General features: G+C 67.7%; 42 protein-coding genes and 2 tRNA genes. 17 read left to right on the top strand and 27 right to left on the bottom strand.

The genetic code is table 11. From position 1 onward, the window contains the following. Positions 1-172 precede the first annotated feature (172 nt). Positions 173-1321, bottom strand: a complete 1149-nt coding sequence (locus TVH25_RS05245; protein WP_422423509.1) for a lipase family protein — start codon at positions 1319-1321, stop codon at positions 173-175. A gap of 32 nt (positions 1322-1353) precedes the next feature. Next, positions 1354-2511 (bottom strand): Ig-like domain-containing protein, encoded by a 1158-nt coding sequence (locus TVH25_RS05240; RefSeq protein ID WP_169653229.1) that lies wholly within the window; start codon positions 2509-2511, stop codon positions 1354-1356. Between the two features lie 319 nt (positions 2512-2830). Here TVH25_RS05240 and TVH25_RS05235 point away from each other — a divergent pair. After that, positions 2831-2906: transfer RNA gene (locus tag TVH25_RS05235), tRNA-Lys, on the top strand. A gap of 122 nt (positions 2907-3028) precedes the next feature. On the opposite strand, the gene TVH25_RS05230 is transcribed toward TVH25_RS05235, so the two are convergent. Beyond that, positions 3029-3253: a DUF3618 domain-containing protein gene (locus TVH25_RS05230; protein ID WP_169653199.1), complete on the bottom strand. Its 225-nt coding sequence runs from the start codon at positions 3251-3253 to the stop codon at positions 3029-3031. Between the two features lie 73 nt (positions 3254-3326). On the opposite strand from TVH25_RS05230, the gene bcp reads away from it, so the two are divergent. Beyond that, the gene (bcp, locus tag TVH25_RS05225) at positions 3327-3800 is read left to right on the top strand and encodes a thioredoxin-dependent thiol peroxidase (protein ID WP_169620438.1); all 474 of its coding nucleotides are present in this window, start codon (positions 3327-3329) and stop codon (positions 3798-3800) included. Here bcp and TVH25_RS05220 read toward each other — a convergent pair. Continuing rightward, a complete protein-coding gene (locus TVH25_RS05220) occupies positions 3797-5161 on the bottom strand; it encodes a dipeptidase (RefSeq protein WP_169620437.1) in 1365 nt (454 codons plus the stop codon). The genes bcp and TVH25_RS05220 overlap by 4 nt on opposite strands. A 215-nt stretch (positions 5162-5376) precedes the next feature. Between TVH25_RS05220 and TVH25_RS05215 the strand changes: the two genes are divergently transcribed. Continuing rightward, positions 5377-6165: a TetR family transcriptional regulator gene (locus TVH25_RS05215; RefSeq protein WP_169653197.1), complete on the top strand. Its 789-nt coding sequence runs from the start codon at positions 5377-5379 to the stop codon at positions 6163-6165. 10 nt (positions 6166-6175) lie between these two features. On the opposite strand, the gene TVH25_RS05210 is transcribed toward TVH25_RS05215, so the two are convergent. Then, entirely contained in the window at positions 6176-6580 is a 405-nt protein-coding gene (locus TVH25_RS05210; protein WP_422423505.1) for a holo-ACP synthase, read from the bottom strand. Between the two features lie 21 nt (positions 6581-6601). Then, positions 6602-15886 carry a fatty acid synthase subunit beta domain-containing protein gene (locus TVH25_RS05205; protein WP_422423504.1) on the bottom strand — a complete coding sequence of 3095 codons (9285 nt, stop codon included), beginning with the start codon at positions 15884-15886 and terminating at the stop codon, positions 6602-6604. A gap of 403 nt (positions 15887-16289) precedes the next feature. On the opposite strand from TVH25_RS05205, the gene TVH25_RS05200 reads away from it, so the two are divergent. From TVH25_RS05200 to TVH25_RS05185, 4 genes are all read left to right on the top strand, one after another. After that, on the top strand, positions 16290-16790 hold the full coding sequence (locus TVH25_RS05200) for an HNH endonuclease (protein WP_422423503.1): 501 nt from the start codon (positions 16290-16292) through the stop codon (positions 16788-16790). 17 nt (positions 16791-16807) lie between these two features. Next, a tRNA-Leu gene (locus tag TVH25_RS05195) sits at positions 16808-16895 on the top strand. A 68-nt stretch (positions 16896-16963) separates the two neighbouring features. Then, complete coding sequence (locus TVH25_RS05190) at positions 16964-17380, top strand: transcriptional regulator (RefSeq protein WP_169620432.1); 417 nt, start codon at positions 16964-16966, stop codon at positions 17378-17380. Next, on the top strand, positions 17377-17748 hold the full coding sequence (locus TVH25_RS05185; protein WP_169620431.1) for a DUF3817 domain-containing protein: 372 nt from the start codon (positions 17377-17379) through the stop codon (positions 17746-17748). Before TVH25_RS05190 ends, TVH25_RS05185 begins: the two co-directional genes overlap by 4 nt. Before the next feature lie 91 nt (positions 17749-17839). Here the strand turns inward: TVH25_RS05185 and TVH25_RS05180 are convergent, their stop codons facing one another. From TVH25_RS05180 to TVH25_RS05170, 3 genes are all read right to left on the bottom strand, one after another. After that, positions 17840-18280: a response regulator gene (locus TVH25_RS05180; RefSeq protein ID WP_422423502.1), complete on the bottom strand. Its 441-nt coding sequence runs from the start codon at positions 18278-18280 to the stop codon at positions 17840-17842. After that, the gene (locus TVH25_RS05175) at positions 18277-19803 is read right to left on the bottom strand and encodes a sensor histidine kinase (protein WP_422423508.1); all 1527 of its coding nucleotides are present in this window, start codon (positions 19801-19803) and stop codon (positions 18277-18279) included. The genes TVH25_RS05180 and TVH25_RS05175 overlap by 4 nt, the downstream gene beginning before the upstream one ends. Positions 19804-19922: 119 nt before the next feature. Further along, complete coding sequence (locus tag TVH25_RS05170; protein ID WP_206038947.1) at positions 19923-21149, bottom strand: fused response regulator/phosphatase; 1227 nt, start codon at positions 21147-21149, stop codon at positions 19923-19925. Between the two features lie 103 nt (positions 21150-21252). On the opposite strand from TVH25_RS05170, the gene TVH25_RS05165 reads away from it, so the two are divergent. Both TVH25_RS05165 and TVH25_RS05160 read left to right on the top strand, forming a co-directional pair. After that, positions 21253-21645, top strand: a complete 393-nt coding sequence (locus TVH25_RS05165; RefSeq protein ID WP_346765083.1) for an STAS domain-containing protein — start codon at positions 21253-21255, stop codon at positions 21643-21645. Positions 21646-21669: 24 nt separating this feature from the next. After that, positions 21670-22128 carry an ATP-binding protein gene (locus TVH25_RS05160; RefSeq protein ID WP_169620427.1) on the top strand — a complete coding sequence of 153 codons (459 nt, stop codon included), beginning with the start codon at positions 21670-21672 and terminating at the stop codon, positions 22126-22128. A gap of 111 nt (positions 22129-22239) precedes the next feature. Here the strand turns inward: TVH25_RS05160 and rdgB are convergent, their stop codons facing one another. The 7 genes from rdgB to clpS all read right to left on the bottom strand — a co-directional run bounded on the left by rdgB (position 22240) and on the right by clpS (position 27264). Then, positions 22240-22866 (bottom strand): RdgB/HAM1 family non-canonical purine NTP pyrophosphatase, encoded by a 627-nt coding sequence (rdgB, locus tag TVH25_RS05155; RefSeq protein WP_296549309.1) that lies wholly within the window; start codon positions 22864-22866, stop codon positions 22240-22242. 1 nt (position 22867) lies between these two features. Next, positions 22868-23656 carry a ribonuclease PH gene (gene rph, locus TVH25_RS05150; protein WP_169620425.1) on the bottom strand — a complete coding sequence of 263 codons (789 nt, stop codon included), beginning with the start codon at positions 23654-23656 and terminating at the stop codon, positions 22868-22870. Between the two features lie 32 nt (positions 23657-23688). Further along, on the bottom strand, positions 23689-24450 hold the full coding sequence (locus TVH25_RS05145) for a cyclic nucleotide-degrading phosphodiesterase (protein ID WP_296549310.1): 762 nt from the start codon (positions 24448-24450) through the stop codon (positions 23689-23691). Between the two features lie 130 nt (positions 24451-24580). Further along, complete coding sequence (locus TVH25_RS05140) at positions 24581-25207, bottom strand: rhomboid family intramembrane serine protease (protein ID WP_296549311.1); 627 nt, start codon at positions 25205-25207, stop codon at positions 24581-24583. A gap of 27 nt (positions 25208-25234) precedes the next feature. Continuing rightward, positions 25235-26329 (bottom strand): P1 family peptidase, encoded by a 1095-nt coding sequence (locus TVH25_RS05135; protein WP_296549312.1) that lies wholly within the window; start codon positions 26327-26329, stop codon positions 25235-25237. Then, on the bottom strand, positions 26326-26850 hold the full coding sequence (locus tag TVH25_RS05130) for a DUF2017 domain-containing protein (protein ID WP_422423507.1): 525 nt from the start codon (positions 26848-26850) through the stop codon (positions 26326-26328). Before TVH25_RS05130 ends, TVH25_RS05135 begins: the two co-directional genes overlap by 4 nt. A gap of 81 nt (positions 26851-26931) precedes the next feature. Further along, positions 26932-27264, bottom strand: a complete 333-nt coding sequence (gene clpS / locus TVH25_RS05125; RefSeq protein WP_169620420.1) for an ATP-dependent Clp protease adapter ClpS — start codon at positions 27262-27264, stop codon at positions 26932-26934. 69 nt (positions 27265-27333) lie between these two features. On the opposite strand from clpS, the gene TVH25_RS05120 reads away from it, so the two are divergent. Both TVH25_RS05120 and TVH25_RS05115 read left to right on the top strand, forming a co-directional pair. Continuing rightward, positions 27334-28665 (top strand): nicotinate phosphoribosyltransferase, encoded by a 1332-nt coding sequence (locus tag TVH25_RS05120; protein ID WP_422423500.1) that lies wholly within the window; start codon positions 27334-27336, stop codon positions 28663-28665. Positions 28666-28729: 64 nt separating this feature from the next. Continuing rightward, a complete protein-coding gene (locus TVH25_RS05115; RefSeq protein ID WP_422423499.1) occupies positions 28730-30757 on the top strand; it encodes an ATP-dependent DNA helicase in 2028 nt (675 codons plus the stop codon). A 52-nt stretch (positions 30758-30809) separates the two neighbouring features. Here the strand turns inward: TVH25_RS05115 and glgP are convergent, their stop codons facing one another. Further along, positions 30810-33386 (bottom strand): alpha-glucan family phosphorylase, encoded by a 2577-nt coding sequence (gene glgP, locus TVH25_RS05110; protein WP_422423498.1) that lies wholly within the window; start codon positions 33384-33386, stop codon positions 30810-30812. 390 nt (positions 33387-33776) lie between these two features. Here glgP and TVH25_RS05105 point away from each other — a divergent pair, with 390 nt between their 5' ends. The 3 genes from TVH25_RS05105 to TVH25_RS05095 are packed head-to-tail and all read left to right on the top strand — an operon-like array spanning position 33777 to position 39484. Beyond that, positions 33777-35795, top strand: a complete 2019-nt coding sequence (locus tag TVH25_RS05105; RefSeq protein ID WP_169620416.1) for a maltotransferase domain-containing protein — start codon at positions 33777-33779, stop codon at positions 35793-35795. Next, positions 35792-38002, top strand: a complete 2211-nt coding sequence (glgB, locus tag TVH25_RS05100; protein ID WP_422423497.1) for a 1,4-alpha-glucan branching protein GlgB — start codon at positions 35792-35794, stop codon at positions 38000-38002. The genes TVH25_RS05105 and glgB overlap by 4 nt, the downstream gene beginning before the upstream one ends. Positions 38003-38032: 30 nt before the next feature. Continuing rightward, entirely contained in the window at positions 38033-39484 is a 1452-nt protein-coding gene (locus TVH25_RS05095) for a metallopeptidase (protein WP_422423496.1), read from the top strand. A gap of 38 nt (positions 39485-39522) precedes the next feature. On the opposite strand, the gene TVH25_RS05090 is transcribed toward TVH25_RS05095, so the two are convergent. The 3 genes from TVH25_RS05090 to TVH25_RS05080 all read right to left on the bottom strand — a co-directional run bounded on the left by TVH25_RS05090 (position 39523) and on the right by TVH25_RS05080 (position 42155). After that, positions 39523-40410, bottom strand: a complete 888-nt coding sequence (locus TVH25_RS05090; protein ID WP_169620705.1) for a tetratricopeptide repeat protein — start codon at positions 40408-40410, stop codon at positions 39523-39525. Positions 40411-40503: 93 nt separating this feature from the next. Beyond that, a complete protein-coding gene (locus TVH25_RS05085) occupies positions 40504-40863 on the bottom strand; it encodes a DUF3817 domain-containing protein (protein ID WP_169620413.1) in 360 nt (119 codons plus the stop codon). A 101-nt stretch (positions 40864-40964) separates the two neighbouring features. After that, a complete protein-coding gene (locus TVH25_RS05080) occupies positions 40965-42155 on the bottom strand; it encodes an acetyl-CoA C-acetyltransferase (RefSeq protein ID WP_169653186.1) in 1191 nt (396 codons plus the stop codon). A gap of 102 nt (positions 42156-42257) precedes the next feature. Here TVH25_RS05080 and mce point away from each other — a divergent pair, with 102 nt between their 5' ends. Both mce and TVH25_RS05070 read left to right on the top strand, forming a co-directional pair. Beyond that, positions 42258-42743, top strand: coding sequence for a methylmalonyl-CoA epimerase (mce, locus tag TVH25_RS05075; RefSeq protein ID WP_169620411.1), 486 nt, complete (start codon positions 42258-42260; stop codon positions 42741-42743). A 90-nt stretch (positions 42744-42833) separates the two neighbouring features. Next, positions 42834-44087, top strand: coding sequence for a hypothetical protein (locus TVH25_RS05070; RefSeq protein ID WP_296549318.1), 1254 nt, complete (start codon positions 42834-42836; stop codon positions 44085-44087). Positions 44088-44099: 12 nt separating this feature from the next. Here the strand turns inward: TVH25_RS05070 and TVH25_RS05065 are convergent, their stop codons facing one another. From TVH25_RS05065 to nucS, 3 genes are all read right to left on the bottom strand, one after another. Further along, positions 44100-44774 (bottom strand): DNA alkylation repair protein, encoded by a 675-nt coding sequence (locus TVH25_RS05065; protein WP_296549319.1) that lies wholly within the window; start codon positions 44772-44774, stop codon positions 44100-44102. Positions 44775-44901: 127 nt separating this feature from the next. After that, positions 44902-45228 carry an ATP/GTP-binding protein gene (locus TVH25_RS05060; protein ID WP_169620409.1) on the bottom strand — a complete coding sequence of 109 codons (327 nt, stop codon included), beginning with the start codon at positions 45226-45228 and terminating at the stop codon, positions 44902-44904. Positions 45229-45230: 2 nt separating this feature from the next. Further along, on the bottom strand, positions 45231-45905 hold the full coding sequence (nucS, locus tag TVH25_RS05055; protein ID WP_296549320.1) for an endonuclease NucS: 675 nt from the start codon (positions 45903-45905) through the stop codon (positions 45231-45233). 42 nt (positions 45906-45947) lie between these two features. Between nucS and TVH25_RS05050 the strand changes: the two genes are divergently transcribed. Beyond that, positions 45948-47492 (top strand): adenylate/guanylate cyclase domain-containing protein, encoded by a 1545-nt coding sequence (locus TVH25_RS05050; protein WP_169620407.1) that lies wholly within the window; start codon positions 45948-45950, stop codon positions 47490-47492. A 13-nt stretch (positions 47493-47505) separates the two neighbouring features. On the opposite strand, the gene ehuA is transcribed toward TVH25_RS05050, so the two are convergent. The 4 genes from ehuA to ehuB are packed head-to-tail and all read right to left on the bottom strand — an operon-like array spanning position 47506 to position 50608. After that, the gene (gene ehuA, locus TVH25_RS05045; RefSeq protein ID WP_169653184.1) at positions 47506-48270 is read right to left on the bottom strand and encodes an ectoine/hydroxyectoine ABC transporter ATP-binding protein EhuA; all 765 of its coding nucleotides are present in this window, start codon (positions 48268-48270) and stop codon (positions 47506-47508) included. A 49-nt stretch (positions 48271-48319) separates the two neighbouring features. Continuing rightward, complete coding sequence (gene ehuD, locus TVH25_RS05040; RefSeq protein WP_169620405.1) at positions 48320-48964, bottom strand: ectoine/hydroxyectoine ABC transporter permease subunit EhuD; 645 nt, start codon at positions 48962-48964, stop codon at positions 48320-48322. Further along, positions 48961-49698: an ectoine/hydroxyectoine ABC transporter permease subunit EhuC gene (ehuC, locus tag TVH25_RS05035; protein WP_169620404.1), complete on the bottom strand. Its 738-nt coding sequence runs from the start codon at positions 49696-49698 to the stop codon at positions 48961-48963. The genes ehuD and ehuC overlap by 4 nt, the downstream gene beginning before the upstream one ends. 16 nt (positions 49699-49714) lie before the next feature. Then, positions 49715-50608 (bottom strand): ectoine/hydroxyectoine ABC transporter substrate-binding protein EhuB, encoded by an 894-nt coding sequence (gene ehuB, locus TVH25_RS05030; protein ID WP_169620403.1) that lies wholly within the window; start codon positions 50606-50608, stop codon positions 49715-49717. Positions 50609-50897: the final 289 nt, after the last annotated feature.

Here is a 50897-nt window from a genome sequence, read left to right as displayed (position 1 = left end):
GGACTACTCCGGTGAGGTCGAGATCGTGACCGCCACCGCGGAATACGGCCGCGACGGCGCGGCCGCGCGCCGGGGCGAAGGCGGGGGCCCCCCCCCCCGCGCCCCCGGGGGGGGGGCCCTTTTCCGTTGCCGTGATGTCCCGGCCGCAGGACGCAACCTTCGTTTCCGGTCGTTATCGATCTGCGAGTACGCGCGCGACGAACGGCGTGGAGTCGAGTGCCGAGAGCTCGATGACCGTGAGGTGATCGGCGTCGTATACGCGGTAGTCGACGTCGGCACCCCCGGCGGACATGTCGGCGGCGAGCTTTGCAGACAACGGCAACGGCACCACCCTGTCGTCCACACCGTGACCGAAGAAAAGGGGACGGTCGTAGCCGGTGGTGGGGACGGCGAGGTACTCGGCCAGAGCGGCGGGGAGGCCGCCCTGCGACAGCGGACGCGCGGGCAAGTCGCCGATTCCGGTATCCCGCACGGACGCGTTGAGCTCGCCGATGCAGAGAACCTCCGCTCGGTCCAGCACCTCGCGGCCGGCCGGGGTGAGGTAGCCGTCCACGTCGACCTGCGGATAGGCGTCGCGGAGGCCGGCGAACAGATAGCCGCTGAATGCCGTCAGCCCCGAGAGGCCGGGATCCGGGAAGCCCGGCACGCCCAGGATGAACAGGTTCTCGAGGTTTGCGGGCACTCCGGTCGCGACCGTGCCCCGGAAGTCCAGTTCGGGGGCGCGCCGCGTCGCGATGTGCGCGGTGTGGACTGCGGCGTGGCCACCCTGCGAATGACCGACCACTACCCACCGCTCGGAGAGCGGGGCGCCGGTGGCCCGTGCGGCGCGGACGCTGTCCACGATGCTGTTCGCGGCGCTCGGCCCGTCGAGGTAGCGGTGCAGGCCTTCCGAGCCCAGCCCCGGATAGTCGGCGGCCACCACGGCGTATCCCTGGTCGAGCCAGTGCCGGAGGTACGACTTCTCGCGTGCCGGCCGAGGCGTCTCGGTGGTGAATGCGCAGTCGTCGGCTATACCGACGGTGCCGTGTGCCCAGGCGACCACAGGGAATCCGCCCTCCGGCGCTGTTCTCTCGGGCAGGAACAGCGCGCCGGTGGCGATCGTGGCCTCACCGGAGCGCCACTCGGTGCGGTATTCGAGCTTTTCCGCGATCGGCGAACCCGGGAGGGACAGCTCGGGCGGGAGTGGCTGCACCGACACAATCTCTCCCGGCGGCGGAGAACCCGCCGGCTCGGCACCCGCCGGCGGCGCCATCACTGACGCCACCAGCACCGTCGCGATCACCGAGGTGATCCACCACGATTCCCGATCCCGGACTTGCATCATGGACGCCTCCTCGAGATCGGGACGACGGGTCAGGTATCGGCGTTGCCGGCCTTCCACGTCGACCACGGGATGTTCCAGTCGCCGAGGCCCTCGGTGCCCTCGAGGGTTCCGCCGACGGTGTTCCGGACTATGACGATGTCGCCGCGCTTGGTGTTGTCGAAGATCCACTTTGCATTCGCAGGACTCAGATTGAGACAGCCGTGGCTCACGTTGCGCACGCCCTGGTCACCGAGCGACCACGGCGCCGAGTGGAAGAAGATGCCGCTGTACGACATGCGGGTCGCCCAGTCCACCGGCGTGCGGTAGCCCTCGGGCGCATCCGTCGGAACCCCGTAGGTCGAGGAATCCATGATCAGGTGCTCGAAGCGGTCGCCGATGACGTACACCCCGTTCGGGGTGGGGGCGTCGTCCTTGCCGAAAGACGTGGGCATCGTCATCACGTCGGCACCGTTGCGGTTGACGGTGACCTGCTTGGTGTTGTCGTCGGCGGTGATGACCACCGCGTCACCGATCGTGAACGAGGAGTGGACGTCGTCCTGGCCGAACAAGCCGTCGCCGAGATCCTTGCCGTAGACGTCCACGTCCACCGTGACGGTCGTCCCGGGCGTCCAGTACTGCTCGGGACGCCAGCGCACCTCCCGGTTGCTGAGCCAGTAGAAGGCGCCCTCGACCGGCGGGTCGGTCACCACGGTGATCGCTTCCTCGGCCGCGCGCCGGTCCGGAATGTTCTCGTCGAACTGGACGGCCACGGGCTGCCCGATACCGACGACCGCCCCGTCGCCGGGCATCACATACGGCTGGGTCAGATTGCCCGGCGCCGACGTGGTGAAGGACGCGACGGTCGTTGCCGACCCGCCCAGACCGTAGGCGACGGTTTCGAGGGTGTACTCCCGGTTGTACCCGAGCGGTTCGGTGTTGACCCACGACAGGCCGTCCGGGGCGAGTTCACCCGCGACGGGTTCCCCCGCGGGAGTGAGCAGCGTCACGGAGTCGAGTTTTCCGTTGATCACCGACACCGTCACGGGGTCGATCGGGGAGAACCCGATGTCCCCGTCGGTGACGCTGGACGAGACAGTGGGCTTGATCAGTGCCGCAAGAGGATTGGAATCGATCGGCACCTCGTCCGCGCCGGAACCCGATCCGCCCGAGCATGCGGTGACGAACGCCATGAGCCCGACGAGCAACATCCCGAGCACCGCCCCGGCACTTCGCCGCCGAGGATGCGTCACACTTCCAGCCTTCACTGCCATTCTCCGATTCCGCCCCTCCCCACAAGGCACCGAAATTGCACGTCATACGTCCTGTTCAGATGATGCCAGTCGGTCGTCCGTCTCGACGACCGACTCCCCCCCTGTCGATAACGTTCCGATGACAATCGGTCTCCGCTGCGCGTTCGTTACATGCCTTCGCCGCGGAAATCGCTGTGACCAGCCGATTTGGTGCGGTAGTCGAAGGTGTGTAATCTTCTTTTCGTCGCCGGGACAACAGCCCGGAGACACCAGCCAAGCGCCATTAGCTCAATTGGCAGAGCAGCTGACTCTTAATCAGCGGGTTCGGGGTTCGAGTCCCTGATGGCGCACCACAAAGATCCCCTTCCGGCAACGCCGGGAGGGGATCTTTCGTTTGCGCGACCGGAACTGTGATGTTTCCCAAAAGCACTGTGCCCGCGCCATCGGCGCGGGCACAGTGTTCGGGTCGGGTGTGTCAGCGCAGGATCTTGCGCAGCACCAGCAGACCCACCACGGTGCCCGCCGCCACCAACGCGTACTTCTTCACCGCCGGCTGGTTGATCTTCGCGACGAGCGTCTGCTTCGTGCTCGCCACCAGATTCTTCGGGTTGGCGCGAACGCTCAGTTCGTCCAGCGTGCCCGCGAGCTGGTTCCGGGCCTTTTCGATCTCCCGCTCGATGTCCTCGGTGTCCCTACCCACGTGATCCTCCAGAAGGTCGCTGCAGTGTGCTGCGACCACGGTAGTGGACGATCGGTCTACTACTGTCGCGGACATGACCGAAAACAACAGACTCTCCCCCGGCGACCCCGCTCCCGACTTCACACTCCCGGACGCCGACGGCAACGAAGTCTCGTTGTCCGACTATCGCGGACGCAAGGTGATCGTCTACTTCTACCCGGCCGCGAGCACGCCGGGCTGCACGAAGCAGGCGTGTGACTTCCGGGACAGCCTCGCCGAACTCGGTGACGCGGGACTCGACGTGATCGGCATCTCCCCCGACAAGCCGGCCAAGCTCGCCAAGTTCCGCGACAACGAGGGCCTCACGTTCCCGTTGCTGTCCGATCCGGACAAGTCGACGCTCACCGCGTGGGGAGCGTTCGGTGAGAAGAAGATGTACGGCAAGACCGTCACCGGCGTGATCCGGTCGACGTTCGTGGTCGATGCGGACGGCAAGATCGAGGTTGCCCAGTACAACGTGCGTGCGACCGGGCACGTCGCGAAGCTGCGACGCGACCTGTCGGTCTAGCCGGACCCGAGCGAGCGCATCACCAGAGCTTCGGCGACGGCAAGATTCTCGATTTCCGACGGATCGACACTCTCGTTGGGAGCGTGGATCACGCAGCGCGGCTCCTCCACACCGAGCAGGGCGATCTCGGCGCCCGGTACCGCACGCTGCAGCGCGGTGCACAGCGGGATCGATCCGCCCTGCCCGGCCGAGCCGACGTCGCGGCCGTACGCGGTCTCGAGGGCGGCACGCAACGCCGCATAGCCGGGGCCGTCGGCAGCCGCGCGGAACGGTTCACCGACGACTTCCCGCTCGATGCGCAGGTGTGCGCCCCACGGCACATGTGCCTCGAGGTGTGCGACGAGCGCGTCCTGCGCTGTCAGCGCATCGACCCCCGGCGGCACGCGGAGATTCAGGCGCGCAGACGCGCGCGGCACGATCGCCGCCGCGGACCCCACGACCGGCGGGGCGTCGATTCCGAGAACGGTGAGCGCGGGTCGCGCCCACACCGCGTCGGCCACGGTGGCGGAGGTCGGGAGCGACACTCCCGCGAGCACCCCGGCATCCGACCGGAACCGCTCTTCGGGGTACGGCACACCGTCCCAGGTCGCGGTGGCGTCGAGGCCGTCCACGACGGTGTTTCCGTCGTCGTCACGCAGTGTGCCGAGCAGTCGGACCAGCGCGGCGAGCGCGTCCGGGGCGCCTCCGCCGTACATACCGGAGTGGACGGGGCCGGCGAGGGTTTCGAGGTGAACGACGACGTTCGCCGTGCCGCGCAGGGTGGTGGTCAGAGTGGGCTGCCCTACTTCGGCGTTGCCGCAGTCCCCGACGACGATGAGATCCGCGGTGAACAGGTCGGGTCGCGCGGCCACGAGGTGTTCGAGGCCCTCTCCGCCCATCTCCTCCGAACCTTCGACGACCACTCGCACGCCGACGGGCAGCGCGCCGTCCGCGAGCAACGCGCGCAGGGCGAGCAGGTGCATCACGATGTTGCCCTTGCAGTCCGCCGCGCCCCGGCCGTACCAGCGGCCGTCGCGTTCGGTGAGCACGAAAGGCGGGCTTTCCCATTTGGATTCGTCGCCGGGAGGCTGGATGTCGTAATGGCTGTAGAGCAGGACGGTCGGTGCTCCGGGCGGAGCCGGGGTGTGACCGATCACGGCATGTGATCCGTCCACCGTCTCGACGAGATCGACCTGTTCGATGCCGGCCGCTGCGAACGCGTCGCACACCCACCGGGCCGCCGCGACGCATTCTTCGACCGGGTATTGGCGCGGGTCGGCCACGGATCGGAACGCGACCAGCGTTTCGAGTTCGCTTCGCGCGGTGCCCATGGAATCCCGCACCCGGTCACGTATCCGCTGCACGGTCTCTGCGTCGGTCATCGAATCTCCTCCTGCGGCCGGGACGACAACCTCCGCGTCGACCCGAGGTGGTCTCCTCACATCCTAGGACCGGGGCCGGTACCGCCACGTGCGCACGCCGCGACGATGTCACCCTTCCGTGTTCCGCGCCCGGAACTCAGCACAAGCCGGGTTATTGCCACTCGCGTACACAGCAAGTGCTCGGTATTCGTGAAGGGTACGGCTAGCCTGGGCGGGTGGAGTCAGCATCGAACAGCCGCCGCGCCCCGCGCCGGATCGACCCGGCGCTCGAGGTCCAGACGGAACCACAAGAGCTTGTGCCCCGCCGGCGGCCCACTCAGGAACGGAGCCGGCGCAAGTTCGACGCGCTGCTCGCCGCGTCCCGGGAGCTGCTCACCGAGGTGGGGTTCGAGTCGTTCACCTGCGAAGAAGTCGCAGCCCGCGCCGACGTACCCATCGGCACGCTGTACCAGTTCTTCGCCAACAAGTACGTGATCGTGTGTGAACTCAACCGCCAGGATCTCGTCGGCGTCCAGGAAGAACTCGCCAAGTTCAACGGCGAGATCCCCTCCGTCGACTGGTTGCGGTTTCTCAACAGCTTCGTCGATCACATGGCCGGATTGTGGGCGACCGATCCCTCCCGGCGCGAGGTCTGGCTCGCGATGCAGTCCACTCCGTCCACCCGGGCCACCGGCGCGATCCACGAGAGGGAATTCGCCGAGCAGGTCGCGCGGATGCTCGCGCCCCTGACTCCCGACACGCCTCGCCCTCGTCGCAAGCTCATGGCCGAGGTGCTCGTCCACGTCGTCTACTCGATGCTGAACTTCTCCGTGCAGGACGACCAGACCCACGCCGAGGCGGTGGCCGAACTCAAGCGCATCATGGTCGCGTATCTCCAAGTGGCCGAGCGTGATTCACGGACACAGGCGAAGAAGCGCAAACGGCGCGAGGAGTCCGAACGGTCCCGGGAGACCGAACCTGCGGGTGCGCACCGCGCGGAGCCCACGCCCTCCTCCCTGAGCTGACCGGCCGCTCCTACCCGTGGCCGTCAGCGGCATCGAGCACCACGAACGCACCGGCCATGTCGCCGTCGTGAGTCAACGACACGTGGATGCACATCCCCGTCAACTGCTCCGCAACCTTGCCGTGCAGCCGGATGCTCGGGCGCCCCCACGCATCGGAGACCACCTCGATCTGCTGGTGGATGGTCTCCGGCAGCACCGGCGGGCGGCCGAACAGTGCGGCCGACCACGCCTTGATCACCGCTTCCTTCGCGGCCCCCCGGGCCGCGAAATGCCGCGCCGGATCGGAGCTGCGGGTATTCGCGTCACGGCGCTCCCCCGGCGTGAAGTTCCCCAGCATCGTCGTGCCCGAACGGCTCAACTGCTCGGCGAACTCCGGAACCGACACGAGGTCGAACCCGATACCCGCAACTCCCACCCTGCTGTCCCTGTCCCGTCGTTACTTGCAGCCGGGCAGGCCCGGGCGGTACACGTCGTCGTCGCCGAGTCGTGCATCCGCGTCGAGCAGCACAGCCGCTTCGAGATGACGGGCGGCGGCGGCGGGCACCGCGTCTCCACCGAAACGACGGTCCGCGGGCCGCTGGTACAGCGCCGCACCCCCGGCCATCGCCGACGCCAGGCGCCGCTTGCCGACGACCGTGCGTGCCGCTGCTGCCGCGCGGTACTCCTCACGACGATCTGCCGGGACCGCCTCGACGAACGCCTGCGGGTGCACCACCGCGATCAGCCCGGATACGTGCCCGAACCCGAGGCTCGTCAGCAGGCCTGCCTTGAGCGCATACTGCTCACCGAACCGCAACGGGGTGCGCGGCCACACGAGGTGCTCGAACTCGGCCATCTTCTCGTCGACACAGTCGAGACTGCGGTTCGGCGGGACGACGCCCTGGGTCAGCACCTGGCACAGTCCGACGAGCTGGAACGCTGCCGCACCGCCCTTCGCGTGCCCGGTCAGCGACTTCTGCGACACCACGAACATCGGGTTGCCGTCGCTGCGGCCGAGGGCTCCCGCGAGCCGTTCGTGCAACTCCGCCTCGTTCGGGTCGTTCGCCGCCGTCGACGTGTCGTGCTTGGAGATCACCGCGATGTCGTCTGCGGTCACGCCGAGCTTGCGCAGTTCCTTGGCCAGCCCCGATTCGAGCCCACCGCGACCGGCCCCGAGCGCACCGATGCCGGGCGCCGGGATCGAGGTGTGCACACCGTCGGCGAAGGATCCGGCCCAGGCGACCACACCGAGAACGGGCAGGCCCATCTCGAGTGCGACATCACCCGCGGCGAGGAGGACCGTGCCGCCGCCCGCCGACTCGACGAACCCGCCGCGCCGGCGATCGTTGGCCCGCGAGAAACGACGGTCGTCGATGCCCTTGGCCCGCATGTCGTCCGACTTCGCGGTCGCCGACATGTCGCCGAAGCCGATGATGCCTTCGATACCGAGATCGTCGAAGCCGCCCGCGACGACCAGTTTCGCCTTGCCGAGCTTGATCTTGTCGACGCCTTCCTCCACGGACACCGCAGCCGTGGCGCAGGCCGCCACCGGATGCACCATCGCGCCGTAGCCACCGACATAGGACTGCACGACGTGCGCCGCGATGACGTTCGGCAAGGCTTCCTGCAGGATGTCGTTCGCACGGGACTCACCGAGCAGCGTGTCGATGTAGAGAGACCGCATGGAGGTCATGCCGCCCATGCCGGTGCCCTGCGTGTTGGCGACCAGCGACGGGTGCACCCAGCGCAGCAGCTCCGACGGGGTGAACCCTCCGGTGAGGAACGCGTCGACCGTCGTGACGATGTTCCACAGCCCCACCCGGTCCACCGAGTCCGCCATGTCGGCGGGGATGCCCCACCTGGTGACGTCGAAGCCGGTGGGGATCTGGCCGCCGACGGTGCGGGTCAGCTTCGCCTTGCGCGGCACGCGGATCTCGGTGCCGGCCTTGCGGGTGACCGTCCAGTCGCCGGACTCGGCATCGAACGAAGCGACCGTGTTCTCCGGATCGGAGTCGACGAAGGCGCGGGCCTCGATCTCGGAACCCACCACGAACGACAGGTCCTTGTCGAGGAAGACCGAGGTCAACAGCGGTGCCGTGTTGTCGGTCATCGCGCCGTCGTCGGCGTAGCGGCGGATCCCGCAGCGCTCGACCACCGCGTCGTGGTAGCGATCGGCGATCTCCGCTTCCGGCACCAGCGCGCCGGTTTCCGCGTCGTAGAAACCCGGCTCGGGCTCGTTCTCCCACTCGATCAGGCCGGTGACCCACGCCAACTCGAGCACACCGGCTGCCGACAGTTCCTCGTCGACCTCCATCTCGAAACGGGTGCGGGCCGAGCCGTACGGGCCGAGCTCACCGGCGCCGACGATGACCACCATGTCGGCGGGATCGATATCGAGTGCGGACCACTCCGGGGTCGGCAGCTCGTCGACACGCGGGGCCGCGGGCAGAGCCGCGATCGTCGCATCCGGGTCGGTGTCCCGATCGGGTGCGTCCGCGACCTCGGCCGCGTTCCGGGCCTGCTTCGCGAGCGCCGGCAGATCGAGGGCTGCCTCGGCGAGCCCCCCGGTGAGGTCCGCGACCAGCGGCGCCTGCTTCGCGAGTCGCTTGGCCTCCGGTCCGACGAGCTTCAGCAGTTCGGTGGCCATCTCGGACGTGGACCACGTGCGCACGCCGGCCGCCTCGACGGCCTCGACGAGCGGATCGTTGCCGCCCATCAGTCCCGTGCCCCGGACCCAGCCGATGAGCGCGTGCGCCAAGGTGACGCGCTCGGCCCAGGTGCGCTCGGCGCTCCAGCGGGTGACGATCGCGTCGAGTGCCGCCTTGGACTCGCCGTACGCGCCGTCACCACCGAACATCCCACGGTTCGGGGAGCCCGGCAGCACGACGTGCAGATGCGTGTCGACGTCGGTGTCCGCGCCGATGCCGGACAAACCGGCGATCAGCCGTTCCACCGACCACAGCAGAACCCGCATCTCCATCTCGGCGCGAGCACCGGCGTCGGCCAGCGACCCGGCGACACGGGGCGCCGCGAACGGGAACAGCAGGGTGGGCGTGAGCGCATTCTTGATCAGCTTCTTGGTGCCGCCCGCGTTCTCGACGGTATCGGTGCCGATCCACTCGATCAGCGCATCGACGTCGGCATACGACGCCATGTTCGCGGGCACCACCCAGAGGGCAGCACCGGCGCGAGCGTTCCGCGCATAGAGATCCTTGTAGAAACCGAGGCGCGTCGAGTCGAGACGCGACGTGGTGACCACCACCGTTGCGCCGCCCCCGAGTAGCTCGGCTGCGACCGCGGCGCCGATGCCGCCCTTGCTGGCTCCGGTGACGACTGCGACCTCTCCGGTGTACGCGGCGTCGCCCGTGTCCTGGGCGGCGGCCGCGATACGACCGTAGGTCTCGGCCGACACCACGCGGCCCGCGTCGATGGCCTTGGCCCGCCAGAACGCGGCGTGCGCAGCGACCGTCGCCCCCGCACCGTCGAAGCGCTCCACGCCGATCGGGTCCCCGAGCCAGATCCGGGCGAGATCCTCGCGTGCGGTCGCCCAGCGGTCGTCGATCAACACGGCCTTGCGAGCGTCGAAGGCGGGCGCAACCTGCCGGGACCAGTCCGCGCCGAGCTCGGCCGAGACCAACTCGGCGAGTTCGTCGTCGGCCTTGTCCGCCAGGCCGGAAACCTGCTGGTCGAGGCCGAGTTGCTCGAGCACCAGGCGTGCAGCACTCGCCAGGACGCCGTTCCGGCCGGTGATCTGCTCGGTGAACTCCCCCAGCGCCGCGGCGTCGACGGTCGCCCCGCCCCCGCCTCCGGCGGACGGCATCGACACGGAGATCCCGCGGCGCGCCCCGACGGACTGCACAGCGGCGTCGATCAGCGCATCCACGGACGCGGTGTCCGCGAGCGCACCCTGCGACAACCCGCCGAGGTCGCCGCCGCGAACGGACGTGCCCTCGCGGCTACCGAGCACAACCTCCGCGGTGACGTGCCGGGCCCAGCCCTCGCCGAGTCCCCACACCTTCGCGACCCGGTCGGTGATGTAGCCGGGACGCTTGCCCGACGGGCCGAACACCTTGCGCAGGTGGTCGTTGATCGAATCGGTCAGCACCGGCCCGAACGGGGTGTAGGTACGGGCCAGACGATCGACCGTGCCGGCCAGCGCGCCCATGTCCGCATCCGCAGCACCGTCGATGGCACCGAGCGACAACTCGGAACCGAGGTCGACGAGCAACTGGTTACGACGTGAGGACACGCCGTCGCACAGTGCCTCGATCGTGTCCGCGGGGCCGATCTGATCGGGGCGCAGTTTCGTCCACAGGGCGATGAGCACCTTCGTGGCGTCGGCGGCCTTGAACGTGATGTCGTCGGGGGTCGGGCCACCGGCCGGCGCGGCCGGGGCAGCAGCAGGGACCGCGGTCGCAGCAGGCGCCGCCTCGGCGGACGGCGCCTCGGGCTCGTCGTCTTCCATCGGTGCGGGATCCACATCCGTCGAGTACACGACCGATGCTTCACGCTCTATGTTGAGGACCTCGACGGGCTGACCGAATCGGCCCGGAAGCTTCAACGTCTGCGACGCCAGGTTCGCCACCGTCGGGACGGCACCGAGGCCGATTTCGACGAACCGCTCGACGCCGAGACCACCTTCGGATTCCGGCGCGAACAGCAGGTCCTGCGTTTCGATCCAGCGCACCGGCGATGCGAACTGCCATGCGAGCAACTCGGCCAGCACGACGCGGCACAGCCCGGACCGGTCCGCCGACCACGCGTCGAAGTCGGAGAGGACCTCGGCGAGCGGCTCGGACGGCACCAGATCCGCGATTTCCTGGACGAATTCACGGCTCAGGTCGAACGGCTTGGGCACCAGGTTGGGGATATAGCGTCCCACGAGGATGTCCGGATCGATCTGCTGCGGAAGCAGGTGCAGCAGGCGCTCCCGGAAGTCGTCCACACCGCCGCGCAGCACAGTCGAATGGAACGGCACGTCGATGCCCGGCACGAGAATGAAGGCGCGCTTGCCACCGAACTCGGCGACCTTGCGTTCGATCACCTTCTCGAGAGCGTCGAGACCCGCCACCGTGCCCGCGATCGCGTACTGCGATCCCCTCAGGTTCAGATTGACGATCTCGAGGAACTCTCCGGACCGGTCCGCGACCGCGGCGACGAACGCCTCGAGGTCCTCGTCGGCCACGCCGAACTGCGACGGCCGGATCGCCGCCATGCGGTAGTCCGAGCGGCCCTGCGCGTCGCGCGGCACGAGAGCGTGCATCGCCGAGCCACGCTGGAAGACCACCTCGAGCACGGCCTCGAGCGGCAGCACACCGGCGACCGCCGCGAGGGCGTTGTATTCGCCGACCGAGTGCCCGGCGAGGAGCGCATCCTCGAGGAACGCGCCGGCCTCACGCAACTCCGCGATCTGCGCGACGCCGAGTGTCGCCATCGCGACCTGCGTGAACTGCGTCAGATGCAGGACGCCGTCGGGATGCTTGTGGGTCACGCCCCGCGCTGTGAGAACTGTCGGGTTGTCGCGCACCACGGCGAGGATCGAGAACCCCAGAGCCGTGCGAGTGTGCTTGTCGGCGCGATCCCAGATCTCCCGGGCGGCCTTGCTGCGGGCGCGGGCATCGAGACCCATGCCCGGACGCTGGATGCCCTGTCCCGGGAACGCGTAGACGGTCTTCGGGGCGGCGATGCGCCCGGTGGCCACCATGACCAGATCCCCGTCGACGCGGCAACCCACCTCGACGACCTCGGCACCGCGATCCGTGGCGATCCGATCGACGCGCACGTCGATCTTCGCGCCCGGCCGGACCATGCCCAGAAAGCGCGTCGTCCACGCGGTCAGTTTCCTCACCGGGAGCTTCGCGTCCGTCTCGGCGGCCGTGACGACCTGCTGAGCGGCCGCCGAAAGCCACATACCGTGGACGATCGGGCTGCCCAGCCCCGCCAGGAGCGCGGCGTTGCCGGATGTGTGGATCGGGTTGTGATCCCCCGACACCCTCGCGAACGCGGTCATGTCGGTGGGGGCGACGATCACCGCATCGCGGCGGCGCCGACGAGGCGTGTCGGTGACGTCCTCGCTCAGGGCGCCACCGGCGCGGACCGGATCGGCCAGTTCGGCGCTGCCGGTACGACCGCGAATCGCGAAGCGCTCGACGAGAGTTGCGACGACGTTGTGGCCGGAACCGTCACCGTTGTCGGCGGTGATCACGACGTTCACCTGCACGACACGACCGAGATCGGCGTCGGAGACTCCGGCGACCTCTGCCTTGACACCCAGGAACGCGGGCTCGGTGGGCAGACCGTTCTTGACGTCGATGGCGTGATCGAGGTGAACGAGATCGAGCATGCCCTCGATGACGGACCGGTCGGCGGTGGTGCGTGCGGCCCCGAGTGCGGCGAACACCGCGGGCCAGCACGCACCGACGAGCACGTCGGGCACGCCGTTGCCGGCGGGAGTCAGGTTCTCGGGCAGGCCCGAACCGGTCACTCCGGCGTGGTCCGCGATCTTTTCCGGCAGCCAGCCCAGGGTGACCCGGGCTGCGCCCTTCTTGACGGCCGGCAGTTCCTGGCCCGCTGCGACGCCGAGCAGCGCAGACATCGCCGCGTCCGCGTCGGTGTCGCTCACGACAGGTGCTCCGCCGGTGCCCACGGACGAGGGCACGGTGATGCGGATGTCGACGGCCTTGTCCCGGGCGAGCGGGACGCGCAACCCGACGTGCCGGTCGTCGAGGACGGTCAGGGTCGCGCCGGTCGGCGCATGCGACGCCGCGGAATCGGATTCCGCGTTCCAGTCGTTCAGGTCGCCGAGACGGTGCACCGGATTGCGGGTCAGGCGACCGGCCCAGTACACGTCCGGGGAGGAGAGCACCGCGTCGAGCACGCCGGGCGCGAGATCGAGATGTCGCCGCGCGACGATCGGCGTCGGCTCGATACCGGCAGCCAGCAACTCGTCGACGGTGGCCTTCTCGAACCGATCGAGCAGTTCACCGACGGGCTCGTCCACTCGCGTGATTCCCGCGACGGCGACGGTGCCGGGGATGACACAGACCTGATCGGCGCCGTAACGAGGGTCGTGTGCCTGCCACAGCGAGTCGGAACGCCACCAGCGGCGAACGTCCCGGTCGATCACGGGCACGAAGTTCACGGGCTTGCCGGGGGTCTTGCACAGCGACACGAAGAACGGCACGTCGGCGGGGTGGAGGACGACCTCGTCCGCGTCGCGATACTGAGCGGTGAGCGCGTGGAGCGCCGCGTACGGCCGTTCCAGCGTGGCGTCGTCGGCGAACAGCGTCGGAATCGGGCCGCGATCGACGGGGTGCAGGCGTGCCTCGGCGCGCTGCAGCATCGATCGGAAGCGCTCGCGCCACGACACATCGGTCCAGAGTCTGACATGCGTTTCGGCGACGGCGTCGGACAGGTCTGCGCCGCAATCGAATTCGGGTGCATGATCCGCTCCGACGGCGAGCTCGAGGTAGCGGCGCAGCCACTGCAGGTACGTCATGGAGCCGACGTCGCCGAAGTACGGCTTGGCTGTGATGTCGAGGGCGGCGACGATCTCGTCGCGGCGCGCCGCCACGGCGTCGGCGTCACCGGCGACCTCGTCCAGGAGACGGCCCGTGCGTGAGGCCGCGTTGTCGATCTCGTGGATGTCGGCACCGAGCTGACTGCGGCCCGACGCCATACCGCCGGATGCCGTACCCGCACCGACCCAGTCGGGCGTGCCGGGAGTGTCGACGAGCAATTGCTTGACTGCGGGCGCGGTCGTGGCCTCGAGCGTGGCCATCGCCGCGGTGCCGACGAGGATGCCGTCGAGCGGCATCGCCGGGAAACCGTGACGCGTCGCCCAGCGACCGGTCAGGTAGTCGGCCGCCTTCTCGGGGGTACCGATACCGCCGCCGACGCACAGCACGAGGTTGGGGCGGGTGCGCAGTTCGGCGTAGGTGTCGAGGAGCAGGTCGTCGAGGTCTTCCCACGAATGGTGACCGCCGGCGCGACCGCCCTCGATGTGGACGATCACCGGGAAGTTCGGAACTTCGTTCGCGATCCGGATGACCGAACGGATCTGTGCGACGGTGCCCGGCTTGAACGCGATGTGCTCGATGCCTGCGTCGCGCAGATCGGAGATGATCTGCACCGCGTCCTCGAGGTCCGGGATACCCGCCGTCACGACGACACCGTCGATCGGTGCGCCTGCCGCGCGGGCCTTCGGCACCAGGCGCTTACCGCCCACATGCAGTTTCCACAGGTACGGGTCGAGGAACATCGAGTTGAACTGCGCCGCGCGGCCGGGCTCGAGCAGGTTCTGCAGGCCCGCGACGTTGTCGGCGAAGATCTGCTCGGTGACCTGCCCGCCGCCCGCGAGTTCGGCCCAGTGGCCGGCGTTCGCAGCGGCCGCGACGATCCGAGGGTCGACGGTCGTCGGCGTCATACCGGCGAGCAGGATCGGTGACCGGCCCGTGAGACGGGTGAACGCCGTCTCCACACCGACGCGACCGTCGGGCAGCGTGATCGGGGTCGGTGCGAACTCGGTCCATGCGCGCGGGATCTCGGGCTCCGCGCCGGGCGTGAGCAGATTGCGCTGGCCGCCACGGGTGGACGCGGCGAGGATTCCGACTCCACGGCCGCGCAGTCCGGAACTGGTCATGCGCGTGAGCAGCTCGCCTGGGCCCAGGTCGAGAATCCACGACGCACCCGACTCGAGTGCCGTGTCCACCTGCTCCACCCAGTCGATCGGGGCCACGAGGATCGATTCGGCGAGCGAGCGGGCCAGGTGGGCATCGAGACCGCAGCGGGCTGCCCAATCGGCGACCTGGTCGACGGCGTCCGCCAATGCGGGGTGGTGGAATGCCACCTCGGCCGAGACGGGTTCGAAGGTCGGTGAGAACACCGCGCCGCCGCGCTGCTTGGACTCACGTTCGCGGGTCTCGGCAGCGGTGATCTGCTCGCATCGCTGTTGCACGCGCTCGAGCGCGGCCGGCGGACCGGACAGCACGACGCGGCGGCGGGCATTACGGATCGCGACCACCGCACTCCGAGAAGGATCCTGGTCTCGGAAGGTCTCGGCGACGATCGAGCGGAGGCGCTCGGGATCGACGCCGGCGACGGCAAGCATCGGAAACCTGCCCGCGCCCGCGAGAAGACCGCGGCGGCGTCCGACGAGCGCTGCAGCCGCTCCGATGAGCTGAGAGATCGCCAGGATCTCCATGTCCCTGCGGCCGCCGGCGGAGACGGCTTCGACCGCGAGGACACCGGCGGAGTGGCCGATCACGGCGGACGGCGGAACCTCGTTGACGTCGAGCCCCTGGTTCGCCAGCGCACGCAGCGCGGCGAGCTGGGTGAGGAGCACGCCGGGAAGAGACACGGCGGCGGACGTCAGAGTTGCAGCGGTGGGCCCGGCGAGAGGGGCGTCCTCGTCCGCGAGTTCGTGCTCGAGGATCCATGCGACGGGATCGAAGCCCGCGGGGCGCACCACGACGAGATCTGCGGCGACAGGCGCGAGGTATGCCGCTGCTGCGTTGACGAGGTCCGTCAGTGCGGGCTCGAGGCCGTTGTCACGGGTGAGTTCTCCGAGCGAGTCCAGCCACGGCGCACCCTGGCCACCGAACGCGAGGGCATAGGGCTCGCCGGCAAGGAACTTGTCCACCAGAGCACCCCGGGATGCGCCGACGGCTCCCCGTTCACCGGTGCGTCGTGATGCCTTCGAGTTCCGTCCGTTGTCGCCTGGTGTGGTCTCGTCGATCGTCACGCGTGTATTTCCTCTCCTGGACACCCCTGGTCGAGGCATTCCTGTGGTGCTGCACTGCCGGCGAGGTGTGTCGCACGGACTTCGGTGTGCTCTGACGGGCACGCCCAGATTCGCACAGAATCATGAGGGGTTCCTCATGTTTTGCGGAGCACCGAGGCCGCGGTAGGGCGTGGACCAGTGAGTTACCTCACATCGAGCGCCAAGACGAACCGGCGAGTAACCAGAATCACGCCTGGCTGCATGGGTGCGTGGATATCCGATAACCCGAGGAAGCCTCACGTTTTATCGTTATCAAATCGTTACCCCTTGACGACAAGCCCCGGCCGTGCGTCGAAGCCGGAAAGCCTGTCGGACCCATCCCTTACGTTCTCATTACTCGAACACACATTCGATAGGGGCGGATATGGGACGCGGGGTCAAGTACACGAAGGAAATCCTCGAGGACGCCGTACGGTCGTCCACAAGCATCGCGGGGGTGCTGCGAATGCTGAAGCTGAAACCGGCCGGCGGTACACACACCCACATAAGTCGGCGCATCAAGAAGCTCGGACTGGACACCACGCATTTCACCGGCCAGGCACACCACACGGGACGCCCGCCGAGAAACCGGCTGGAGTGGGCGGAGATCCTCACCCTGAAGCCCGTCGGATCCAACCGACAAGCTCCCAAGCGTTTGCGACGGGCACTGATCGAATCCGGACGCCCTCACCGATGCAGCGAATGCACCATGGAACCGATCTGGTGCGGCCGGCCGCTGGTATTCCATGTCGACCACATCGACGGGAACCCGCACGACTCCCGGCCCACCAACGTGCGCTTCCTTTGCCCCAACTGCCACAGTCAGACGCCCACGTGGGCAGGGCGCCGCCGCTTCGGTGACGAATCGGACGACCGCGGCGCGTGAAGTATTGTGTGCGTGACGCGCGAGTGGCGTAATCAGGCAGCCGCGCCAGGTTTAGGTCCTGGTGTCCTTACGGACGTGGGGGTTCGAGTCCCCCCTCGCGCACCACGTGAGATGACCCACGGTGCATCGACCGTCTTGGCAGGTCGGTGCACCGCTCGGGTACCGTCGAGAGCGTGTCCGAGTATCGACCGCCCCGCCGGTTCGCCCTGGTTGTCCTGGTCCTGGTAGCTGCAGGCGGATGCCTCGGGCTCGGTTACTGGCAGTGGATGCGCTTCGAGGAAGTCGGCGGCACCTACCAGAATCTCGGCTACGCGTTCCAGTGGCCGGCCTTCGCATTCTTCTGCGTCTATGCGTACCGCCGCTTCGTCAAACTCGAGGCGGAAGAGGCCGAAGCCGAGGCCACCGGCGCCCCGCGTCCGTCGGAGCCGAAGGAACCCACCGAGATTCCCGCCGATCTCCTCCCCTCCCGCCCCCGCACGGTGGCGGAAGCGCTGGCCGAAGAGGCCGACGATCCTGAGGCACGCCAAACCCAGGAGTACAACGAGTACCTCGCGCAGCTGGCGCGCAGGTCCGATAGGAGCGCTCAGTGAGCACCACCCCCGAGCAGGCGTCCGCCGGCACGACGCGCGTCGTCAGCGACGCGGACCGCAAGAAGATCGGTTCCGCCCTGCTGCGTTACCGCGTCCTCGCGTACGCCACCGGCATCTGGCTCCTCATCCTCACGGGTGAGATGGTCGCCAAGTACATCATCGGCATCGAGAATGTGCCCGCGTGGATCGCGATCGTGCACGGGTGGGTCTACGCCGTCTACCTCGTGCTCACGTTCGATCTGTCGATCAAGGTGCGCTGGCCGCTCGGCCGGACCGTCGGCACGCTACTCGCCGGCACGATCCCGTTCCTGTCGTTCTACGTCGAGCACAAGCGCACCCAGCAGGTGAAGGCCGACTTCGGGGTCTGACGACTCCCCAGCGTGACGATCGGGTGGATGCGGCCGGAGAGATCCGACCACATCCACCCGATTCGTCTCACGCGAGTGTTGTACGCGCGGGTCAGCGCCTCGGCAGGCGTACCACCTGGACGAAGAACTCGTCGATCTGCCGGACCGCCCGGATGAACTGGTCGAGATCGACCGGTTTTGTCACGTAGGCGTTCGCATGCAGTTTGTAGCTTCGGAGGATGTCCTCCTCGGCAGCCGACGTGGTGAGGACCACGACCGGGATATCAGTGAGGTCCGGGTCGGACTTGATCTTCTCGAGCACCTGGCGCCCGTCGTACTTGGGCAGGTTCAGGTCGAGCAGAACCAGGTCCGGCCGAGGCGCACCCTTATGGGCTCCACGCCGGTACAGGAAGTCGAGCGCTTCCTCTCCGTCGCGTACGACGTGCAACGTGTTGCCGATCTTGTTGTCCTCGAACGCCTCGCGTGTCATCAGCTCGTCGCCGGGGTCGTCTTCGACCAGCAGAACGTCTATCGGCTCGCCGGGAATCGTCATGCAGATGCTCCTTCCAGAGCCTCGTTTTGTGCAGGCTCCTTGTCACCCACAGCGGGAATGGTAAAGCAGAACCTGGCACCACCCTTGTACTCGGGGTCGAGCCAGATCCCCCCACCGTGGTATTCGACGATCTTGCGGCAGATGGCAAGACCGATACCCGTACCGGTGTAGACGTCACGTCCGTGCAGTCGCTGGAAGATGACGAAGACCTTGTCCGAGAATTCTGGGGCGATGCCGATGCCGGTGTCCTCGACCGAGAACTGCCACATCGCCTGCTCGCCCTCGCCGAGTCGCTCGCATCCGATGCGGATCGTGATCGGACGGTCCGGATGGCGGAACTTGATGGCGTTGCCGAGCAGGTTCTGCCACAGCATCACCAGCAGCGTGGGGTCGCCGACGATCTCCGGGAGCTTCTCGGGCCGCTCGATGATCACTTCCGACTCTTCGACGGCTTGGGCCAGGTTGCCCAGCGCCGCGTCCAGCGTGGGATCGAGCGCCACGCGGACGTGATCGTCGCTCACCCGCCCGACCCGAGAGAACGTGAGCAGGTCGTTGATCAGGATCTGCATGCGCTTGGCGCCGTCGACCGCGAACGCGATGTACTGGGTTCCGCGCTCGTCCAGCTTGTCGCCGTAGCGCTTCTCGAGCAGCTGGCAGAACGACGCGACCTTCCGCAGCGGCTCCTGCAGGTCGTGGGACGCGACGTAGGCGAACTGTTCGAGTTCCGCGTTGGACCGCTGGAGGTCGATCGCCTGGCTTTCCAGCTGGGAATGACGTTCGCGCGACACTTCCAGCTCTCGGACGATCCGTTCGCGCATGTTCTCGACGTCTTGGCCGAGCGCACGGATGTCCGCCGGCCCCTCGGGCGTGATGTGGTGACCGAATTCCTCTCGCGCGACGACCTTGCGGGTCGCTTCGCGAAGCCGCGCCAGGGGCCGTACCACGATCATCTGTACGAGGAACGCCATCCCCACTCCGGTGACCAGGAAGACCGCGACCATCGACGCGAAGATGGTGTCGCGGTTGGTCCGGACGGCTTCGAGTACTCGGATGCCCTCTTCACGGGCCTCCATCAGGCCGTCGTTCTGGACGTCGAACAGGACTCTCAGCCGGTCGAAGGCGACACGACCTGCTTCCACGGCAACCGGATCGACCGGGCGTGGATCACCCGGAACGACGGTCGACACGAGCGGTACGGCGTAGACGCGGCGCCAGTCCTCTGCGGCCGCTTCGACGGCATCGAGATCGGCGAGGAGATCTTCCTCACCGCGCACGAGCTCCCGCAGCGTCTCGACTGCCTGTTGCTCGTCCAGGCGACCGTCCTCGTAGGGCTGGAGGAAGGCAGGATCGGCGGCGAGGATATAGCCGCGTGCTCCCGTTTCCTGGTTCACCAGGGCTGCCTGCAGCCGGTACGCCTCGACTCGGGCGGGCTGGATGCGATCCCGCACGTAGTCGGACATGGCGGTCGTCTCGCGCAGGTAGTGACTGCCCACGATGGTGCCCAGCACGACCAGCACCCCCATGATGCTCAGCACGATCAGGAACCAGCCCTGCACGGTGGGGCCCCCTCCACGGCTGGTCACTGTGGAGGATCCTGCCCTGTTCCCTGCCGTGCCGTCCGGCTCCGGGGTGTCGGTTGTCGTCATGCGGGTGCGTCCACTTCCTTCTTCCATTGCACGTACACCACTGCCACGTCGTCGGACAGTCCGCCATTGCTCTCGGCGAGTTCTTCCGCACGTGCGATGAGGGAGTCGGTGAAATCGTTGGGGCCCAGGTCGGCGCAGGCCCGTGCCAGAGCAAGCAGACCCTCCTCCCCGAGTCGTTCGCGGCCTTCGCCGCGATGACCTTCGAACAAACCGTCGGTGAACAGGACGATCGCCGCCCCGGAGGGCAAGGTGATCTCGTGTACCGGCCAGGTCGACAGACTCGGCAGCAGACCCAGTGCCGGTCCGCCCGGAGCCTCCAGCCAGTCCACGCTACTACCGTTCCGGAGCAGCAGTCCCGGGTGGCCCGCGCGCATGACTTCGACGGTCCGCCGATCCGGGGACATCGAGAGGTTGGTCACAGAGGCGAAGATCCGATTCTCCGACCGTTCGGCGACCAGAATCTCCTCGAGTTTGTGCAGTCGGCGCGGTCCTGTGACTCCGGTGAGCACAAGAGTGCGCCACGCGATACGCAATCCGACGCCGAGAGCCGCTTCGTCCGGTCCGTGGCCGGAGACGTCGCCGATGAGGACGTGCACGGTGCCGTCCTCGGTCTGCACGACATCGTAGAAGTCACCGCCGAGCAATGCCGAGGTGCGGCCGGGCCGGTATCGCGCAACCACGTCGAAGTCTCCGGTCGCCTGCAACAGCGGCGACGGCAGCAAACCCCGCTCCAGGCGTGCGTTCTCCTGCGCGCGCAGCTGACCGGCCTGCAGAGCGGCCGCGGCCTGTTCTGCTTGCTTTCGCTGGATCGCATACCGGACGGCACGACCGAACAGATCCGGCTCGACGCGGCCTTTGACCAGGTAGTCCTGGGCGCCGACCGACACCGCAGCGAGGCCGGTCTGCTCCTCCGCCAGACCGGTGAGCACGACAATCGGCACCGATTCGGCGATCTGCTTGACCTTGGCGACAGCCTCGAGACCGCTGGCATCGGGGAGGTGGAGGTCGAGGAGCACGCAGTCCGGCATCCGGACGCGGAACTCCTCCCTGGCCGCAGCCAATGACTGGACCCACACGACCTTCATCTCGGGAGCGCTGTCCGCAACCAACTCCTCGACGAGCAAGGCGTCGCCGGGGTCGTCCTCGATGAGGAGTAGCGACGGATGGTACGTCGAGTCATCCGGTCGGTACACGTCCACGTTGGTCGTCCTTCCCTGCTGCATTCGAACAATACAGACATCCGTTTGGGTCGGTCCCGACGGCTGGGACGGCGCAATCTTCAACCTGTTTCTCGCTTCTGTCGGCGCGATCTTGCATGATAGGGCGGTGAACGATCCACTTACCGCACATCCTCATATGACGTACTCGACCTCCAGGGAGGGATCCGTCGCCGTTCTCTCCATCAGCGGAGAGGTCGATATGACCAGCGCCCCCATGCTGGAAGAGCAGGCGCTCGCCCTCCTCGATACCGATGCCACCGGACTCGTCGTGGACCTCACCGCAGTCGACTTCCTCGCGTCCATGGGAATCGCCCTGCTGGTCGAACTGTCCAAGCGCGCCGGTGACGACCGCGGCTTCGCGGTGGTGGCACACGGCAGTGCGACCGCCCGGCCCCTGGAACTGCTCGGTCTCGGCGAGGTGCTCTCGGTTCATCCTCGCCTCGGCGACGCACTCGGCGCGCTGGGCGGTGGGGCGGAGGACTCCTCACCGCAGGCGTAACAGCATCGACGAACCGAGGAACCCATGTCGTCCGCCTATGACGAGCCCGCATCGTTCACCCCCGATGGCATCAGCCATCGGGGTGTGCGGGCCGATCCATCCGAGATCGCACTCCTCCGTGGCAGCATGCGTCGCTGGCTGGCGCAACTGCCCCTGAACGACGATTGTCGCCAGGACATTCTTCTGGCCAGCTACGAAGCACTGGCCAATGCTGTCGAGCATGCCTACGCCCCGGGCGACCCGGCAGCGACACTCGATTTCGAAGCGATCTACCGTCCAGCAGACGGGCAACTCCACGTGCTCGTCACCGACCACGGGATCTGGCACGACGCGTCGGACGACGAGTCTCGACGTTCCCGCGGCCATGGCCTGACACTGATTCGGAACCTGACCTCCGAGATGACGGTCGACCGCTCGCCCGGGGGCACCGTCGTCGACATGCGCTGGTCACTGAACGAGAACGACACCTCGGACGTTCACTGACATCCGAGGTGTCGTTCTTCGTCGACGGTCGGTCACGTCCGGGATTCCCGGGGCGCACGCGGGCACGATGCCGTCCCGCACGTGCGGCCGCCGCGGTGCCGGACCACCTCGCTATCGAGATGCGGCGAGCGCGGCCAGGGCCGGGACGAGTTGGGCGAGCGCACGCCCCCGGTGCGACGACGCGTCCTTCTCCTCCGCGGTGAGTTCCGCCGCAGTGCGTTCCTCACCCTCCGGCACGAAAATCGGGTCGTAGCCGAACCCGTTCTGCCCGCGCGGTTCCCGCACGATGCGGCCGCGCCATTCACCTCGCACGACCGCTACGTCGATGTCCCCGTCTTCCGGGGGGAAGGCCAGCGCACAGGCGGAAACGAAGGCTGCCCCGCGACGCTCGTCGGGGGTGTCCTGAAGCTGGCCGAGAAGCAGTGCCGTGTTGGCGTCGTCGTCGCCGTGCCGTCCGCTCCATCGCGCCGACAGGACCCCGGGCATCCCGCGCAACGCGTCGACTTCGAGGCCGGAGTCGTCCGCGACACACGGCATACCGGTGGCGGCCGCGCCGTCGCGTGCCTTCGCTACCGCGTTCTGCTCGAAGGTCGCACCGGTTTCCGGTGCCTCCGGGAACGGCGGGACCTGGTCGAGTCCCACCAGTTCGATCCCGGCGATGCCCGCACTGTCGAGCACCCGCTGCAGTTCACGGAGCTTCTTGGCGTTGCGGCTGGCGACGAGAACTCGCACGGTCATGTCAGACCCCGAACTTCTTCTTCCCGTGGTCGGCGACCGCGGGCTCGGGGAGGACACCCGGATACGGCTGTGCGAGCACCTCTCGCTGGATCCGGCAGAGTTCTTCGATGCCGGAGAGCGCCGAATCGAGCAGCTTGTCGAGCGTCGAACGCGGGAAGGTCGCGCCTTCACCGGTGCCCTGGACCTCGACGAGCGTGCCCGTGTCGGTGGCGACGACGTTCATGTCGACCTCCGCGCGGACGTCCTCTTCGTACGGCAGGTCGAGACGAACCCGGCCGTCGACGACGCCCACGCTCACCGCGGCGACCTGACACGAGATCGGCTGGGGGTCGGCGAGACGGCCGGCGGCGCGCAGCCACGTCACCGCGTCGCTCAGCGCGACATATGCGCCCGTGACGGCAGCGGTGCGGGTTCCCCCGTCGGCCTGCAGCACGTCGCAGTCGATCGCGATGGTGTTCTCGCCGATCGCGGCGAGGTCGATGCAGGCGCGGAGCGAGCGGCCCACCAGCCGGCTGATCTCCTGGGTGCGGCCGCCGAGTTTGCCCTTGACGGATTCGCGGCCGTTACGCGTGTGCGTGGAGGCCGGAAGCATCGCGTACTCGGCGGTGACCCACCCGAGTCCCGAGCCCTTACGCCAGCGCGGCACGCCCTCCTCGACGCTCGCCGTGCACATCACCCGGGTCTGCCCGAATTCGACGAGTACCGATCCGGCCGGATGGTTGGTGAACCCTCGGGTGATGCGGATGTCGCGGAGTTGATCGTCCGCCCTGCCGTCTTCTCGTGTCGTCACGCACCCGAGCCTAGGCGATGACGGGAGGCGGTTCAGATGCGGTAGACGTCGCCTGCGGACACCGCGTGGACCGGGCCGGAGTATTCGGCCTTCGCCTCGGCGATGACGTCTTCGCGCGATGTCCAGGGCGGAATATGCGTCAGGAGCAGTTCTCCGACACCCGCTCGGGTGGCGATCTGTCCGGCTTCGGTGCCGGACAGATGGATTCCCGGCGGCCGCTCCCCCGGCTCATGGGTCCACGATGCTTCGGAGAGCAGAACATCGGCACCGCGTGCGAGATCGACCACGGCATCACACATGCCGGTGTCTCCCGTATAGACCAGAGTGCGCCCGGAATCGCTGGTGATCCGGAATCCGTAGGACTCCGGCGGATGCTGCATCCGGGCGGGCGTGATCTCGAGCGCTCCGAAACGGATCGGTTCTCCCTCGACGACGGTTCGCACGTCGAGGGTGTCGCTCACGTCGTCGGTGTCACCGGCAACCTCGGCCGAGGCGACACCGATCCGGCACGCGGTACCGCTGGGGCCGTACAGGAGAGTCCGGCCGGTCGGAGGATTCGGGGAGTAGCGACGCCACACCAGCAGGCCCGGCAGATCCAGGCAATGGTCGGCATGCAGGTGCGACAACAGAACCGAGACTTCACCGGGATCCGCGTGACGCTGTAGTGCGCCGAGGACGCCGGGACCGAAATCGATGACCAGAGGAGGGGTGTCCGGTGCGGTCAGCAGGTATCCGGATGCGGCGGAATCCGGCCCGGCCACACTGCCGGAGCACCCCAGAACGGTCATGCGCATACCCGTCATGCTGCCATGCCGGACGCCCTGTGATGAAGCCAATGCGTCATTTCAGGCGCAGACTCACAGTTGCGACAAAGCTGTGACGCGCAGGCCTCCGAGTGAACACCCCTGCGAGGGGCGGCCCGGGTCAGCGCAGCGGAGGCACGGTCGTGGTCCGGCGTGTCGTCCGGGCCGCGGAGGACAGAATCCAGGCAGCGAGGATACCGCCGAGCGCCCCGAACAGATGCCCCTGCCACGAGATCCACGGCTCGCTCGGGAGTACGCCCCAGAGCATCCCGCCATAGAGGAACAGCACGACGACGCCCAGGAGGATCTGGCCCGCCTTGCGCGTGAAGATACCGCGCACGATCAGGTACGTGAGCCACCCGAAGATCAGTGTGGAGGCTCCGATGTGGTTCTCGCCGGACCCCGCGAACAGCCACGTGCCGATTCCGCCGACGAGCCAGATGATCGCCGTCGCCGCGATGCCCCGGCCGATTCCCGAGAGCATCACGAGAAATCCGAGCACGAGCGCGGGCACGGTGTTCGCGGTCAGGTGCGCCCAGTCGGCGTGCAGGATCGGCGCGAACAGGATCCCCCACAGTCCGTCACCGGTGCGGGGTTCCACTCCGGCCGCGTCGAGGTCGGCGGGCAGGACCACGTCGGCGAATTCGATCCCGTAGAGGAGACCAACGAAACCGCCGGTCCACAGCGCGGCGCGCTGCCAGATCGGCCTGTGCGTGGAGTCGGTGCCGGTACCGGTCGGGGTGGTCATGACTCCATTGTGGCCCTCCCCGCCGGATCAGGACATCGACGAGCGAAACGCGGAGGGAAAGACGTCGCGGTACGACGGGATTCCGGCGACCCCCGTCGCCGCGAGCACGGCATCGACGATGGCCCGTTCGACCACCTCGGCAGCGGCAGCGCCCACGGCGGTGAGCACGGGGAGTTCGGAGGCGAACGCGTCCGCGACGCCGGGGCTGTCCGGCAGATGCGCCGTACCGGTCGCGAGAGCGAAGATCGTGTCGCCGTCCAGTGGTGAGTGGGCGGGGCGTATCGCGCGGCCGAGTCCGTCGTGCCCGGCGACGGCGACCCGGCGGCACGCTGCCTTGGACAGCGGTGCGTCGGTCGCCACCACCCCGATCGTGGTGTTCAGGACGGTGCGCTTCTCGCCCAGGGCACGCGCCGCCGCGATCTCGGACTCCGTCGGCGCGGTCATTCCCAGTTCCGCGGCCCGGGTGGGTCCCACTCCCCAGAGCACGCCGGTGTCGGGATCGAACACGGAACCGACGGGGTTCGCGACCATGAGCGCGGCCACCGTCACCCCGGCGGCCGGTCCGTCGGTGATGCACACGCTCGCAGAACCGACCCCGCCTTTGAGCACACCGGCCCGGGCGCCGGTCCCCGCACCGACACTTCCCCGCAGCAGCGACGACTCCCCCGCAGCGGCAGCGGCCGCATAGCCGCCGGCAGCATCCGGGCGGACGTCCCACTCTCCGACCAGGAGATCGAAGATCACGGCGGCCGGGACGATGGGAACTACCGCACCGGGCGAACCCATGGGGATGCCGCGGCCGTGCTCTTCCAGGAAACGCATGACGCCGTCCGCGGCGGCAAGTCCGTACGCGCTGCCTCCGGTGAGCAGTACCGCATCGACCCGCTGAACCGAATGGCTGGGATCGAGCAGGTCCGTTTCCCGGGTACCCGGTCCCCCGCCACGCACGTCCACGGACGCAACCGCAGACGACTCGGCGAGCACGACCGTGCATCCGGTGGCGGATCCGCTGCCCGGGGTGTCCCCGTCCGCGAGGCGGACGTCGGTGTCGAGAGCCTGCCAGTGCCCCACGCGCAGACCGCTCACGTCGAGAATCGAGTCGGTGGGCCCGGCGACGGTCATGGCTGAAGGGCCTGCACGAGCGAATCCTGCACCCAGGTGAGCCAGTGGTAGACGTCGAGGTGCGGCGCACGCGGGTCGTCGTCGTCGAGCACCTCGGGGGTGTCGTCGTCGATGTCGAGTGTTGCGCCGAGCGCCAGGCGCACGTCGTTGAGTGCGTACAGCCAGGATTCGGCCTGTTCGGGAGTCAGGACCACGCGACCGCCGGTCTCCGGCACCGTGCGCAGGATCATTGCTCCCGCTGCGAGTTTCGCGTCGATGATGTCCGGTTCGTGGAGGCTGCGCATCGCTCCGTTGAGGTCGGCAGACTCGTCGTCGGCGTGCTGTGCCGAGTCCTGGTCGGGCCGATGGAAGTCGGGAAGCAGCCGTCGCACTGCCGGGTTGTCCGGTGGCGTGGCGTTACCGGTGCGCAAGCCGGTCAGCTGAGCGAGGTCGTCCTGCGGCGCCTGGCCGGCCCGATCCTCGAGCATCCCGAGGACCGAGGCGACGAGCGATCTGAGGACCGATGCCTCGTGGGCATCCATCTCCGAGCGAAGCTTCGGTCCGCTGAGCGAGTTCTTCCTGATCCACGGCCGCACGTCGGTCGGGTCCTCCTGAGGCTGGGGTCATTCGTCCCGTTGCATGGTCGCCCACAAGCCGGCGGCATGGAGACGCTGCACGTCGTGCTCCATCTTGTCACGCGAGCCACTCGAGACGACCGCCTTACCCTCGTTGTGCACCTCGAGCATCAATTCCGTGGCCTTGGCCTTGCTGTACCCGAACAGCTTCTGGAATATGAACGTCACGTAGTGCATGAGGTTGACCGGATCGTCCCAGACGACGGTGACCCACGGCCGGTCGACGGATTCGGTCTCCTGGACCTGCTCGGCCTCGGCCGGGACGGCCTGCCCCGCCATTGCGCGGACGTCGAAACGAACTGTCGTGGAACCCGGCACCATGCGGTCCAGGGTACGGCGTTCGCGCGCGCCGAAAAACCCGCCGCCGAGTCCTCGATCTACAGTGTTCGGGTGTCCGAAGCCACCGCCGCTGCGATTCACGGCAGCACCGCACTGTTCACCGACAAGTACGAATTGACGATGCTCGAGGCCTCGCTGGCCGACGGGTCCGGCGATCGTCCGTGCGTGTTCGAGGTGTTCGCCCGGCGCTTGCCCAACGGTCGCCGATACGGCGTCGTCGCCGGCACGGGCCGTCTGCTCGACGCGCTCGCCACGTTCTCGTTCGGGGACGACGAACTGGCATCCGTGTCGGAGTTTCTTGCGCCCGGCACCGTCGAGTGGCTGCGCAATTTCCGCTTCTCCGGCGACATCGACGGATACCGCGAAGGCGATTTCTACTTCCCCGGCTCCCCGATCCTGTCGGTGAGCGGGACGTTCGCCGAGTGTGTGCTGCTCGAAACACTCGCGTTGTCGATCTTCAATCACGACAGCGCCGTGGCGTCCGCAGCGGCCCGCATGGTCAGCGTCGCCGACGGGCGCACCCTGATCGAGATGGGGTCTCGACGCACCCACGAGGAGGCTGCGGTAGCCGCGACACGCGCCGCCTACCTGGCCGGGTTCGATTCGACGTCCAACCTCGAGGCCGCCCGCCGGTTCGGGATCCCCGCTGCGGGCACTGCGGCGCACGCGTTCACGTTGCTCCACACGACGTCCGCCGGCCGCGACGAGGCGTCGGCCTTCCGCAGCCAGGTGGAGACCCTCGGGGTGGACACCACGCTGCTGGTCGACACGTACGACATCACCGCCGGTGTGAAGACTGCCATCGAGGTCGCGGGGACCGGCCTCGGTGCGGTGCGTATCGACTCCGGTGACCTCGGCGTGCTGGCCCGCCAGGTCCGCGCTCAGCTCGACGGCCTGGGCGCGACCGGTACCCAGATCGTGATGTCGGGAGATCTGGACGAGTACGGGATCGCGGGCCTGCGCGCCGAGCCCGTGGATGCGTACGGGGTCGGAACCTCCGTGGTGACCGGCTCGGGAGCGCCGACGGCCGGGATGGTCTACAAGCTCGTGGAGGTGGCGGGGATCCCCGTCGAGAAGCGCAGCGCGGCGAAGGAGTCGCGCGGCGGCGCGAAGAAGGCGGTCCGGTACGCGCGGCGCAGCGGGACCCTCGTCGAGGAGGTCGTCTACCCGGCGCACCTGGACCGGGTACCCGACGGCGACGGATCCGTGGTCCAGGACCTGACGATTCCGCTGGTGCGCGGCGGCCGGCCGGTCGGTGATCTGCCGACACTCGAGGAGAGCCGCCGGTTCCTCGCCCAGGGCATGGTGAGCCTGCCGTGGGAGGGCATGACGCTGTCGGCGGGAGATCCGGCGATCCCGACCCGCTTCGTCCGGGCGGGGTGACGCGGCCGCGAAGCCGCGCGGGTAGGCACCGGAACGTGACGGTGCCTCCCGCTACCCTTGACGGGTGCCCGATCTTCCCGAAGTGCCCGAGCTGTTACGAACCGCGGTACACGCGCTGGGCGGCAAGGAACGACGGAATCAGCTGACCATGGCGTCGGCGGTGGCGCACAGCATCGACACCGGTGAGCACCTCGCCGTGCAGGCCGGCACCGGCACCGGCAAGTCCCTCGCATATCTCGTTCCGAGCATCCGATACGCGGTCCGCACGGGCCGCACGGTCGTCGTCTCCACCGCCACCATCGCATTGCAGCGGCAGCTCGTCGAACGCGACCTGCCGCGACTGGCGAAGGCCCTCACCGAGTCGCTCGGTCGCCCTCCTCGCTTCGCGATCCTCAAGGGCCGCGGCAACTATCTGTGCCTCAACAAGATCAATACCGGTCTGGCGGAAGAACCCCCGGACACCGGTCTGTTCGACGCCTTCACGCTGTCGCGGATCGGACGCGAGGTGCGCCGGGTCACCGAGTGGTCCTCGGATACGGAGACCGGCGACCGCGACGACCTGACCCCCGGCGTGTCCGATCAGGCCTGGCGTCAGGTCAGCGTCACGGCGCGCGAGTGCCTCGGCAAGTCGCGGTGCCCGGTGGGCGACGATTGCTTCGCGGAGATCGCCCGAGCCGAAGCGGCGCAGGTCGACGTCGTCGTCACCAACCACGCGCTCCTCGCGATCGACGCGATCACCGGAATCCAGATCCTCCCCGAACACGACGTGGTGGTTGTCGACGAGGCCCACGAACTCGTGGACCGGGTCACCGGGGTCGCCACCGCCGAACTGTCGGGCAGCACGGTGTCCGCCGCTGCGCGGCGCTGCCTCAAACTGGCCGGCGACGAGGAGGTCGACCGCCTCGAGGGGGCCGCAGAGAACTGGGACTCGTTGCTCGACGAGCTTCCTCCCGGCCGGTGGGACGCCGTGCCCGACGGCGCCGGTGCCGCATTGGCGGCAGTCCGCGACGCCGCATGGGCGGTGCATACCTCGATCGGCTCGCCCAAACCGGGCATGGATCCCGAAGCCGCCGCAGCCCGCAACCAGGCACTCGCCGAGATCGACGACGTCCACGATTGCGCGGTGCGCATCCTCACGGCATTCGACGAGCCCGATCCGTCGCAGCGCAAGGACGTGGTGTGGCTCGCGGCCGACGAGTTCCGCGGTGTTGCCCGCCGCACGGTCCGGATGGCGCCGCTGTCGGTGGGCGGCTTGCTGCGCTCCAAGCTCTTCGGCGAGTCCACCGTCGTCCTCACGTCCGCGACCTTGACCGTCGGTGGGTCGTTCGACGGCCTCGCCATCGATTGGGGTCTTCCGCCGCAGGCTGCCGTCCGCAGCGACACCACGTCGGCGTCCGGGGCGGAACCGCCGTCCGACACCGGCGCCCTGAAGTGGAACGGGATCGATGTCGGCTCCCCGTTCGACCACAAAAAGTCCGGCATCCTCTACGTCGCGAAGAAACTACCGCCGCCGGGCCGCGAGGGCATGCCTCCGAGCCACCTCGACGAGATCACCGAACTCGTCACCGCGGCCGGCGGGCGCACCCTCGGCCTGTTTTCATCGATGCGAGCGGCGAAGGCGGCCGCCGAGGCACTGCGTGAACGCGTCGACACCCCGATCCTGTGCCAGGGCGACGACGCGACCGGCGCACTCGTCGAGAAGTTCGCTGCCGACGAGCCGACCAGCCTGTTCGGCACCCTGTCCCTGTGGCAGGGCGTCGACGTTCCCGGGCCGTCGCTGTCGCTCGTGATCATCGACCGGATTCCGTTTCCCCGTCCGGACGATCCGTTGCTCGTCGCGCGGCAGCGGGCGGTCGAAGCCCGCGGCGGTAACGGCTTCATGGCGGTCGCCGCCACCCACGCGGCGTTGCTCCTCGCGCAGGGGGTGGGCCGCCTGCTGCGCAGTACCGACGACCGCGGCGTCATCGCCGTACTCGATTCCCGGCTCGCCACCGCGCGCTACGGCGGTTACCTGCGCGCGTCACTTCCGCCGTTCTGGGAGACGACGGATCCTGAGGTCGTGCGCAAGGCATTGACCCGGCTGCGCAGCTGACAGCCCTGGTGGACCCACCTCCACGACGGAGGCGGATCCACCCGGTCCGGTCTCAGGGCAGCACGACCATCCCGAACTCGGCCGGCGAGGCGAGCAGATCGTGGTGCGGCAACACTCGCACGGTGTAACCGACGGGCCCGGCCAACGGCAGCCGGACGTCGGCCTCGAACACGTCGCCGAGCGATCCGCTGCCGGTGTGGGACATCGGGACGGACACGATATCGCTGAGTGTGTCGTCCGACCCGACCCGGCCGATCACGGCCTGAACTTCGACGTCCCCGGACGTGAGTTCACCGAGATCGACGTGAGCGGTCACCGCGAGCCGTGAACCGATCTCGGGAACCTCGGGCAGTCCCTCCGTGTCGACGTGTGCGACCCGCACTCCGGGCCACGCTGCTTCGAGGCGCTCCCGGTACTCGGCGACAGCCTTCGCACCGGCGAAGTTGTCGGCCGCGACGGTCCGCGCCGACTCCGCTGCCGGAATGTAGTAGTCGACGGCGTAGTCGCGCACCATGCGGGACGCGAGCACCTTGGGTCCCAGGTTTTCGAGGGTGTGCCGCACCATCTCGATCCACCGGCCGGGCACCCCGTCGATGTCGCGATCGTAGAAGCGCGGCAGGACCGAACGCTCGAGCAGTTCGTACAGCGCACCCGCCTCGAGGTCGTCGCGGCGCTCATCGTCGACCCCGTCTGCGGTCGGAATCGCCCAGCCGTTCTCACCGTCGTACATCTCGTCCCACCATCCGTCGCGGATGGACAGGTTGAGGCCGCCGTTGAGTGCCGACTTCATCCCCGACGTGCCACACGCCTCGAGTGGTCGCAGCGGGTTGTTGAGCCAGACGTCGCAGCCCCAGTAGAGGTAGCGCGCCATCGATATGTCGTAATCGGGCAGGAACACCACGCGGTGACGGACACCGTACTCGTCGGCGAATCGCACGACCTGCTGAATGAGCGCCTTGCCGCCGTCGTCGGCGGGGTGACTCTTGCCGGCGACGACCAGTTGCAGTGGCCGCTCGGGGTCGAGCAGCAGCGCGCGCAACCGTTCCGGGTCGCGCAGCATCAAGGTCAGGCGCTTGTAGGTGGGCACGCGTCGCGCGAAACCGATGGTGAGCACGTCGGGGTCGAAGACCGAATCGACCCAGCCCAGTTCGGCGTCGGTCGCGCCGCGTTCGATCCACGAGTTCCGCAGACGACGCCGCACTTCGCGGACGAGCATCCCGCGCAAGTCGTTGCGCATGTCCCACAGTTCCTTGGCGTCGACCGTCTGGAGCAGTTCCCAGCCGCGCGATTCCTCGACGAGATCCGGTCCTGCCAGCCGGTCGGCCAGTGCCAGCCATTCGCGTGCCGCCCAGGTGGGCGCGTGGACGCCGTTGGTGACCGACCCGATCGGGACCTCGGTGGCGTCGAAACCGGGCCACAACTCTTCGAACATGTGCCGGCTGACTTCACCGTGCAGTTTCGATACGCCGTTGCAGCGCTGGCCGAGCCGCAGCCCGAGGTGAGCCATGTTGAAGACGTCGGGGTTCGACTCGCGGCCGAGAGCGAGAATGCGGTCGACGGTCAGGCCCGGAAGGAGTGCCGACTCGTTTTCGCCGTTACGCCCCGAGAAGTAATGGCGCACAAGCTCGATCGGGAATCTGTCGATGCCGGCGGGCACGGGGGTGTGGGTGGTGAAGACCGTTCCGGCGCGGACCGCGGCAAGCGCTTCGTCGAAATCGAGGCCGCTGCCGGTGACGAGTTCCCGGATGCGCTCGGCACCGAGGAATCCCGCGTGCCCCTCGTTCATGTGGAACACGTCGGGGTCGGGCAGGCCGTGGATGCGGGTGTACGCGCGGACGGCGCGGACCCCACCGATCCCGGCCAGGATTTCCTGTTTGATGCGGTGGTCCTGGTCGCCTCCGTAGAGCCGGTCGGTGACGCCGCGGAGTTGTTCGTCGTTGCTCGCGATGTCCGAGTCGAGCAGCAGCAGCGGCACCCGGCCGATCTGGGCGATCCACACCCGCGCGTCGAGCGTGCGGCCGCCCGGGATCTCCACCTGGACGAGCGCCGTGGTGCCGTCGGCTTCGGTGAGCAGCTTGATCGGCAGTCCCTGCGGGTCGTAGGCAGGGTAATGCTCGACCTGCCAGCCGTCGGCGCTGAGCGACTGCCGGAAATAGCCGGAGCGATAGAGCAATCCGACGCCGATCAGCGGCAAACCGAGGTCGGAGGCCGCTTTGAGGTGGTCACCGGCGAGGATGCCGAGGCCGCCGGAGTAGTTCGGCAGAACTTCGGAGACACCGAACTCCATCGAGAAGTAGGCGATGCCCTCGGGCACGGCGGTCCCGCGCTCCTGCTGTTGCTGATACCACCGGGGCCGGGCCAGATAGTGGTCGAGGTCTGCCGCGGCGGCGTCGAGCCGGGAGAGGAACTCCTGGTTCTCGGCGAGAGCGTCGAGGCGCTCCGGCGGGACCTCGCCGAGCAGTCGGACGGGGTCGCTTCCGCATCGCTCCCACAGTTCGGGATCGACGGCGGCGAAGAGATCCTGGGTCTCCGGGTGCCACGACCACCGCAGGTTGGAGGTCAGAGTCCCCAGCGCGGCGAGGCGCTCGGGAAGGTGGGCTCGTACGGTGAACCGACGCAAGGCTTTCACTCTGGGAAGCCTACTCATGTCCGCCGGTGTGCGGTGCCTCCGGTGCCGGAACCGACAAGCCGCAGAGCACATTCCCGTCCACAACCGAACAGGCCCGACAATTCCGGCCGTTCCCGCCGCCTGTGCCCATGGTGTACGCCCTTTCGGTGTTGCTCCGCAGACCGGTCGAACCTCACCCCGGAGACGTTAGGGAAGAGCGTGTTGCCCAGGAGTCACGCGCGGTGAACCGTGGGTAACCGATACGGTTCGTCACATCGGTTACCGGGTATCCCCGAGGTCACCACCACATGATCGGCCCCGTGCCGCCGCCTCCATTACGGTTGACACGAACTACGGCCGCAGTACGCCCCGGCCCGGGTACGTCCCGGTCCCGTACGGAACGGAGCAAGCGTGACAGGTCGCCTCGGCATCGACGACGTCCAGCCATCGATCGACGGTGGTCGGTATCCCACCAAGGCAGTCGTCGGCGAGGTGGTACCGGTCGCTGCGGTCGTCTGGCGCGAAGGCCACGACGCCATCGCCGCGACGCTCGCCGTGCGCGGGCCCGCCACGGCACCCGGGACACCGGCCAAGCTCACCCGCATTCCGATGGTGCCCGGCTCCGAACCCGACACCTTCCACGCGGTGTTCGCGCCCACAACCCCCGGCATCTGGACCTACCGCATCGAGGCCTGGAGCGACCCGGTGTCCACATGGCGTCACGCTGTCGACGCGAAGATAACCGCGGGACAGGGCCCGGAGGACCTCGCCAACGATCTCGAGAGCGGCGCACGGATTTTCGAGAAGGCTGCGCGCGGCGTACTGCGCGGAAACCGGCCCGCCCTGCTCGCCGTCGCCGCGGCGCTGCGCTCCGAGCGGCCGCTGGCGGAGCGGGTCGCACCGGCCTTCTCCGCCGACGTCACCGAGATCGTCCGCGCTCAGCCCCTCCGCGAACTCATCACGCGGGGAAAAGCTTTCACCATCGTGGTCGACCGGAAGCGGGCCCTGTTCGGATCATGGTACGAGTTCTTCCCCCGGTCGACGGGAGGCTGGAACGAGGACGGCACGCCCCGGCACGGCACCTTCGAGACCGCGGCCGAGGATCTGCCGCGCATCGCTGCGATGGAGTTCGATGTCGTCTACCTGCCACCGATCCACCCGATCGGCAGGGTCAATCGGAAGGGACCCAACAACACTCTCGTCGCGGGCCCCGACGATGTGGGTTCCCCGTGGGCGATCGGGGCGGAGGAAGGTGGCCACGACGCGATCCATCCTGAACTCGGGGACGAGGACAGTTTCCGGAAGTTCGTGCTGCGGGCCGAGGAACTCGGACTCGAGGTCGCGCTCGATCTCGCTTTGCAGTGCGCGCCCGATCATCCCTGGGCCCGTGACCATCCGGAGTGGTTCACCGTGCTGCCGGACGGGACCATCGCGTACGCCGAGAACCCGCCCAAGAAGTACCAGGACATCTATCCGGTGAACTTCGACAACGATCGCGAGGGGATCTACGCCGAAGTGCTCCGGGTGGTCCGGCACTGGATCTCTCTGGGGGTCAAGATCTTCCGGGTCGACAACCCGCACACCAAGCCGCCGGACTTCTGGGAATGGCTCATCGCCGAGGTCAAGAAAACCGATCAGGACGTGCTGTTCCTGGCGGAAGCGTTCACTCGGCCTGCGCGGATGTACGGCCTGGCACGACGCGGATTCACGCAGTCGTACACGTATTTCACCTGGCGCGTGGCCAAGTGGGAACTCACCGAATTCGGACGTGAGATCGCTGCCAAGGCCGACGAGGCCCGGCCCAACCTGTTCGTCAACACGCCCGACATCCTGCACGAGACGCTGCAGCACGGTGGGCCCGGAATGTTCGCGTTGCGAGCCGCGCTCGCCGCGACCCTGTCCCCCACCTGGGGCGTCTACTCCGGATACGAGCTCTACGAACACCTCGCCGTTCGTCCCGGCAGCGAGGAGTACCTCGACTCGGAGAAGTACCAGTTGCGTCCACGCCGTTTCGACGAGGCACGACGCCGCGGCGAATCGCTCGAGCCGTGGCTGACCACCCTGAACCGCATCCGGCGCGCACACCCCGCCTTACAGCAGTTGCGCAACATCACCTTCCACCACATCGACAACGACGCTCTGATCGCCTACTCGAAGCACGATCCGGTGACCGGCGATGCGGTGCTCGTCGTGGTCAATCTCAACCCGTACGGCGCCGAGGAAGGCACCGTCTGGCTGGACATGCCGTCCATCGGTCACGAGTGGCAGGACCAGCTCCCCGTTTACGACGAGGTGAGCGGGGAACAGTACATCTGGGGACAAGCCAACTATGTGCGGCTCGAACCGTGGAAATCGGTCGCGCACATCATGGTGCTGCCCCCGATCGGGATTCCGGCCCGATCGACTCTCGCCTACAGGAGACTCACGTGACAGTGCCCCCACCGACTTCCTCCGAGGAACCACCGCGGCGGCGGCACAGTCCGCGCCCGGAAGACCTCGCGCGACTGGCCGCCGGTGAGCACCACGACCCCCACTCCGTCCTCGGCGCACACCCGCATCCGGAGGGCACGGTCGTGCGCACGTTGCGTCCGGGCGCGGAGAAGGTTGCCGCGCGGATCGGCGGTATCGATTACCCGCTCGAGCCGGTGGGCCACGACGTCTTCAGCGCACTGGTCCCGCAATTCGACTTGGCCGACTACCGCCTTGTCGTGACGTACCCGTTCGACCACACCGTCGTCGTCGCCGACGGATACCGGTTCCTGCCGACGCTCGGCGAACTCGACCGTCACCTGTTCAACGAGGGACGGCACGAGCGGCTGTGGGAGATCCTCGGCGCGCACCCGCAGCACTACGACACCCCGGACGGCCCCGTCGCAGGGACGTCCTTCGCCGTGTGGGCTCCGAACGCACGCGGCGTGACCGTCGTCGGCGACTTCGACGGCTGGGGCGGACGAACCGCACCGATGCGGGTGCTCGGTTCCAGCGGAGTGTGGGAGGTCTTCATCCCCGGAGTCGGACCGGGCGACCTGTACAAGTACCGGGTCCACGGTCACGACGGTTCGGTGCTCGACAAGGCCGATCCGATGGCGTTCGCTGCCGAGGTGCCGCCGGCGACCGCCTCCCGTGTCACCGAGAGCAGCCACGCCTGGCGCGACGACGACTGGATCGCCGGCCGCGCGACCTCCGAACCCGTGCGCGAGGCGATGGCCGTGTACGAGGTACATCTCGGGTCCTGGCGTCCCGGCCTGACCTACCTCGAAATGGCGGACCAGCTTGCCGAGTACGTCCTCGAGACGGGTTTCACGCACGTGGAACTGCTTCCCGTCGCCGAGCACCCGTTCGGTGGGTCCTGGGGCTATCAGGTCACGTCCTACTACGCCCCGACCTCGCGTTTCGGCACACCCGACGATTTCCGCGAGTTCGTCGACCGGCTTCACGCCGCAGGTATCGGCGTCATCATGGACTGGGTTCCGGCCCACTTCCCCAAGGATCAATGGGCACTCGCGCGATTCGACGGAACGGCGCTGTACGAGCACGCCGATCCGCAGCGCGGTGAGCAACTGGACTGGGGTACCTACGTCTTCGACTACGGACGAGCCGAAGTCCGGAACTTCCTGGTCGCGAACGCGCTGTACTGGATCGAGGAGTTCCACATCGACGGGCTGCGTGTCGATGCGGTCGCCTCCATGCTCTATCTCGACTACTCGCGGCCCGCGGGCGGCTGGACCCCCAACATCTACGGCGGTCGCGAGAACCTCGAGGCGGTCGGATTCCTCCAGGAACTGAACGCGACGATCCACAAGCAGCATGCCGGGGTCGTGACGGTGGCCGAGGAGTCCACGTCGTGGCCCGGTGTCACCCGCCCGACGAACGTCGGCGGACTCGGGTTCACCATGAAATGGAACATGGGCTGGATGCACGACACGCTCGGTTACCTGTCGCGCGACCCCGTGCACCGCACCTTCCACCACCACGAAATCACGTTCTCGCTGATGTACGCGTGGAGCGAGAACTTCGTGCTGCCCATCAGCCACGACGAGGTCGTGCACGGCAAGGGCACACTGTGGACCCGGATGCCGGGCGACGACGACACCCGCGCCGCGGGTCTCCGGTCACTGCTCGCCTACATGTGGGCACACCCGGGCAAGCAATTGCTGTTCATGGGTCAGGAGTTCGGTCAGGTCGCCGAGTGGTCGGAGGAACGCGGACTGGACTGGTGGCAGCTCGACCAGCCACTCCACAGCGGCATCCAGCGGCTCGTCGGCGACCTCAACCGGACCTATCGTGCGCACCCCGCGCTGTACACGCTCGACAGTTCACCCGAGGGTTACTCGTGGATCGACGCGAACGACGCGCACAACAACGTGCTGAGCTTTCTGCGGTTCGGCAGTGACGGCTCGGTCGTCGCGTGCCTGCACAACTTCTCCGGCAGCACTCACGCGGACTATCGTGTCGGTTTACCCGAACCCGGCACGTGGGAAGAAATTCTCAACACGGACGCGACCGCTTATCAGGGTCACGGCACCGGAAACCTCGGTGCGGTGGAGGCCACGGAGCATTCGTGGCACGGACGTCCCGCGTCGGCTCGGGTCACGTTGCCCGCGCACGGTGCCATCTGGTTGTCGCTGCGGGGGTAAACCCGCATTCGACGACAGGAGCACCACAACGTGAGACGGACACGCCGGTTCGAGCGGGTGGCGGTGCCGGTGATCGCGATGGTTCTGCTGGCAGGGTGTGCGCAACAGATCGACGGCACGCCCGTGTCGGTCTACGACAACCCCTTCACGGTCGCCGGCCTGCCCGTCACGAGCGGGTACAGCGGGCCCCGTGACGGGGTTCCCGACGCCGGGGTCGTCATCGAGAACACCGACGGTGGTCCCATCGACACTCTCGCGGGCAACGCGATCGGCGATATCGAGGACTACTGGCGTGGAGAGTTCGGAACGATCGCGAAGGGTTCGTTCGAGCCGGTGTCCACCATCATGTCGTGGGATCCCTCCGAACGGCGCGGCCCCCGGTTCTGCGGGGAACCGACGTTCGACTTCGTCAATGCGGCGTATTGCAGTCTCGGCGACGTCATCGGATGGGACCGCTCCTATCTGATGCCCCAGCTGATCGAGGACTTCGGCCCGATGGCGGCCGTCATGGTCCTCGCGCACGAGTACGGACACGCGATCCAGTACACGGCGGGCCTGATCGCCGACGACGACCCCGGCATCGTGTTCGAACAGCAGGCCGATTGTTTCGCCGGTGCGTTCATGCGACACGTCGCCGAGGGGCGTGCGGCGCATTTCGAACTCGACACCTCGGACGGTCTCAACAAGGTGCTCGCGTCGATGGTGCTGTTCCGCGACACCGATCCCAACGACCCGGATTCCATCCACGGTTCGGCGTTCGAGCGGGTCACCGCCGTCCAGATCGGCTTCACCGACGGCGCCGCGGCATGCGCGGAGATCGACGCCGCGGAGGTGGAGACCCGCCGCGCGGACCTGCCGCAATACTTCGACGGCAGCGACGACGGCGAGCTTCCGGTCACCGCGGACTCCGTCGACCTCATCTTCCGGTCGTTCGAGCGCGTATTCGAGCTGGCAGACCCGCCGGCACTGGATCTTTCGGGAGCCGAACTCGCGTGTGCGGACGCCGCGTTCACCTCCCCGGTGTCGTACTGCCCTGCCACGAACACGATCGGAGTGGACCTCGCCGCGCTCACCGAGCGCAGCACACCGGAGGACTCCTCCGGCAACGAATTCAGCGCCGATGTCCGCGGCGACTACAACGCGTACGTGCTGATCGCGTCGCGGTATGCGCTGGCTGTCCAGCACGCGAACGGTCAATCGCTGACCGAGCCTCGCACGGCGCTCCGCGCGGCATGTCTGTCGGGCGTGATCAGCGCCGCGCTGAGCCCGATGAGCCCGCTCGCGGCCGAGGCGGGGCCCGACGCGAACATGGTGTGGCTCTCCCCCGGTGACCTCGACGAGGCGGTGTCCGGTCTGCTCACCGACGGCCTGGCCGCGAGCGACGTCAACGGCAACACGGTCCCCAGTGGCTTCTCACGGGTCGACGCGTTCCGCACCGGCGTGCTCGGCGGTGAAGCAGCGTGTAACGGCCGCTACCGGTAGGCAGCGGCCGTTACACACGTGTGGTCGGTCGTGAAGTTCTAGTAGAGCGCCATGGCGAGCTTGCGCCGCGCCGAGACCACGAAGTCCTCTGCCGGGTCGAACAACTCGAACAGTTCGAGCAGCCGGGTACGCGCCGCGGTGCGTTCGTCACCCGCGCTGCGACGGACGAATTCGATCAGGCGTGCAAACGCCGCTTCGGGGTCCTGAGCGAACAATTCGGCGTCTGCCGCCGCCAGTTGAGCGTCGAGATCGGCCGGGGCCGCGTCTGCGCGCTCGACGGCGTCGGCGGGGAGTTGCTGCGCACGGCCGAGGAACCGGACCTGCCGCAGTGCGGCCTGCGCGTCCGTGTTGTTCGGCTCCGAGTTGAGGATCAGCCGGTAGGCGGCCTCGGCGCCCTCGAAATCGCCCTGCTCGAGAGCCTGCTCCGCAGCCTCGAAACGCGGGTCGACGGGCTGTTCGGCCGGTTCACCGTCGGCGCTCGGGGGCCCCGACAATTTGCCGGCGACGGCCTCGCGGATCGCGTCGAGCCACTGCCGGAGCGCGGCTTCGGGCTGGACGCCCTGGAAGTCGGCAAGAGGCTGCCCGGCTGCTATCGCGACGACGGTGGGCACCGACTGCACACCGAACGCCTGGGCGATCCGCGGGTTGGCGTCCACATCGACCTTCGCGAGCACCCATTCGCCGCCGGCTTCTGCGGCAAGCTTCTCGAGGGAGGGGGTCAGCTGCTTGCAGGGCTCGCACCACGTCGCCCAGAGGTCGACGATCACGGGCACCTGCATCGAGCGCTCGAGAACCTCGGCCTCGAACGTCGCTTCGGTGACGTCGATGATCGACGGGATTGCGCCGGAGGCACCGGCACTCGGCGGAGGTGGCGGTGGGGCGGTGGCCCTCGCCTTGAGCGGCGCGAGATCCACCGCGCCGGACATTGCTGCGGCTGCGGCAGCGGAACGTGCTGGACGGGAACCGGGTCGAGTCACGCTCTCCAGTTTGTCATGCCCGGGCGGTGGTGTGCCGGGCGGTCAGGCAGCCGTGTCGACTTTTTCGGCGCTTTCGGGCGCGGAGAGTTCGGCGAGCCGGCCGGTGCGCACAGCCCAGCGCTCGAAGACGATGGTGCCGAACGGCGGGACACTCGAGACGAGCGCCAGGAAGGTGGTCTTCAGGTCCCACTTCAGCGCCCACGCGGTGAGAAGCGCGATGAGAACGAACGGAATGAAACCGGCCACGCCGTGCACCATGCCCGGGATGGCGATCGCTTCTTCGTACCCGAGCACCCACTTGAAGAACATGGCGATCAAGAGCGCGAGCCACGTCACAGCTTCCCAGATCGCCACGAGGCGGAACCGCTTCGCGGGGGTGGACAGGTCGAAGATGTTCGTCATGGCGCCCATTGTGCCGGAGGACTACGACGACCCGTAGTGGGGGTGAGAGACATCACGGCCCCGGCGGAGTGCGCCGGGGCCGTGATCGTGCTCAGTGCGCGTCAGGCCTTCGGCACGCGAACGATGAGCGCATCGCCCTGGCCGCCGCCGCCGCACAGCGCAGCCGCGCCGATGCCACCGCCGCGACGCTTCAACTCCAGCGCGAGGTGCAGGGCGATGCGGGCACCGGACATGCCGAGGGGGTGCCCGAGCGCGATGGCGCCACCGTTGACGTTGACCTTGTCGGCGTCGATGCCGAGTTCACGGGCCGAGACGATGCCCACCGCCGCGAAAGCCTCGTTGATCTCGATCAGATCGAGGTCCTGAGGATCGACACCCTCGCGCTCGCACGCCTTGGCGATCGCACGGGCCGGCTGCGACTGCAACGTCGAGTCCGGTCCGGCGACCACACCGTGGGCGCCGATCTCCGCGATCCAGCTCAGGCCGAGTGCCTCGGCCTTGTCCTTGCTCATCACCACGACCGCAGCGGCACCGTCGGAGATCTGCGAGGCCGAACCGGCCGTCACGGTGCCGTCCTTGGAGAACGCCGGACGCAACCTGCCGAGGGACTCGGTGGTGGTGTCGGCGCGAATTCCCTCATCGGCGGCGAACATGATGGGGTCGCCCTTGCGCTGCGGAATGGCGACGGGCACGACCTCCTCGTCGAACAGGCCGTCCTTCCAGGCGCGCGCCGCGTTCTGGTGCGACGCCGCGGCGAAGGCATCCTGCTCCTCGCGCGAGACGAAACGTTCTCCGCTGTTGGCGGACTCGGTGAGGTTGCCCATAGCCTGGTCGGTGAAGATGTCGTGCAGCCCGTCGTACGCCATGTGGTCGCGCAGCGTCACATCGCCGTACTTGAATCCGGCACGGCTCTTCTCGAGCATGTGCGGCGCCTGGCTCATCGACTCCTGCCCACCGGCGACGACGACGTCGAACTCGCCGGCACGGATCATCTGATCGGCCATGGCGATCGCGTTGATGCCCGACAGGCACACCTTGTTGATGGTCAGCGCGGGCACGTCCATGGGAATGCCGGCGGCCACTGCGGCCTGCCGCGCGGGGATCTGACCGGCACCCGCGGTGAGAACCTGCCCCATGATCACGTACTCGACCTGTTCGGGCGCAACGCCGGCCTTCTCGAGGGCGCCTTTGATCGCGACGCCGCCGAGGTCGGAGCCGGAGAGGTCCTTGAGTGAACCCTGCAGGCGCCCCATGGGCGTACGGGCTCCGGCGACGATGACAGAACTGCTCACGGAAACGACCTCCGACGATCGGGGAAATGTGGGGCGCCCAACCGGGCCTGAAACATCACTCCCGATATGAACGCATTCAACGTTAACGCTACCGTCTAGAACATGACCGAGATCTCTCCCACCTCCACGCCGGCCGCTGCGCTTCTCGCGACCGGGCTCGTCACCGCGATCGATCACGTCGGTATCGCGGTGCCCGACCTCGATGCCGCTCTCACGTGGTACGCCGAGAACCTCGGCCTCGTGTCCACACACGAAGAGGTCAACGAGGAACAGGGTGTCCGGGAAGCGATGCTGTCCGTGCCGGGCAGTCCGGAGGGCGCGACCCAGATCCAGCTGCTCGCTCCGCTGAACGAGAATTCGACGATCGCCAAGTTCCTGGACCGCAGCGGTCCGGGATTGCAGCAGCTCGCATACCGCGTGTCCGATCTCGACGCGGTCTCCGCCGCACTCCGGGCCAACGGCGTCCGGCTGCTGTACGACGCCCCGCGTCGCGGCACCGCCGACTCCCGCATCAACTTCCTCCACCCGAAGGATGCGGGCGGCGTTCTCGTCGAATTGGTCGAGCCGGCCGCTCACGCCGCGCACTGAGCCACGCGGACGGATCACGAGTCTGCGTTCCCGCCCGCGTTTCGGCGGGAGCGCAGCGTGTCCTCCGGCCTCAGCAGGTAGATTGTCGCCATGGTCTTCGATCGTGATCGCACCCCCAGCCACCTGCCGTTCTCGATCGTGCGAAAAGGCTTCGACCGCGACGAGGTAACCAACTACTTCGCGCGGTTCGAGGCCGAGTTACGCGTGACCGCGACCGACCGCGACGCCGCGTCCGCGCAGGCCCGCGATCTCGCGCGGCAGCTCGAGAATGCGCGCAACGAGATCGACGAACTCCGCCGCGATGTGGACCGGCTGTCGGTGCCCCCCACCACCGCCGAGGGTATGAGTGACCGCATCTCCCGGATGCTGCGCCTCGCCTCGGACGAAGCATCCGAGTTGCGGGCGCGCGCCGAGGCCGACTCCGCGGAAATGATTTCGCTCGCCGAGCAGGAGGGCATCAGACTCCGCGGCGATTACGAACAGAAGCTCGCAGAGCTCGAAGAACGGCGCCGCGCATTCGAGGACGAGCACAAGCGGACGATGGCTGCCGCGCGCAAGGAAGCCGACCGCATCGTCGCGGCTGCGCGCGCCGAGGCCGACCGCCACGCCGCCGAGGCCGAAAGCAAGCGGGAGCAGGTTCAGCAGGACTTCGAGATCACGATGGCCGAACGTCGCAGCAAGCTTCTCGGCGAACTCGACAACCTCGAGCGCACGAGCAAGGCCGAAGCCGAACGCCGTATCGATGTGGCGACGCAGGAAGCCGCCCGTCGACTCGCGACTGCCACCGAACAATCCGAGCGCAAGGTCGCCAACGCCCGCGACCTCACGGAGGAAATGCGGATGCTGCGCGGACGCATCCTCGGCCAGCTCGATGCGGTGCGCGAACAGCTCGACGACGTGCCGACCATGCTCGCCGCGATCAACCGCGAAGGCGAGTTGCTCGACCGGGAGATCTCGCTCGATACCCCCCGTCCGGGCGGTGGCAGCACTTCGGCCGGTGGGAACACGGCCGGTGGCGGCGCTCCCCGCGATCGCAACACGGAGGGCGGCACTCCCGCGGCGAAGCCGAAGGCGACCGCGGATACCGAGGGACGGGTTGCCCCGCCTGCGCGAGCGGACCGGGACGACGCGGCAGCCGGTGAGACCGGACGCACCACGGACAGCGGCAAGAACGCCGGCACCGGGAAATCCGACGCCGCCGAGAAGACCGACACCGAGAAGACCGAGACCCCGAAACCCGCCGACGGCGTCCGCGGTTCCGGAACGCAGCCTCGGAACACCACGGGCTCCGGACCGAATATCCAGGGACGTTCCCCCGCGGTCGCCAGCAAGGTCAGAAACTGACGCGTCGCGCGACTACCCTGCTCCCTGGCGGCGGCCTACCATCTCGCTGATCCAGACCGGGGCGTACGGCGACGTGCAGCCCGGTGACGTCGGGTAGTCCTCGAGAACTCTCAACCGCTCCCCGATCTCGAGCGCGCGTTGCCTGTGGTGAGCGTGCTCGATCCCGATCTGGGCGAGGCAGGTGTTCATCGACCATTGCAGTGTGTCGGGAGCATCTTTCATCTCTGTCTCGACGATGTCGAGGAGTCCGTCCAGGTCCAGCCGGGCCGGATCCGTGGCCACCAGTCCGGCGGTCAGATCCCAGCCGGCACTCGCGACCGCCGGGTCCGGGTCACGGAACCAGCGCGCGCGCAGTTCCTCTGCGTGCGGGCTCTTCTTCACGACGTAGCTCACCAGCCAGACCCGCACCTTGGGAGCACGCGCGTCACGCATCATCGCGTCCAGTTCGTCACGCTCGAACGACCTGGGCCGGCAGATCAGGAGCGCGAGCAGCCTCGCCGCTGTGTCCCGGGTGTCCCAGAGCCCCCGCGCGAGCTCGTGCTGGGTCTTCAACCGCTTCGCGAGCGCCCGTAGTCTGCTGAGATTCACGCCGTGGTCGTCGCCGTGTTTCTCGTTGACCGCCCGTGCCTTCGGGTCCTCGAGTGCGGCCAGTTCGGCCATCACATCTGCCACAGTCGTCTCGGCCATCCGTGCCTCCAGTGATCACGTTCCGCCATCGGCCAGCGCACGCCGCCAGACTACGACGTGCAGACGGACACCACCCGCTCTTGCAGGCGGGGACCACTGCCGACCAGGACCAATTGAGCACTGCCGGCTAGGACCACCGACGCGTGGGCCGCCGCGTTCCGCGTCCCTTCCAGCACCCGTTGTGCCAGTGCCGTCTGTCGTCGGCGCCGCCCGGAGTGTCGACGGGCCATGCCACCACGTGTGGTGTGCCGGGCGCGATCTCGTGGTCGCATCCCGGGCACCGGTACGGCTTGGTGGCGCGGCTTCCCGGCACGGTCCGCACCGTGTACCTCTCGTCGTCAGCTCCTGCCGGACCGTTCTCGGTGCGGCTGGTGGCGTAACCGAAGGAGGCGCTCTCCGATTCGGCGTGTCCGCGTCTGCGCGACGACGTAGGGGGACGATTGCGGCGGGGCACCGTCAGAACAATCTGAACTCGGTGCTCTCGGTGCCACGCAGAGCCTCGTAATCGAGGACGAGGCAGCGGATCCCGCGATCCGTCGCCAGGGTCTTCGCCTGCGGCTTGATCTGCTGGGCAGCGAACACTCCGGTGACCGGGGCGAGGAGCGGGTCGCGGTTGAGAAGTTCGAGATAGCGCGTGAGCTGTTCGACGCCGTCGATCTCACCGCGACGCTTGATCTCCACGGCCACCGTGGCGCCGTCGGCGTCCCGGCACAGCAGATCGACGGGACCGATCGCTGTCGGGTACTCGCGCCGGACGAGCGTGAATCCCTGGCCGAGCGTCTCCACGTGTTCCGCGAGAAGTTCCTGCAGGTGCGCTTCCACGCCGTCCTTGATGAGACCGGGGTCCACCCCGAGTTCGTGACTCGAGTCGTGCTCGATCTCCTCGAGCGTGATCCGCAGTTCCTCGCCGGCTTTGTTGGTCACCACCCAGAGCGCCTGCGCCTCGTCGGCCGGTTCCTCGACGAGCCAGCACGGCGGGCTCATCCAGTTGAGAGGTTTGTAGGCGCGGTCGTCGGCGTGGATACTCACCGACCCGTCGGCCTTGACGAGCAGGAGTCGGCGCGCCGTGGGCAGGTGCGCCGTCAGGCGTCCGATGTAGTCCACACGGCAACGGGCAATCACTAGACGCACGGACCTACCCTAGTGGATCTGCTCGACTACTCTCGAACGACCATGCCAGCACGCAGCAACCGCACCGCACCGCTCGGATCCGCGATCCTCGGTGAACCCGCCGAACCCGTCCGGCGGCAGCGCATCCGCATCCAGTTGTTGCTCACCCTGTCGCTGATCGGGACGCACCTTGTGGGGGCGGCGATCGTGGCCGCGCTCATCAACGTGGTGATCCCCGGCCCATCGGTCCTCACCTCCGAATTCCTCGTGATCACCGCGATCCTTGCGCCTGTGTACGTGGGGGTCGCGATCGTCCTGGGGTCGGTCCTGTTCACCCGCGGGGCCCTCCGCCGGTTGCGGTGGGCGCTGGAGAACCGGCCACCCACCGCCGACGAGCAGCGCATCGCTCTCACGATGCCGTGGCGGATCACCCTTCAGCAGGGTGCACTGTGGTTCGTCGGGTTCGTCTTCTTCACCACGTGCTTCGGCATCGTCGACGCCGAGACGATTCCCAAGGTGGCCCTGACCATCACGCTCGCCGGGGTTACCGTGTGCGGTTTCGCATACATGTTCACGGAGTTCGCACTCCGCCCTATTTCCGCGAGGGCCCTCGAAGCGGGCACACCACCACGCCGGAAGTTCGCCGGCACCACCGGGCGGGTGATGCTCGCGTGGGCACTCGGCAGCGCCGTACCCGTCGTCGGGCTGATCTTCGTAGCGGTGTTCACCTTCGTCCGCCCGGTCACCACGACCCGCCTCGCGATCACGATCCTCGTCCTGGGAACGGTTGCGCTGTTCACGGGCTCACTCCTGATGTACCTGACCGTACGATCCACGATCGCTCCCATCGAGTCCGTGCGTTTCGGGATGCGCCGAATCGAAGAGGGACGATTCGACGAAGCGGTCGTCGTCTACGACGGCACCGAACTCGGCCAGTTGCAGGCCGGCTTCAACCGGATGGCCGAGGGCCTGCGCGAACGGGAACGTATGCGGGAGGTGTTCGGTAAACATGTCGGACGTGACGTCGCAGCGGCAGCGCTGAACCGGGCGGAGACCCTCGGTGGTGAGGAACGGGACGTCGCGGTGCTGTTCATCGACATCATCGGGTCCACCGGGATCGCGGCGAGCCGACCCCCCTCCGAGGTCGTGGAACTGCTGAACCGATTCTTCGCCGTCGTCGTCGACGAGGTCCATTCCGCCGGAGGCTTCGTCAACAAGTTCGAGGGTGACGCCGCGCTTGCGATCTTCGGTGCCCCGGTTGCCGTCGACGATGCCCCCGGGCGGGCACTGGCTGCCGCCCGGAAGATGGCGCAGCGTCTCGAGGCCGAGGTACCCGAATGCCGTGCGGGCATCGGCATCACCGCCGGGATTGCGGTGGCCGGCAACATCGGTGCCGAGGAGCGGTTCGAGTACACGGTGATCGGAGACCCGGTCAACGAGGCGGCACGTCTCTCCGAACTCGCGAAAACCGTGCCCGGACACGTCGTCGCGTCACGCCGTGCGCTCGACGCCACGTCCGGCGCGGAACGCTCCCGGTGGACGCTGGGCGAAGAAGTGGTGCTCCGAGGACGGGCCGAAGCTACCCACCTGGCCGTTCCGTCCTACTGACGATCCCGGGCGCTCATTCTCCCGCGATGATCGCGTCGAGAAATCTCCGTGTTCGCTCGTGTGCGGGATCGGTGAAGATGCGCTCGGGCGAGCCTTCCTCGACGATGCGACCCTGATCGAACATCAGCACGCGATTGGATACGTCTCGCGCGAAGTGCATCTCGTGCGTGACGATGAGCATCGTGATGTCGGTCGTGTCGGCGATGGTGCGCAGCACGTCGAGCACATCCGCAACGAGTTCGGGGTCGAGCGCCGAGGTCACCTCGTCGAGAAGCAGGATGTCGGGGTCCATTGCGAGCGCCCGGGCGATCGCCACACGCTGCTGCTGCCCACCGGACAGCTGCGTCGGATGCGCACTCTCCTTGTCCGACAGTCCGACCGTCGCGAGCAATTCACGCGCGCGCTCCTGCGCTTCGGACTTCTTGCGCCCGAGCACGTGGATGGGCGCCTCCGTGAGGTTCTCCATCACGTTCATGTTCGGGAACAGGTTGAACTGCTGGAACACCATGCCGATGCTGCGGCGCATCGATCGGAGGTGCCGCTCCGACGCGGGAACCAGACGGTCCCCTTTTCGTTCGTGGCTGAGCGGTTCACCTTTGACCCGGATGACCCCGCCGTCCACCTTCTCCAACGTCATGAGCAGACGCAGGATGGTGGTTTTGCCGGAGCCGCTGGGGCCGATCAGCGTCACCCTGTCCCCTGCTGCCACCGTGAAGTCGAGATGATCGAGAACGACGTTGTCGCCGAATTTCTTGACGACCGAATCGAATTCGATCATCGGCACAGTGGACCTGTCGCCCGTGAGGGAGTGTTCCTCGAGGGCCGGATCAGTAGGCAAGTCGACGCTCCAATCTGCGGATGAGCACCGACGTGGGATAGCTCGCGGCGAGGAAGATCAGCCCCGCCATCGTCAGTGGCTCGAGATATTGAAAGTTTCTTGCCCCGAATTGCTGCGCGGCCGTGACCATCTCCACCACGGAAATGGTGAAGAGGTACGGGGTGTCCTTGAACATCGAGACCGCATAGTTGCCGAGAGCCGGAACGACCCGGCGAATCGCCTGTGGCAGGATCACCGCCCGCCACGTTCGGGCGGGTGGCAACGACAGCGCGCGTGCCGCTTCCCACTGCCCCACCGGGACAGCTTCGATCCCCGCCCGGTAGACCTCGGCCATATACGTCGCGTAGTGGATACCGAGTACCGCGATACCGATTTGCAGTGCCGAGAATTGCGGGAGCAGGTAGTAGACGAACAGCAACTGCACGACGAGCGGTGTCAGCCGGATGAACTCGACTATCGCCGAGAGCAGTTTTGCGAGCACCTTGGGGAGCGAGCGCCGCATGATCGCCACGGCCAGACCCAGCACAGCAGCGAGAGCGAAACCCAGCACCGTCGCCAGCAGCGTGATGCGGAAGCCCTCGAGCAACACGGGCAGCGCCTCTCCGGCGCGTTGCCAACTCCATTCGACGGTCACGACTTCACCACCCCCGCGGGTTCGTCCAGAGCCGGCGCGACCCCGAAGATCTCACGCATACTCGGACCGGTGCCGAGGCGACTCTTCGCGCGTACCTCGAGCGCGTTCATCACCAGCGTGAGGATGTACCCGACCACGAAGTAGAGGACGAGGCCGATTCCGAACGCGAACAACGTGTCGCCGGTGTTCTGCCGCAACTGTTCGATCTCGAACGTGAGATCCTGCAGCAGAATGTAACTCGCAAGCGCAGTGCCCTTGAGCAACTGGATGAGGAGATTGGTCAGAGGAGGAATCATCTCCGCCCAGGCCTGAGGAAAGATCACTCGGCGCAGCCGTTGCCAGTACCCGAAGTTCAAGGCGGTCGCCGCCTCCCATTGGGGTCGTGGAACCGACGCGATGGCGCCGCGGACGACCTCCGCACCGTAGGCGCCGTAGTTCAGCGACAAAGCCAGGATGCCGCACACGATCGGTTCGAGGCGGTACCCGAACAGAGGCAGCACATAGAAGAACCAGAACAACTGGACCAGCAGTGAGGTGCCTCTGAAGAATTCGATGAACACACGCGCACTGCCGCGCAGCGCGAGATTCTTCGCGCCGCCGGCAAGGCCCAGCGCAAGCGCCAGAAGGAACGCGAAGAACGCGCTACCGATGGTCAGTTCGAGCGTGACGATGATCCCGTCGAACAGGCGCGGGATTGCATCTCGAAACTGCTCGAAGTTGGACTCCGAAGCCATTGTCCGCAGCCCGCGCTCAGGCGGTGCCCTCGCACAGTGTCTCCGTGGTCAGGTTCGGATCCGGCATCTCCTCCGCGGTGAAGCCGTAATCCCCGACGATCGAGAGGTAGGTGGCCTCGTCCGACGTGATCTTGGCCAGTTCGGCGTTGTAGGCATCGCGGAGTTCGGTGTCTTCCGTGCGGAACACGGTGCCACCCGCTCCCACCTGGGGAACGCCGTCGATTTCGGCGACGAACGACTCGGTGACCTCGACGGGAGCGTTCTCGTTGTTCTGCTTCATCCAGTTCAGGGAGATACCGGTCAGTGCGAAGACATCGGCGCGTCCGTTGATCACCGCGTCCATGCCGTCCTGAGGCGAGGACACCTGCATCGCGTCGATACCGAGCGACGACGCGTAGTCCGACTCGATCGCACCGGTCAGCACAGCCATCCGAACATCCTTGTCCGCGATGGTCTGCATGTCACTGAGCTGCTGAGGGTTGCCCTGAGGAACCATCAGAGCGGTCGTGTAGTTGAACTCCGGCTCACTGAACAAAGCCTGTTCGCACCGCTGGGGAAGGATCGACATGCCGGCGCTGACGACGTCGAATCGTCCAGCCTGCAGACCCGGGATGAGCGCACCGAAGTCGGTGGCCACGCCCTCCACGTTGTCGATGCCGAGGTTCGAGAAGATCTCCCTGTGCAGCGCGACCGTCGCGCCGGTCAGTTCGCCGTCCTGCATGAAGCTGTAGGGCGCCTCGCCGGCGAAGCCGACCGTGACGGTGCCGGAGTCCTGGAGTCGCTGGAGAGTCGACCCCTCGCCCGAGTTGTCGACGCTTGTGCATCCCGTCATGGACGCGCCGACAAGTCCGAATCCCGCAAGAGTGGCCGCGGCCTTCACAATTCCGGCCGAGCCGAACCTGTTCTTCATGGTCTGATCCCTCTCGTCGCCCTAGAACGACCCGGGAGGATGCGCACCGCCGTGCAGCACGATCCAAGCGGATCTTGCACCAGCGGACGTTACCCACATCACGTCGCAAAGCGGGACCCAGAACCACGTCGTTACCATCTCGTAACCTGACGGTTCCGCGCGAACGAAAAAAGGGACCCACACCCGCGGGTCCCCTCCTCCATACAAAACACTGAAGGCCCCCAACACAGTTGGGGGCCTCCAGCAAACGGGTGTTCGGCGGTGTCCTACTCTCCCACACCCTGTCGAG

Origin of the sequence: Rhodococcus sp. 7Tela_A2 (assembly GCF_049311045.1) — a bacterium.
In the GTDB taxonomy this organism is placed as follows: domain Bacteria; phylum Actinomycetota; class Actinomycetes; order Mycobacteriales; family Mycobacteriaceae; genus Rhodococcus.
Note: the sequence above shows the minus strand (reverse complement) of the source record. Positions and strands in the feature narration are given on the sequence as shown.

What these genes read in the sequence shown, in the direction of transcription:
- TVH25_RS05180 (WP_422423502.1), bottom strand. Translation starts at nt 18,280, where the DNA reads ATGACGATTCCCGGCGAGCCGATAGACGTTCTGCTGGTCGAAGACGAC.
- TVH25_RS05160 (WP_169620427.1), top strand. Translation starts at nt 21,670, where the DNA reads ATGTCGTCCGCCTATGACGAGCCCGCATCGTTCACCCCCGATGGCATC.
- TVH25_RS05240 (WP_169653229.1), bottom strand. Translation starts at nt 2,511, where the DNA reads ATGTTGCTCGTCGGGCTCATGGCGTTCGTCACCGCATGCTCGGGCGGA.
- TVH25_RS05050 (WP_169620407.1), top strand. Translation starts at nt 45,948, where the DNA reads ATGCCAGCACGCAGCAACCGCACCGCACCGCTCGGATCCGCGATCCTC.
- ehuA (WP_169653184.1), bottom strand. Translation starts at nt 48,270, where the DNA reads ATGATCGAATTCGATTCGGTCGTCAAGAAATTCGGCGACAACGTCGTT.
- TVH25_RS05145 (WP_296549310.1), bottom strand. Translation starts at nt 24,450, where the DNA reads ATGCGCATGACCGTTCTGGGGTGCTCCGGCAGTGTGGCCGGGCCGGAT.
- mce (WP_169620411.1), top strand. Translation starts at nt 42,258, where the DNA reads ATGACCGAGATCTCTCCCACCTCCACGCCGGCCGCTGCGCTTCTCGCG.
- TVH25_RS05245 (WP_422423509.1), bottom strand. Translation starts at nt 1,321, where the DNA reads ATGCAAGTCCGGGATCGGGAATCGTGGTGGATCACCTCGGTGATCGCG.
- rdgB (WP_296549309.1), bottom strand. Translation starts at nt 22,866, where the DNA reads ATGACCGTGCGAGTTCTCGTCGCCAGCCGCAACGCCAAGAAGCTCCGT.
- TVH25_RS05135 (WP_296549312.1), bottom strand. Translation starts at nt 26,329, where the DNA reads ATGACCGTCGCCGGGCCCACCGACTCGATTCTCGACGTGAGCGGTCTG.
- TVH25_RS05140 (WP_296549311.1), bottom strand. Translation starts at nt 25,207, where the DNA reads ATGACCACCCCGACCGGTACCGGCACCGACTCCACGCACAGGCCGATC.
- TVH25_RS05175 (WP_422423508.1), bottom strand. Translation starts at nt 19,803, where the DNA reads ATGGGGGTGCTGGTCGTGCTGGGCACCATCGTGGGCAGTCACTACCTG.
- TVH25_RS05200 (WP_422423503.1), top strand. Translation starts at nt 16,290, where the DNA reads ATGGGACGCGGGGTCAAGTACACGAAGGAAATCCTCGAGGACGCCGTA.
- ehuC (WP_169620404.1), bottom strand. Translation starts at nt 49,698, where the DNA reads ATGGCTTCGGAGTCCAACTTCGAGCAGTTTCGAGATGCAATCCCGCGC.
- bcp (WP_169620438.1), top strand. Translation starts at nt 3,327, where the DNA reads ATGACCGAAAACAACAGACTCTCCCCCGGCGACCCCGCTCCCGACTTC.
- ehuB (WP_169620403.1), bottom strand. Translation starts at nt 50,608, where the DNA reads ATGAAGAACAGGTTCGGCTCGGCCGGAATTGTGAAGGCCGCGGCCACT.
- TVH25_RS05085 (WP_169620413.1), bottom strand. Translation starts at nt 40,863, where the DNA reads ATGACGAACATCTTCGACCTGTCCACCCCCGCGAAGCGGTTCCGCCTC.
- TVH25_RS05090 (WP_169620705.1), bottom strand. Translation starts at nt 40,410, where the DNA reads ATGTCCGGCGCGGTGGATCTCGCGCCGCTCAAGGCGAGGGCCACCGCC.
- TVH25_RS05220 (WP_169620437.1), bottom strand. Translation starts at nt 5,161, where the DNA reads ATGACCGACGCAGAGACCGTGCAGCGGATACGTGACCGGGTGCGGGAT.
- TVH25_RS05170 (WP_206038947.1), bottom strand. Translation starts at nt 21,149, where the DNA reads ATGCAGCAGGGAAGGACGACCAACGTGGACGTGTACCGACCGGATGAC.
- TVH25_RS05130 (WP_422423507.1), bottom strand. Translation starts at nt 26,850, where the DNA reads ATGGATGCCCACGAGGCATCGGTCCTCAGATCGCTCGTCGCCTCGGTC.
- TVH25_RS05070 (WP_296549318.1), top strand. Translation starts at nt 42,834, where the DNA reads ATGGTCTTCGATCGTGATCGCACCCCCAGCCACCTGCCGTTCTCGATC.
- clpS (WP_169620420.1), bottom strand. Translation starts at nt 27,264, where the DNA reads ATGGTGCCGGGTTCCACGACAGTTCGTTTCGACGTCCGCGCAATGGCG.
- TVH25_RS05065 (WP_296549319.1), bottom strand. Translation starts at nt 44,774, where the DNA reads ATGGCCGAGACGACTGTGGCAGATGTGATGGCCGAACTGGCCGCACTC.